43 protein-coding genes (2 of these 43 cut by a window edge) are annotated in these 57,671 nt (G+C 60.2%); 27 read left to right on the plus strand and 16 right to left on the minus strand.

What is annotated here, in order from left to right; genetic code table 11:
- From ACYU70_RS01040 to ACYU70_RS01080, 9 genes are all read right to left on the minus strand, one after another.
- Nucleotides 1-229, minus strand: partial view of a TldD/PmbA family protein gene (locus tag ACYU70_RS01040; RefSeq protein WP_342295645.1) — the 5' end (the start) only. 1,091 nt of this gene lie to the left of the window's left edge; 229 of the gene's 1,320 nt are visible here — the first part of the coding sequence; it begins with the start codon at nt 227-229; its stop codon lies off the left edge, out of view.
- A gap of 225 nt (nt 230-454) precedes the next feature.
- Complete coding sequence (locus tag ACYU70_RS01045) at nt 455-2,107, minus strand: TldD/PmbA family protein (RefSeq protein ID WP_342295647.1); 1,653 nt, start codon at nt 2,105-2,107, stop codon at nt 455-457.
- A 181-nt stretch (nt 2,108-2,288) separates the two neighbouring features.
- The gene (locus ACYU70_RS01050; RefSeq protein ID WP_342295649.1) at nt 2,289-3,095 is read right to left on the minus strand and encodes a phosphatase PAP2 family protein; all 807 of its coding nucleotides are present in this window, start codon (nt 3,093-3,095) and stop codon (nt 2,289-2,291) included.
- A 182-nt stretch (nt 3,096-3,277) separates the two neighbouring features.
- Entirely contained in the window at nt 3,278-4,729 is a 1,452-nt protein-coding gene (locus tag ACYU70_RS01055) for an efflux transporter outer membrane subunit (protein WP_342295651.1), read from the minus strand.
- 122 nt (nt 4,730-4,851) lie between these two features.
- Nucleotides 4,852-6,042, minus strand: coding sequence for an efflux RND transporter periplasmic adaptor subunit (locus ACYU70_RS01060; protein WP_342295652.1), 1,191 nt, complete (start codon nt 6,040-6,042; stop codon nt 4,852-4,854).
- A gap of 52 nt (nt 6,043-6,094) precedes the next feature.
- Nucleotides 6,095-9,427: an efflux RND transporter permease subunit gene (locus ACYU70_RS01065; protein WP_342295653.1), complete on the minus strand. Its 3,333-nt coding sequence runs from the start codon at nt 9,425-9,427 to the stop codon at nt 6,095-6,097.
- A 182-nt stretch (nt 9,428-9,609) separates the two neighbouring features.
- Nucleotides 9,610-12,747 carry an efflux RND transporter permease subunit gene (locus ACYU70_RS01070; RefSeq protein WP_342295655.1) on the minus strand — a complete coding sequence of 1,046 codons (3,138 nt, stop codon included), beginning with the start codon at nt 12,745-12,747 and terminating at the stop codon, nt 9,610-9,612.
- Between the two features lie 513 nt (nt 12,748-13,260).
- Entirely contained in the window at nt 13,261-14,244 is a 984-nt protein-coding gene (locus tag ACYU70_RS01075) for an efflux RND transporter periplasmic adaptor subunit (protein WP_342295657.1), read from the minus strand.
- A gap of 153 nt (nt 14,245-14,397) precedes the next feature.
- Complete coding sequence (locus ACYU70_RS01080; protein ID WP_342295658.1) at nt 14,398-15,744, minus strand: TolC family protein; 1,347 nt, start codon at nt 15,742-15,744, stop codon at nt 14,398-14,400.
- Between the two features lie 162 nt (nt 15,745-15,906).
- Here ACYU70_RS01080 and ACYU70_RS01085 point away from each other — a divergent pair, with 162 nt between their 5' ends.
- From ACYU70_RS01085 to ACYU70_RS01150, 14 genes are all read left to right on the plus strand, one after another.
- The gene (locus ACYU70_RS01085) at nt 15,907-16,584 is read left to right on the plus strand and encodes a response regulator transcription factor (protein ID WP_342295660.1); all 678 of its coding nucleotides are present in this window, start codon (nt 15,907-15,909) and stop codon (nt 16,582-16,584) included.
- Between the two features lie 78 nt (nt 16,585-16,662).
- Nucleotides 16,663-17,979 (plus strand): sensor histidine kinase, encoded by a 1,317-nt coding sequence (locus ACYU70_RS01090; protein ID WP_342295661.1) that lies wholly within the window; start codon nt 16,663-16,665, stop codon nt 17,977-17,979.
- A 210-nt stretch (nt 17,980-18,189) separates the two neighbouring features.
- A complete protein-coding gene (locus ACYU70_RS01095; protein WP_342295662.1) occupies nt 18,190-19,005 on the plus strand; it encodes an SDR family oxidoreductase in 816 nt (271 codons plus the stop codon).
- Between the two features lie 224 nt (nt 19,006-19,229).
- Nucleotides 19,230-21,869 carry an MGH1-like glycoside hydrolase domain-containing protein gene (locus ACYU70_RS01100; protein ID WP_342295664.1) on the plus strand — a complete coding sequence of 880 codons (2,640 nt, stop codon included), beginning with the start codon at nt 19,230-19,232 and terminating at the stop codon, nt 21,867-21,869.
- 85 nt (nt 21,870-21,954) lie between these two features.
- Nucleotides 21,955-22,581 (plus strand): cyclase family protein, encoded by a 627-nt coding sequence (locus ACYU70_RS01105; RefSeq protein ID WP_342295666.1) that lies wholly within the window; start codon nt 21,955-21,957, stop codon nt 22,579-22,581.
- Nucleotides 22,582-22,730: 149 nt separating this feature from the next.
- Nucleotides 22,731-23,213, plus strand: a complete 483-nt coding sequence (locus tag ACYU70_RS01110; protein WP_342295667.1) for a DUF6799 domain-containing protein — start codon at nt 22,731-22,733, stop codon at nt 23,211-23,213.
- A gap of 26 nt (nt 23,214-23,239) precedes the next feature.
- On the plus strand, nt 23,240-25,420 hold the full coding sequence (locus tag ACYU70_RS01115; protein WP_342295669.1) for a WG repeat-containing protein: 2,181 nt from the start codon (nt 23,240-23,242) through the stop codon (nt 25,418-25,420).
- 215 nt (nt 25,421-25,635) lie between these two features.
- Nucleotides 25,636-27,108, plus strand: coding sequence for a CoA-acylating methylmalonate-semialdehyde dehydrogenase (locus tag ACYU70_RS01120; protein WP_342295671.1), 1,473 nt, complete (start codon nt 25,636-25,638; stop codon nt 27,106-27,108).
- Between the two features lie 151 nt (nt 27,109-27,259).
- Nucleotides 27,260-28,612 carry an aminotransferase class III-fold pyridoxal phosphate-dependent enzyme gene (locus ACYU70_RS01125; RefSeq protein ID WP_342295673.1) on the plus strand — a complete coding sequence of 451 codons (1,353 nt, stop codon included), beginning with the start codon at nt 27,260-27,262 and terminating at the stop codon, nt 28,610-28,612.
- A gap of 164 nt (nt 28,613-28,776) precedes the next feature.
- On the plus strand, nt 28,777-30,150 hold the full coding sequence (hydA, locus tag ACYU70_RS01130; RefSeq protein ID WP_342295675.1) for a dihydropyrimidinase: 1,374 nt from the start codon (nt 28,777-28,779) through the stop codon (nt 30,148-30,150).
- A gap of 245 nt (nt 30,151-30,395) precedes the next feature.
- Nucleotides 30,396-31,262 carry a nitrilase-related carbon-nitrogen hydrolase gene (locus tag ACYU70_RS01135; RefSeq protein ID WP_342295676.1) on the plus strand — a complete coding sequence of 289 codons (867 nt, stop codon included), beginning with the start codon at nt 30,396-30,398 and terminating at the stop codon, nt 31,260-31,262.
- A 90-nt stretch (nt 31,263-31,352) separates the two neighbouring features.
- Nucleotides 31,353-32,678 (plus strand): FAD-dependent oxidoreductase, encoded by a 1,326-nt coding sequence (locus ACYU70_RS01140; protein WP_342295677.1) that lies wholly within the window; start codon nt 31,353-31,355, stop codon nt 32,676-32,678.
- A gap of 78 nt (nt 32,679-32,756) precedes the next feature.
- Complete coding sequence (gene preA / locus ACYU70_RS01145) at nt 32,757-34,145, plus strand: NAD-dependent dihydropyrimidine dehydrogenase subunit PreA (RefSeq protein WP_342295678.1); 1,389 nt, start codon at nt 32,757-32,759, stop codon at nt 34,143-34,145.
- A gap of 109 nt (nt 34,146-34,254) precedes the next feature.
- Entirely contained in the window at nt 34,255-34,533 is a 279-nt protein-coding gene (locus tag ACYU70_RS01150) for a hypothetical protein (RefSeq protein WP_342295680.1), read from the plus strand.
- Nucleotides 34,534-34,610: 77 nt separating this feature from the next.
- Here ACYU70_RS01150 and purU read toward each other — a convergent pair whose 3' ends face one another.
- Nucleotides 34,611-35,444: a formyltetrahydrofolate deformylase gene (gene purU / locus ACYU70_RS01155; RefSeq protein ID WP_342295683.1), complete on the minus strand. Its 834-nt coding sequence runs from the start codon at nt 35,442-35,444 to the stop codon at nt 34,611-34,613.
- A 115-nt stretch (nt 35,445-35,559) separates the two neighbouring features.
- Between purU and ACYU70_RS01160 the strand changes: the two genes are divergently transcribed.
- Complete coding sequence (locus tag ACYU70_RS01160; protein WP_342295685.1) at nt 35,560-36,480, plus strand: DUF6268 family outer membrane beta-barrel protein; 921 nt, start codon at nt 35,560-35,562, stop codon at nt 36,478-36,480.
- Nucleotides 36,481-36,544: 64 nt separating this feature from the next.
- Here the strand turns inward: ACYU70_RS01160 and ACYU70_RS01165 are convergent, their stop codons facing one another.
- Nucleotides 36,545-37,705: an XdhC family protein gene (locus ACYU70_RS01165; protein WP_342295687.1), complete on the minus strand. Its 1,161-nt coding sequence runs from the start codon at nt 37,703-37,705 to the stop codon at nt 36,545-36,547.
- A 123-nt stretch (nt 37,706-37,828) separates the two neighbouring features.
- Between ACYU70_RS01165 and ACYU70_RS01170 the strand changes: the two genes are divergently transcribed.
- From ACYU70_RS01170 to ACYU70_RS01195, 6 genes are all read left to right on the plus strand, one after another.
- Entirely contained in the window at nt 37,829-38,701 is an 873-nt protein-coding gene (locus ACYU70_RS01170; protein WP_342295689.1) for an AraC family transcriptional regulator, read from the plus strand.
- A 76-nt stretch (nt 38,702-38,777) separates the two neighbouring features.
- Nucleotides 38,778-39,638 (plus strand): NmrA family NAD(P)-binding protein, encoded by an 861-nt coding sequence (locus ACYU70_RS01175; protein ID WP_342295691.1) that lies wholly within the window; start codon nt 38,778-38,780, stop codon nt 39,636-39,638.
- Between the two features lie 186 nt (nt 39,639-39,824).
- Nucleotides 39,825-40,745 carry a helix-turn-helix domain-containing protein gene (locus ACYU70_RS01180; protein WP_342295692.1) on the plus strand — a complete coding sequence of 307 codons (921 nt, stop codon included), beginning with the start codon at nt 39,825-39,827 and terminating at the stop codon, nt 40,743-40,745.
- A gap of 109 nt (nt 40,746-40,854) precedes the next feature.
- A complete protein-coding gene (locus ACYU70_RS01185) occupies nt 40,855-41,736 on the plus strand; it encodes an SDR family oxidoreductase (RefSeq protein ID WP_342295693.1) in 882 nt (293 codons plus the stop codon).
- 168 nt (nt 41,737-41,904) lie between these two features.
- The gene (locus ACYU70_RS01190; protein ID WP_342295838.1) at nt 41,905-42,387 is read left to right on the plus strand and encodes a GNAT family N-acetyltransferase; all 483 of its coding nucleotides are present in this window, start codon (nt 41,905-41,907) and stop codon (nt 42,385-42,387) included.
- A 280-nt stretch (nt 42,388-42,667) separates the two neighbouring features.
- Nucleotides 42,668-42,913 (plus strand): hypothetical protein, encoded by a 246-nt coding sequence (locus tag ACYU70_RS01195; protein WP_342295695.1) that lies wholly within the window; start codon nt 42,668-42,670, stop codon nt 42,911-42,913.
- Nucleotides 42,914-43,221: 308 nt separating this feature from the next.
- Here the strand turns inward: ACYU70_RS01195 and ACYU70_RS01200 are convergent, their stop codons facing one another.
- The 3 genes from ACYU70_RS01200 to ACYU70_RS01210 all read right to left on the minus strand — a co-directional run bounded on the left by ACYU70_RS01200 (nt 43,222) and on the right by ACYU70_RS01210 (nt 49,102).
- On the minus strand, nt 43,222-44,673 hold the full coding sequence (locus tag ACYU70_RS01200; RefSeq protein ID WP_342295697.1) for a TolC family protein: 1,452 nt from the start codon (nt 44,671-44,673) through the stop codon (nt 43,222-43,224).
- Nucleotides 44,666-47,857 carry an efflux RND transporter permease subunit gene (locus ACYU70_RS01205; protein WP_342295699.1) on the minus strand — a complete coding sequence of 1,064 codons (3,192 nt, stop codon included), beginning with the start codon at nt 47,855-47,857 and terminating at the stop codon, nt 44,666-44,668. Before ACYU70_RS01205 ends, ACYU70_RS01200 begins: the two co-directional genes overlap by 8 nt.
- A gap of 159 nt (nt 47,858-48,016) precedes the next feature.
- Nucleotides 48,017-49,102: an efflux RND transporter periplasmic adaptor subunit gene (locus ACYU70_RS01210; protein ID WP_342295701.1), complete on the minus strand. Its 1,086-nt coding sequence runs from the start codon at nt 49,100-49,102 to the stop codon at nt 48,017-48,019.
- 560 nt (nt 49,103-49,662) lie between these two features.
- Between ACYU70_RS01210 and ACYU70_RS01215 the strand changes: the two genes are divergently transcribed.
- Genes ACYU70_RS01215 through ACYU70_RS01225 form a run of 3 tightly spaced genes read left to right on the plus strand, consistent with a single transcriptional unit; the run spans nt 49,663 to nt 50,813 of the window.
- Nucleotides 49,663-50,028 carry a type II toxin-antitoxin system RelE/ParE family toxin gene (locus ACYU70_RS01215; protein WP_342295702.1) on the plus strand — a complete coding sequence of 122 codons (366 nt, stop codon included), beginning with the start codon at nt 49,663-49,665 and terminating at the stop codon, nt 50,026-50,028.
- Nucleotides 50,000-50,302, plus strand: coding sequence for a helix-turn-helix domain-containing protein (locus ACYU70_RS01220; RefSeq protein WP_342295703.1), 303 nt, complete (start codon nt 50,000-50,002; stop codon nt 50,300-50,302). The genes ACYU70_RS01215 and ACYU70_RS01220 overlap by 29 nt, the downstream gene beginning before the upstream one ends.
- Nucleotides 50,303-50,324: 22 nt before the next feature.
- A complete protein-coding gene (locus ACYU70_RS01225; protein ID WP_342295704.1) occupies nt 50,325-50,813 on the plus strand; it encodes a hypothetical protein in 489 nt (162 codons plus the stop codon).
- A 212-nt stretch (nt 50,814-51,025) separates the two neighbouring features.
- Here ACYU70_RS01225 and katG read toward each other — a convergent pair whose 3' ends face one another.
- Nucleotides 51,026-53,284, minus strand: a complete 2,259-nt coding sequence (gene katG, locus ACYU70_RS01230; RefSeq protein ID WP_342295706.1) for a catalase/peroxidase HPI — start codon at nt 53,282-53,284, stop codon at nt 51,026-51,028.
- Between the two features lie 209 nt (nt 53,285-53,493).
- On the opposite strand from katG, the gene ACYU70_RS01235 reads away from it, so the two are divergent.
- From ACYU70_RS01235 to ACYU70_RS01245, 3 genes are read left to right on the plus strand one after another with little or no spacing between them, the layout of a single operon-like run.
- Nucleotides 53,494-54,420 carry a hydrogen peroxide-inducible genes activator gene (locus ACYU70_RS01235; RefSeq protein ID WP_342295707.1) on the plus strand — a complete coding sequence of 309 codons (927 nt, stop codon included), beginning with the start codon at nt 53,494-53,496 and terminating at the stop codon, nt 54,418-54,420.
- 46 nt (nt 54,421-54,466) lie between these two features.
- A complete protein-coding gene (gene arr, locus ACYU70_RS01240; protein ID WP_342295709.1) occupies nt 54,467-54,904 on the plus strand; it encodes an NAD(+)--rifampin ADP-ribosyltransferase in 438 nt (145 codons plus the stop codon).
- Between the two features lie 36 nt (nt 54,905-54,940).
- Nucleotides 54,941-55,609 carry a hypothetical protein gene (locus ACYU70_RS01245; protein ID WP_342295711.1) on the plus strand — a complete coding sequence of 223 codons (669 nt, stop codon included), beginning with the start codon at nt 54,941-54,943 and terminating at the stop codon, nt 55,607-55,609.
- Between the two features lie 77 nt (nt 55,610-55,686).
- On the opposite strand, the gene ACYU70_RS01250 is transcribed toward ACYU70_RS01245, so the two are convergent.
- Nucleotides 55,687-57,671, minus strand: the 3' portion of a protein-coding gene (locus ACYU70_RS01250; RefSeq protein ID WP_342295713.1) for a xanthine dehydrogenase family protein molybdopterin-binding subunit. It continues 256 nt past the right edge of the window; the window shows 1,985 of its 2,241 coding nt (coding positions 257-2,241); its start codon lies off the right edge, out of view; its stop codon occupies nt 55,687-55,689.

The raw sequence follows: 57,671 nt of genomic DNA on the forward strand, positions 1-57,671 counted from the left end.
TAGCTTCATCAAACTCATTGCAAGTCGCAGTGCCACTGCGCTTACCGAAGCGAGATTGCACGGCCAGCGCCACATTCTCACTCGCGCCGGCGGTGCTGATGGAGTTGCGGGCCGAGCGCACATTGCCGCCGGTGTTGCCGTTGAGGGTGGCCTCGCACTCATCGGCGGTGCTGAAGCTGAGGACCTTTTTGAGTATCGTTTGGGCTTCGTCTTTGGAGAGAATGGCCATGAGGTTGAGTCGTTGAGTTGGGAGAACAAACTCCCCTCCTCAGTTGAGGAGGGGATGCTGGCGCGAAGCGGCAGCTGGGGTGGTGGCACCGCAGGGACCTCGTTGAACTATGCCCGAACGACTCATTGCTGCTTCGTGCGCAAGTCGTTCAACGAATTCAACCACCCCCGTCCGAGCCTGCGGCTCGAACATCCCCTCCTTGGTAAGGAGGGGAGTGACGTTCAGTTATCCGATTTTGCGGGCCGTATTAATCACGTTCACGCCATTAAACCGCGTGGTGCTACTGCCGTGGCTCACGGCCGAAACCTGGCTGGGCTGGCCCTTGCCATCGAAAAACGACCCGAAGAGGCGGTAGTCGGATTCGTCGCAAATCGCGGCGCAGGAGTTCCAGAATTCCTGGGTGTTGGCCTGGTAGGCCACGTCCTCAATCATGCCCGCAATCTGGCCTTTCTCGATGGCGTAAAACACCTGGCCGCCAAACTGGAAGTTGTAGCGCTGCTGGTCGATGGAGTAGGAGCCGCGCCCGGCGATGTATATGCCTTTGTCGACGTTTTTAATCATGTCATCGACGCTCATTTTGGCTTTGCCGGGCTGCAAACTCACATTGGGCATGCGCTGGAACTGCACCGAATCCCAGGAATCGGCGTAGCAGCAGCCGTCCGATTCGGTCTGGCCGACGATGTGGGCCTGGTCGCGGATTTTCTCATAATTGACCAGCGTGCCGTCCTTGATGAGGTCCCAGCGCTTGGTTTGCACGCCTTCGTCGTCGTAGCCCACCGCGCCCAGCGAGCCGGGCTGCAGCTTATCGGCCACGATGTTGACCAGCTTCGAGCCGTAGGGAATCTGCTTGGCTTTCCACTCCAAAGTCGCAAACGAAGTGCCCGCGTAGTTGGCCTCGTAGCCCAGCACGCGGTCGAGCTCCAGCGGGTGGCCGATGCTTTCGTGGATGGTGAGGCCGAGGTGGTTGGGGTCGAGCACGAGGTCGTACTTGCCGGCGGTTACCGATTTCGCGATGAGTTTTTCCTTGACTTGTTTGGCGGCCAGGGCGGCGTCTTCCAGCATGTCGTAGGAGTTGCGGTAGCCGATGAGTCCTGTTCCTGCGGCCCCCGGAATCTTGTCGGCGGCCTGGGGCGTGAGGTACTCGTAGCCAAGGCCCATGGGTGCGCTCAACGCATCGCGCGAGCGGAACTTGCCGCTGGCCCGGTCGATGCCCGTGACCGAAAACGTGGGCCAGATGCGGTGCACGTCCTGGTCGATGTAGGAGCCGTCGGTGCTGGCGAAATACTTCTGTTCGTTGATTTGGAAGAGCGAGGAGTTCACGAAGCTCGCGCCGTTGTCGGTGGCTTTCGCGTTGGCGGCCAGCAGCAATTCCACCTTCTGGGCCACGGGCACTTCGAAGGAATTCTGCTTGATGGGCGTGCGCCAGGTCACTTCGCCGTAGCCTTTTTGCGGGGCCAGCTGCACCTTTTCCTTCTGCACTTTCGAGTTGGCCTTGGCGATGGCTACGGCCAGCTGGGCGGCTTTGGCCAGGCCGGCTTCGGTCACGGTGTTGGTGGCGGCGAAGCCCCAGGTGCCGTTGGCCAGCACCCGCACGCCACAGCCGAAGCTCTCGCCGCTGGCGATGTTCTGCACCTGCTTTTCGCGGGTGAAGATGCTTTGGTTGAGGTAGCGGCCGATGCGGACATCGGCGTAGCTGGCCCCGGCGGCTTTGGCGGCGTTCAGGGCCGCGTCGGCGAGGCGTTTTTTCTGGGCCGGGTCGAGGCCAGGCTCCAGCAGGCGGGCGGCATCCACGGGCGTGCCGCCCAGGCTGGGGAAGCTGGGCAGGAAGAGGGCCCCGGCCGCCAGGCCGGACAGTCCCACAAAATCGCGTCTTTTCAAAAGAGAGTAGGGATTCGGGTGATAGGGAAAGCAGATTCGTAAAGATGGGACGAAATCTTAATGAGAAAGACAGGGATGCGAACGAAACGTTGCGTGCATAAGCAAAGGCCCGGCTTGAAATGCAAAAAGCCCCGACACCAAGTAGTGTCGGGGCTTTTTGCATTTCAAGCCGGGCCTTTGCTTACTTAGACGGCCGCCACGAGAGCGTCACGCCCGACGCGCCGTTGCCGAAGTAGGCCGGGGCCATGCCCACATCGCGGCCAATGGACTTGCGGCCCCAGCGGTTGCGGTGGCTCAAATAGGCTAAGTGAGCGGAGAGGATGCCGAAGCCCGCGCCGGCCACCACATCGGACTGCCAGTGCTTGTCGTTAATCATGCGCAGGGCCGCCACGCTGGTGGCAATGGTGTAGGCCCCAATGCCGTACCACTGGCTTTTGTCCCGAAACTCGGTGTGCACGATGCTGGCCGCCAGAAACGCCTGCGCCGTGTGCCCCGAGGGAAACGAGAGGTTATCCTGGCCGTTGGGCCGGGTTTCGTTGGCAATGTACTTCACCGCGAAGGTGCTGGCCAGCATAATGGCCTCGCCCTTGGCAATGATGAGCAGCGTGTTGATGCGGTCGTTGCGCGACTCCACGCCCGCCAGCGCCACGGCGCCCAGCTCCAGGTAGGGCAGGAAAATCACGGTGTTGTCAATCATCGTATTGACGGGCCGGAATTGCTTCTGCACAAACGTGCGGGCATCGTGGTTCACGCCCGCATCGCCCTGCGCCGTGATGGCCCCGTAGGTTATCAGCACCGCCGGGATGGCCACGGCTTTGAACAGCTTGCTTTTCAGAAATGGCTTATGAACAGCTGCCGGGATACCGCCGGGGTTCGCATATTTTTTGGTGGTGTCAGAAGGCGTGGGTTTTACCTGGGCCTGGGCCGGATGGATTGCCCCGAACAGCAGCATAGCGGCAGCGAAACGGGTAATTAGAAATGAGCGCATAATGTGAAAATTGTAGTCAGAGTGATTCCGAATTCGTTATTACGGGCTTGTTAACATAAACGTAACGGCAGATTCTAATTGAAATCTTAACTGATTGGCTATGCGTTTATTATTGCAATAAAAAAGTCCCCGCTGAATTGGCGGGGACTTTGGAATCTGTGCGAAATCTGTTGATTAAGGGGCTATTCCCAGCCGCCGCCCAGCGCCCGCACCAGCGCCACGCTGGCACCCAGCAAATTGCTCTGAGCCTGGGTGAGCAGCGTGGCCGCGTCGAGGGTCTGGCGGTCGGCGTCCACCACTTCGAAGTAGGTAGTGAGGCCGGCGCGGTACCGCTCCTTGGTGAGGGCGCTGGCCAGGCGGGCGGCGCGGTAGGCACGCTGGCGGGCTGCCACCTGGGCCTGGTACTGGCGCACGTCGGCCTGGCTGGTTTCCACTTCCTGAAACGCCCCGAGAGCAGCCTGCCGATAGTCAGCCACTAAGGCTTCCGATTCGGAGCGGGCCACCTGTTCGTTGGCGCGGTTGCGGCCACCGTTGAAGACGGGGATGCTCACGCCGCCGCCCACGTAGTAGGTGTAGTTGTCGCTGATGCGGGCCAGGTCGCCGATTTGGGCGCTTTGCGGACCGAGGTAACCGTTTAGCCGCACAGTGGGCAGGCGCGTGAGCTTGGCCACGTCCACCCGGGCGCTGGCGGCGGCGAGGCGGCGCTCGGCCTGCTGCAAATCGGGCCGGCGGGCCAGGAGGGAAGCAGGCAGCGAAGCCGGCACCACCGGCGCGGTGAGCGGCCCAGCCTGGGCCGGCACCGCGAACCCGCTGGCCGGCTGGCCCAGCACCGTGGCCAGCGAGGCTTCGAGGCCCAGGCGCTGGCGGCGGGTTTCGATGACGCTGGCGTCCACGTTGGCCAACTCAGTTTCGGCGCGGTGTACGGCAATCTCATTGTCGACACCGGCTTGGTAGCGGGCGCGGGTCAGTGCCAGGCTGTGCTCACGGTCGGTGCGGGCGGTATCAAGCACCAGCAGCTGCGCATCGAGCCCCCGAATGCCGAAATAGTAGGTCGCGGCATCGGCGGTGAGGGAAAGGAGTACGGTGCGGCGGTTGGCTTCCTGCACCTGCGCATCGGCCTCGGCAGCCCGGATGCTGCTGCGAATGCGGCCCCACACATCAAACTCGTAGCTGGCATTGATGGGGATGTAATACTGGGTCTGGACCACGCCCGCGTTGTTGGCGGCCACTGGAAACGGCAGTGGCCGCAACGCCGAAAGCCGCGAGCGGTATACTTGTGGGTCCACGGTCACCAGCGGCGAGCGATAGGAATTGGCCACGCGCACGTTGGCGCGGGCGCTTTCCACGCGGGCCAGGGCGGCTTGCAGGCTGAAATTCTGGGCGGTGGCCTGCTGTTCCAGCGTGTTCAGGCCAGCGTCGTTGAACAGCGTCCACCAGCTAGCGGGCGCGGGCGGGTTGTCCACCGTGGGCGGCGTGCTGCTGGCTACGGTGGCCGGTGGGGTGGCGGCGGTGAGGCTGTCGGCCGTGTTTTTCCAGGCGGCGGGCGTGGGCAGGCTGGGCGGCGCGTAGCTGGGCGGCCGCACGCAGCCGGCCAGCAGCGCAAGGAGAAGAAAAGGGGAGAGGCGGAGGGTCATTGCGGAGGGGCATTTCGCCCGGTCCGACCGCCCTAGGCAGTCCGACCGGTTGCCGTTGGGGCGGCATTGTTCTTACTTCAACCGGTCAGACCGCCTAGGGCGGTCGGACCGGAGCAACGGCATTACTTCACTGGCGACGACACCCGCGGGGCGTCCGGGTCGTTGGCACGGGGCTTGGCGGGCGGCGGGCCGGCGGGCTTGGCTGGCGGGGTGAAGGCTTTGGTTTGCACGGCCTGGCCTTCGACCAAGGTTTCCGCGGGGTTCAGCACCAGCAGCTCGCCTCCCTTCAGGCCTTGGGAGACTTCGAGTTGATTGCCAAAATCGCGGCCCGTGGTGATGGGCTGGTAGTGGATTTTGCCATCCTGCACGGTGGCTACGCGGCTGTCGGTACCGCCCGGAACCAGTGCGTTGGCCGGGATGATGACGCTGGGCGCGGTGCGCGGCAGGTAGAATTTTACCTGGGCGTAGGAGCCGGGGCGCAGTTCGCCGCGGGGGTTCGGAATCTGCACTTCGGTGAGCAGCGTGCGGGTGTTCGGGTCGAGGGCACCGGCATCGCGCACTACCTTGCCTTTGAAGGGCTTGCCCACAAACTCCGGTACCAGATAGTCAGCCGTCATCCCGCTCTTGATGGCTGGGGCGAAGTTCTGCGGCACCTGCACGTAGGCGCGCAGCTTCTCGGTCTGTTCAATTTTAAATAGTTGCGAGCCCGGTGCGTTGCTGCTGCTCACGAGGCTGCCCACTTCCACGTTACGCTGCGTGACGATGCCGCTGAACGGGGCCGTGACCCGGCGGAAACTCTGCTGCGCCAACAGTTGCTGTACGCCGGCCTGCTGGGCCGCGTACTGGGCTTTGGCCGCGTCCAGCTCCTGCTTGGAGATGGCACCGGGCAGCCCCACTCCGGCCAGGCGGTTGTAGCTGGTTTTGGCGAGCCCGAGGTTGGCGCGGGCTTCGGCCACCTGCTGGTCGAGCTCGGGCGTAGTCACTTCGGCCAGCACCTGTCCGGCCTTCACGCGCTGGCCGATGTCGGCGCTCCACGACTTCACGTAGCCGTTGGCGCGGGCAAACACGAAGGTTTCGCGCAGCGACTTGGTATCGGCCGGTAGCGTGACGGTGGTGGTGTCGGGCGCGGCTTTGGCGGGGGCCACGGTCACGGTCGGATTAGCGTCGATAACCTGTTTGGCTTCGGCGTCGCGGGCTTTTTCCTGCTTGTGGCGCGGCATATAGCCGAGCACAAACAAGCCGGCAAACACCACGAGGACAACAAGAATCAGCAGCCAGAACCGGCCGGAGCCGGAAGAATTAGAGTCGGACATTAGGCAAAAGAATCGGGGCGGAAAGCGGTGTTGAAAATGGAAGCAGGGAGGGCTAGGCCTGGGCCGTAGTTACCGGCTTCATCTTCTTCAGATAAGAGAACATAATCGGCACAAAAAACAGTGTCGTCACCGTAGCCAGCATGAGGCCGCCAATCACGGCGCGGCCCAGCGGGGCGTTCTGTTCGCCACCCTCGCCCATCCCCAACGACATGGGCAGCAGGCCGATAATCATGGCCAGGGCCGTCATCAGCACCGGGCGCAGGCGGGTGAAACCGGCATCCAGGGCAGCATCACGCGGACTCAAATCCGGCTCTTCCTCCCGCCGCTCATTGGCGAAGGTGACAAGCAGAATGGAGTTGGCCGTAGCCACACCAATGCACATAATAGCGCCCATCAAAGCCGGCACGCTGAGCGTGGTTTGCGTCACGAACAGCATCCACAGAATGCCCGCCAATGCGCCTGGCAAAGCGGTAATAATGATGAGCGGGTCCATCCAGCTCTGGAAGTTTACCACCATCAGCAGATACACTAATATGATAGCCCCGGCCAGCCCCAGGCCCAGCCCTGCGAAGGACGTGCGCATGGAATCGGCCTGTCCGCGCAGAGCCAGGGTGGTGCCTTTGGGCAATGTCTTCTCCGTGTCGGCCAGGATTTTACGGATGTCTTTGCTCACGCCGCCGAGGTCGCGTCCCGATACGCTGGCGTACACGTCCACGGTGCGCTGGATATTGTAATCTGATACCACGGCCAGCGCCTGGGAGCGGCGCACCGTGGCGAAGTTGCTCAGCAGCTGGGCCTGGGACTGGCCGGCTCCGGTCACGCCGATGTTGCCGACTTCATCGAGGGTGGAGAGGGCGCGGGGCGGCGTTTGCACGGCCACGGTGTAGCTCACGCCGGTGGTGGGGTTCAGCCACTGGTTGGGGCTGGTTTGGGTGCTGCTGCTCAGGTTCACAAGGACGTTGTTGGCGATGTCGCGCTGCGAGAGACCGGCCTCCTGGGCGCGCACCCGGTCGATGTCGAGGCGCAGCTGGGGCTGGTCGAAGGCCTGGTACACGAAGGCATCGACGAGGCCGGGAATCTTCACGATTTTCTCCTTGATTTCGCCGGCGATGCGCTGGTTTGCCATTTTGTCGCGGCCAATCACCTGAATGTCAATCGGGGCGGGCAGGCCGAAGTTCAGCGTCTGATTCACAATGTCAGCCGGCTGGAAGAAGATGGTCAGGTCCGGGTATTGCTTGTGCAGCTGGCGGCGGATTTCGTTGATGTACTCGCCGGTGGGGCCGTGCTCCTCCTTCATGCTCACCAGGATTTCGCCGTCGCCGGCCCCGATGGTCGGGTTGTCGCTCAGCAGCAGGTTGATGGGAATAACGGGCAGGCCGATGTTATCGAGCACGAGGTCCAGCTCATCGGCCGGAATCACCTGCCGAATCACATTTTCCACCTGCCGGAAACGCACTTCCGTTTCCTCCACCCGCGTGCCGGTGGGTACCCGTACGTGCAGGCGCAGCTGGCCGGCATCCACCGTCGGAAAGAAGTTCTGGCCGATGAGCGGGAATAGCCCCAGCGAGCCGATAAACAGCACCATGAACGCCAGAATGACCTTCGGGCGGTTGCTCAGCGCCCAGTCCAGTGCCCCGCCGTACACGGCGCGAAACTTCTCAAACTGGTGCTCAAAGCCCTTATGCAGCTTCCAGACCCAGGTTTGGGTGATGGCTTGGCCGGCTTCCCGCTCCGCATCGGTGATTTCGTCTTCGGCTTCTTCCTCGGGAGTGCCGCTGGGGTGGGCCTTCTCGTACTGCTCGCGCCGGATGATTTCCAGGTCGCGCTCAATCTTACTCACCGGCTTGCCATCGCGCTGATGCAGGCTGGGCAGGTCGGGTTCCTCCTGGGCGTGGTAGATGGGCAACTCTTTACGGAGCAGGTACATTACCAGCGTAGGCACCAGCGTCCGGCTGAGGATGTAGGAGGCCAGCATGGCGAAAATCACTGCCGTAGCCAGCGGCGCGAAGATGGCCGAAGCCACCCCGCCCAGGAAAAACACCGGCACAAACACAATGCAGATAGCCAGCGTAGCCACCAGCGCGGGCGTCGCAATCTGCTGAGCCCCATCGAGAATGCTGCGCTTGAGCAGCTTCTTCATGCCCATGTTGCGGTGGATGTTCTCGATTTCCACCGTCGCGTCATCCACCAGAATACCTACGGCGAGCGAGAGGCCGCCCAGCGTCATGATGTTCAGGGTTTGCCCCAGGATATTCATCATGATAATGCTGACCAGAATACTCAGCGGAATACTCGTGGCGATGATGAGCGTGGAGCGCCAGGAGCCCAGAAACAGCAGAATCATGAGGGCCGTAAGGGCCGCCGCGATGCAGGCTTCGATGATAACGCCCTTGATGCTGGCCCGCACGAAAAACGACTGATCGAACAAGAGCTTGATGTTCAGAGCCGGGGGGGCGTTGGCCTGGATGTTGGGCAGCGCCTTCTTGATTTTATCGATGATGTCGAGCGTGCTGGCCGCGCCGCTTTTCAGGATGGGGATAATGGCGGTGCGGCGGCCGTTCTGGCGCACGATGTTCGTTTGCACGGCCGCGCCCTCATGCACGAAGGCCACGTCGCGGATGTACGTCGTCGTGCCATTTACCGTCTTGATGGGCAGGTCGTTGAGCGTGGCAATGGCCTCGGGGCTGGAGTTCAGCTTCACGTCGTATTCCCGGTCGCCGATTTTGGCTGAGCCGGCCGGGATGATGAGGTTTTGGGCCAGCAGGGCCGTCACTACGTCGTTGCCGCTCAGGTTTTTGCCAGCCAGCTTGTCGGGGTCGAGGTCGACCATGATTTGCTTGGGCTTGCCGCCATTGGGCAGCAGCACCGACGCGCCCTGCACTACCGCCAGGCCGGGCCGGATGAAGGCGTTAGCCGCATCGAAAAGGTCCGACTCACCCAGCGTTTCGGAGCTGAGCGAAGTCTGGGCAATGGGCACGTTGGAGGCCGAGTAGCGGATGATGAGCGGCGGCGTGATGCCCTGGGGCAGCACCCGCAGCAGCGTCTGGGTGATGGCCGTGAGCTGGGCCACGCCGGCATCGGGGTTCGAGCCGGGCTGGAAGAACACCTTAATCAGGCCCACGCCCTTCAGGCTCTGGCTTTCCTGGTGCTCCACGTTGTTCACGGTGGTCGTGATGGCGCGCTCCACCGGGATGATGATGCGCTGGTTCATCTCCTCGGGCGAGATGCCGGAGTAGCCCCACACCACGCCCACCACCGGAATCGGAATGTCGGGGAAAATATCCACCGCCATCCGCTGAATGGTGAGGCCGCCTCCCACCAGAATGAGCAGCGCCATCACCACGAAGGTGTAGGGGCGCGCCAGCGCTAGTCTAACTATCCACATATCGTCGTTTTCTGCGTTCGCCGGTGCAGCGCATCGGCTGCAAGGGCTCTTAACTCCTCAGCGCGAGTTTTTGTTAAGATGATAGTGCAAAATTAACCCCCTCGCACCGCTGAAGCCGTTTTCATCGACAGGGAGGGGGTATTTTATCGACGGGGCTCCCGCATTTTCCAGACCGGGCGCTGCTACGCCGCCGGGGCCGCCAAAACGGGCTTTTCCGGCAACGTTTGCTGCTGGTAGGCGAGCCGCAACAGGCTGGGCAACACCATCAACAGCAGCGGCAGGGCCAGCAGCAGCCCGCCAATCACGGCAATGGCCAGCGGCTGGTGCAGCTGTGCGCCCGCCCCAATGCCCAGCGCCAGCGGAGACAGCGCCGCGATGGCCGACAGCGCCGTCATCAGCTTGGGCCGCAGGCGGGCGGCGATGGCGTAGCCCACGGCCTGCTCCACGGGCCGGCCTTCCTCCAGAATCTCGAAAAACTGCTGGAAGGTGAAGATGGCATTCTCGCCGATGATGCCTACCACCATGATGAGGCCAGTGTAGGAGCCCACGTTCAGCGGGGTGTTGGTGAGGAAGAGGGCTAGCGAGCCGCCGGCCGGCCCCAGCACGGAAATCAAAAGAATGAGCCCGGCCGCTTTCAAGTCCCGAAACAGAAACAGCGCCACCGCAAACACCAGCAAACACGCCGTGCCCAGAATGGTGAGCAGTTCCTGAAACGACTGCTGCTGCTCGGCATACGAGCCGCCGTACTGAATGAAGTAGCCGGGCGGCAGCGGCACTTCCTTGTCGAGCTTCTGGCGGATTTCGCTCATCGCGCCGCCCAGGTCGCGGCCGTCGAGGCGGGCGGTGACGGCCGTCATGGCTTGCAGGTTTTCGCGCTCCAGCTCAGCGTCGCCGACTGAGACGTTGACGGTGGCCAGCTCGTCGAGGCGGCGGCGCTGGCCGTTGGGCAGGAAGACCGGCTCGCCGCGCATCTGGGCCAGGTTGGCCTGGGCGGCGTTGGGGTATCGCATCCGGATGTTGAGGAGCTGCTCGCCTTCGAGCACGTTGCCGGCCGTGGTGCCGGCCAGCTGGGTTTGCAGCTGGGTCTGGAAATCAGTGGCGGTGAGGCCGTACTGGGCGAGGCGGCGCGGGTCGGGGCGCACGTCCACGCTGGGGCCCATGCGCACAATGCCGTCGAATACGTCGGCGGTGCCGGCCACGTCTTCTACTACTTTGGTCACCTGCTCGGCTAGGGCGTAGCGTTTGGTGGCATCGGGGCCGAAAACCTTGATTTCGATGGGCTGCACGGTGCTCATGAGGTCGCCCAGCATGTCGCCGATAACCTGGCCGAAGTCGATGGTGAGGGCCGGCTGGGTGGCTTCGATGCGTGTGCGGATGTCGGAGATGACTTCCTCGGTGGTGCGCTTGCGGTCGGTTTTGAGGCGGATGAGGTAGTCGCCCCGGTTGGGCTCGGTGATGAAGAAACCCATCTGGGTGCCGGTGCGGCGGGAGTAGCTGGCCACTTCCGGCACCTTCACAATGAGCTTTTCGGCCTGACGCAGCATGCGGTCGGTTTCCTCGATGCTGGTGCCGGGGGGGGAGTTGTAGTCGAGCACGATGGCCCCTTCGTCCATATCGGGCAGGAAGCCGGTGGCCAGGCGCGGGATGATGAGCACCATGCTGCCTATTAATAGGAGGATGCCGATGATGCTGTAGGCCGGGTGGCGGATGACAGCGCGGACCCAGGGGATTTCGTGGTGGGCGGCGTCGGCTTTAGGCCCTTCAACACCGCTGCCATCGACTGCCACTTTTGAAGGCGCGTCGATAGCATCAGCTTCTTTAGCTTCGGCCGGGGCGGCTTTGCCCTTCCGCGAGAGCAGCAGATAAATCACCGGTAGCCCCAGCCAGGCCACCAGGAAGGAGCACACCAGCGCCACCACCATCGTCGTGGCCAATACCTTGAAGTAGGCCCCCGCCACGCCGCCCAGCAGCGCGAATGGGAGGAAAATCACAATGGTGGAGAGGCTGGACCCCACCAGCGCGGGCAGCAGGTGGCCCACCGAGCGGCGCACCACCTCGCCGGGCGAGGCGTCGGGGTGCTCCTCGCCCACGCGGTGCAGCTGCTCCACCATCACCACGGCGTCGTCAATCATGAGGCCGATGGCGGCGGCGATGGCCCCCAGCGTCATGATATTAAAGGAGTAGCCGAGGCCGAAATACAGCACCGCGATGGTGAGCGCCAGTGCCACCGGAATGGCCCCGAGTATCGTCATGGTGGCGCGGAAGGAGCGCAGAAACAGCGCCGTCACTACGAGGGCCAGCGCTAGGCCAATCCAGAGCGCATCCTGTACCGACTTCACTACTTCGGCCACGAAATCGGCCTGGTCATAATAAGGAGCCATGCGTACGCCGCGCGGCAGGCCGGCTTTCAGGGCCGCTACCTTGGCCCGCACGCCGTCAGATACCTGCACCACGTTGGCATCGGGCTGGCGGAGGATGGAGACAAGCACGGCATCGGAGCCGTTGGCGTTGATGCGGGTGTACTCGGGCTGCTCGCCCAAGGTCACGGTGGCCACGTCGGCGAGGCGCACGATGCGGCGGCCGTCGTTGCGCAGCACCAGATTTTCGAGGTCTTCCTTCTCCACGATGGTGGCGTCCGTCACGGTCAGGTAGAGGCGGCGGTAGTCGCTGAGGTAGCCGTTGCTCTGCACGAAATTGGTTGCCGTCAGCGCTTTGGTCACGTCATCCGGCCCGAGGGCCAGGGCGGCCAGCTGGTCGGGCAGCAATTGTATCTGGTACTCCTTGGTGCGCCCGCCCTGCACCTGCACCGACGACACGCCATCGACCTGCGAGAGGAAGGGCTTGATGGTGTAGAGCGCGAGCTTGCGCAGCTCCAGCGCCGAGCGGCCCGGCGCTTCCAGCGTGTAGCCCATCACCGGCAGAATGGCGGGGTTCATGCGCTCCACCGAGATGTTGACGGTGGGGGGGAGGTCGCCCCGAATCTGGTTGAGGCGCGACTCGATGAGCGTCTGGCTTTTGGCCACGTCCACGTTCCAGTCCAGAAAGGCCGAGATTTCGCAGCTGCCCCGGCTGGTGGTGCTGCGCAGCAGCTTCAGCCCCGGCACCCGCTTGATGGCGTCTTCCATGGGCTTGGTCACGGTCACCATCATGCGGTCGACGGGCTGCAAGCCGTTCTCGGCAATCACCTTCACCTTTGGGAAGGTCACCTCCGGAAATAGGGCCACGTTGATGCGCCGGTAGGCCACCGTGCCCAGCGCCAGGGCCAGCGCAAGCAGCACCGCAATGGGCGCTTTGTAGGCTTGAAAGATGGAAGGACGCATGGGGGAGGCAGCTAAGTGAGTGAAATGCGCAACGAGCGGAAGGAAGCCCCGGCGGGGCGGCATGTCGGTAGTTAAATAGCGTCAATTGCGGTTGTTAAGCCCCGTAGGGGCGGCACTCGTCAGCCGAATGTCGCCCCTACGGGGCTTGGGCAGCATCGGCGGCGGGAGTTGCTACCGATATGCCGCCCCGCTGGGGCTCTCGCCAGTCGCGGGGGCTTCCCCGCCGGGCGCGGGGGCTCCCCCGGTGAGCGCGGGGACTCCCCCGCCGGGCGCGGGGACTCCCCCGGTGAGCGCGGGGACTCCCCCGGTGAGCGCGGGGACTCCCCCGGTGGGAGCGGGGACTCCCCCGGTGAGCGCGGGGGCTTCCCCGTTGACGGCGGGGAGTCCCCCGCCGGCAGCGGGGAACTCCCCGCCGTCAACGGGGAGCGCATCGCCAGCGGCGGAGAGCTTCTCCGTGGCGACGGAGAGCCTCTCCCCGACGACGGGGAAGGCCCCGTCTCAAGCGCAGAGAAGCTACTTGCCATCGGGAGTCGCCGCGCCCACCGCGCGGGTCACCTTCACGGCGGCGGTGTCGTCCAGCCCGTAATTGCCGCTGAGCAGGATTTTATCGAGGGGGCTGAAGCGGGGGGCTTTGATTTCGATTTGGTCCTTTTCCTGGGCGCCCACCGTCACCGGGACTTTCACGGCCGTGGAATCATTGAGCAGCTTCATCACCCAGAATTCGGTTTGCGTTTCATCGGTGAGCACCGCGCCGCGCGGCAGGATGCTGGCCTGGCGCGGGGCCGTGCGGTCCAGTTCGACCTGCACGGCCAGGTTTTCGGGGAGGTCCGGCACCGGGCCGGTGGGCCGGATTGTGTAGCGCTGGGTCTGAATGCTGACATCGGCGGTGGCCAGCACCTCGGCCACGCGGCCGGTCAGCACCCGGCCATCGGGGAGGATGATGCGGCAGGCCTGCCCCGTGCGCACGTAGCGCAGCTGGGTCACGGGCACATCGAGGATGAAGCCGAAGCGGCTGCGGTCGTAGGTGAGGCCGAGCTGCTCGCCGTCCTGCACGTAGTCGCCGGCCAGCTTGTCCACGGTAGCCAGCACACCGTTGCGGGCCGATTTTATCTGGATGATGCCGCTGAACCGCAGGCGCGGGTCGCCGGTGAGCTTATCCAGGTGCAGGGTGCGCGATTCCTTGGTCTGGATGGTGAACACCGTCTGGCCGGCGCGCACCTGCTGGCCCACCACCGGCGAGGGGGGCAGCACGTAGCCCGTGGTGGTGGCCCGCAGCGCATCCTTGGCCGGGAAGGCCGACACGGCACTCAGCCGCAGCACATCGGTCAGGGTATCGGTCCGGACGGTGCCGATGGTGACCAGGGCGCGGGGCTTCACGGCGGGCTCTTCCTCGCCGTCGGCAGGCGGGGCGGCATCGCCGGCGGCGGCGGGGTCTTTCGAGCCGCAGGCGCTGAGGCTGGCGAAGGCAAGGAGAAAGAGGAAACGGGGAAGAGTCATCTTGAGGTAGGGGCGGGGCCTGCCCCCGCCCGTCGTTGAACGGTAATTGTTAAGACTTATACCGGCCAACGTGAACGGCGGGCGGTAATTATTGGAACGTAAAGCAAACGGCGCGAACGGCGGGCGGGGGCAGGCCCCGCCCCTACACCGCTTCTACTGCTCGGCCAGATAGTCCAACGCGAAGCGGCTCCTGAGCTGGTCCGTCTGCGCCTGCGTCAAACTGAATTGCAAGGTCCGGTAGCTGGTCACCAAGTTCAGGTAGTCGAGAATGGCCACATCGCCTGTCGCCAGCTGCTGCCGGGCGGCACCCACCAGCGCATCGGCCACCCGCAGCTGCTCCCGGATGCGGCCCAGCAGCGCATCCGACGCCCGGATGATGCCCTCCAACTGCTCGTACTGCTGCCGCCGCTGCACCGTAAGAAACTGCCGGTAGCCGCGGCGGCTCTGCTCGCTCAGTTCGATGCGCTGGTACTGGAGCTGGCGCTGGTGGCCGTCGAAAATCGGAATGTTCAGCTGCAGGCCGCCCCCGATGCCCACGCTGTGGGCCAGCGCCACGGGCAGGTAGGACGAGGATTGCAGGCCGCCATCCACCACGGCACTCACCTTGGGGCGGTAGGAGGCATCCACGGCGCGGCGGTCGAGCAGAAAGCGGAGGCTGTCGAGGGTGTATTGGCGCTGGGCGGGGGCCAGCAGGCCGGCCAGCGGGCGGTGGGTGGGCGGGGTAGGGGCTTCGAGGGCAATGAGGGCCGTATCGGCCACGCCGGCCAGGGCGCGGAGGGTGCCCAGCTCGCGGCGGTAGGCCAGGCGGTTTTGCTCCACGGTCACCTCCTGGGTACGCACGGAAAGGTAGAAGCTGAGGTACTGGGTTTGCTTGAAAATGCCGCCGTTCACCAGCTGGCGCAGCATTTTATCCTGCTCCCGGAGCTGGTTGAGCAGCGTGCGGCTGAAATTGAGCTGGGTTTCGGCCGCGTAGGCGGTCAGGAACTGGTCGGTGATGTTGCGGCGCAGGTCCAGCGCTGACAAGCGCCCGGTATTGCGCAGCACCTGGCCCTGGCTGGCGATAATCTGGTAGTCGTTCTGGAGCTGGAAGCGGTTCAGAATCGGCTTGGTGGCTTGCGCGAGGGCGGCGTAGTTGCCGCCGTTGGTCACGGCGTTGTCGTAGCCCAGCACGCTTTCGCCCTTGCTGTTGGTGATGGACGGGTAGTACAGCGCCGAGCCGATGCCGCCCACCTGCACGCCGTTCTGGCGGGCCCGCACGAGGCTGTCGATGCGGTTCTGGCGCACCTGGTTGGCGGTTTCGCGCAGTAGGGGGCTGTTTTGGCGGGCTACCAGCAGGAAATCATCGAGCCGGCGCGGGCTGACGGGCGCGGCGGCTACGGCCGGCAAAGGGGCGAGCACGGCCGGGGCCGCGCCGGTCTGGGCGCGGGCGGCACCGGCAAACAGCGCCGGCAGCCCACTCAGGGCAAGGCACCAAATCAGGCAGGAGGAGCGAGCGAACAACAGATGGGGGAGATGGTAAGCGCCACAAAGCTGCGGGCCAATTCTGAAGAAAATCGGCCCCTTAGCAAGTTGAAGTCCCTCTTACGCACAATGGCACAGAATATATACAAACTTTGGGCCTTCCTTCGCGGCTGTGCCGCCCTCCCTTTTGGCTACCTGCTCATGAAAATTCTCCTCGTTGAAGACGAAGCCGCTCTGCGCACCGCCCTCATGGGCTCCCTGAAGCAGGCCGGCTACCTGGTGGAAGCCGCCGCCGACTTTGCCCAGGCCCACGAAAAAATCAAGCTCTACCAGTACGACTGCGTGCTGCTCGACCTGACCCTGCCCGATGGCTCCGGCCTCGACCTGCTCCGCGCCCTCAAGGCCGACGGCTCGCCGGCCGGCGTGCTCATCATCACGGCCCGCGATGCCCTCGACGACAAAATCGCGGGCCTCGACCTCGGGGCCGACGACTACCTCATCAAGCCCTTCCACCTCTCCGAGTTGAATGCCCGGCTGCGGGCCATCATCCGCCGCCGCCAGTTCCACGGCCAGCAGCAAATCACCTTCCGCGACCTGCTGGTACTGCCCGAGCTGGCCGAAGTACACGTCCGGGGCGAGCTCCTCACCCTCACCCGCAAGGAGTACGACCTGCTCCTGTACCTGCTCGCCAACCCTGGCCGCGTGCTCACTAAGGAAGCCATTGCTGAGCACCTCTGCGGCGATGCCGTGGACGCCGCCGACTCGTTCGATTTCATCTACACCCACCTCAAAAACCTGCGCAAGAAGCTCCAGGAGAAGGGGGCAGATAATTACATCCGCACCATGTACGGCGTGGGCTACAAGCTGAGCCACGAGTAGCCGGCGGCGGCAGAAACAAAAGTGGCCCAGGCACACTCGTATTATTGCACCCGCCCCGCGCTTCTCCTCCGTTTCCGCATGAACCTGCTCAACGCTACCACCCGCTACTATCTAATGCTGGCCTTACTGTTGTTTGTGGGCGGCAGTCTGGGGCTGTACTATGGCATCAATTGGGCGCTGCGCACGGAGATTGAGGAGCAGCTGGCCGACCGCCGCCGGGAGCTGCTGGCCAAAGCACAGGCCAACGAGCTGCCGCCCGTGAGCCAGCTCGCTATCCTGCTCGACATCAGCCGCCGGCCCCGCCCGCTGGGCTTCCGCGATACCATGCTGCTCGACCGCACCGAAAACGAGATGGTGCCCCACCGGCAGCTCACGTTTCCGCTGACGGTGCGCGGCGAAGGCCCGGTGTGGGTCACGCTCCGCAAGTCATTGGTCGAGGCCGAAGACCTGCTGGGCGTGGTGCTGGCCGTAATGCTGAGCATATTGGCCCTGTTGCTCGGCGGCATGGTGGTGCTGAACCGCTGGCTATCGGCCCGGCTGTGGGCCCCGTTCCGGCACACGCTGGCAGCCCTGAGGCAGTACGATTTGCAGCAGCACCAGCCCCTGGCGCTGCCCGCGCCGCCCGTGGCCGAATTCGCCGAACTGAACCAGGCCCTTAACGGTTTCAGTCAGCGCCTGGTGGCTGATTATCAGAGCCTGCGCGAGTTCACCGCCAACGCCGCCCACGAAACCCAGACGCCGCTGGCCATCATGCAGGCCCAGCTGGAGCAGCTGCTGCAAGTGCCTGCTCTGGCCGAAGACCCGGCGGCCGCCCCGCTCGTGGCCGACCTCTACGGGGCCACGCTGCGCCTCTCGCGCCTGCACCAGGCCCTGAGCCTGCTCAGCAAAATCGAAAACCGGCAGTTTGCCGAGGCCCAGCCCGTGCGCCTCGACCAGCTATTGGAAGAACGAGTGGCCCAGCTCGAACCCCTCTTCGAAGCCCGCGAGCTGCGCTACGGCCTCGATATCAGCAACGGCCCCGTGGTGGTGCAGATGCACCCCGGCCTGGCCGACTCGCTGCTCCAGAACCTGCTCCAAAACGCTGTGAAGCACAACGTGCGCGGCGGCGAGCTGGCCGTTTCGCTATCCCAAACCGAGCTGAAAGTGACCAACACCGGCCCGGCCGTGGAGGGCGACCCGGCCCGCTTCTTCGAGCGTTTCCGCAAGCACAACGCTGCCTCCGAGTCGCCGGGCCTGGGCCTGAGCATCGTGCAGCAAATCTGCGGCTACTACGGCTTCGGAGTCGATTATTCGGTGGGGAAGGAGGGCACCCGCCACACCCTGCGCGTGGTGCTGAAACCCCCGGCCGGGGTGCCCGCGAAAAAAAGCAGCGCAAACCATGTGGCGCAGGGCTAGCCTCACCCTGCTTTCTAATGAGACGTCAGAAGCCGGACTGCCAACATTGGCAGCCCGGCTTTTTTGATTCCTGAACCTAGCCCCGCCCGCCGCGTAAGCCTGAGAGTGCCTGCTGGACAAGCCGGCCCCGCTGCTTCATCAGATGCTCAGGGCCGGCTCCGTACCATTGGGCCGGTATCATTCTTCCACCAACCCCCGATTTCTCCCCGCATGGCCACTCCCGACCCCCGGCGTCTCGCCAATCAAATTGCCCTCGTCACGGGGGCCAGCTCCGGCATCGGCGTGGCCGTGGCCGTGGCCCTAGCCGCCCACGGTGCCACCGTGGTGGTGAACTATGGCCACGACGAGGAAGGTGCCAACGCCACCGTCGCCACCATTGAGGCGGCCGGCGGCACGGCTCTGGCCATCAAGGCCGATGTGAGTAAGGAAGACGAGGTGCAGGCCATGTTCAAGCAAACCATTGAGCGGTTTGGCACGGTGCACATCGTGGTAGCCAACGCCGGCCTGCAGGTCGACGCGAAGTTTGTCGACATGACGCTGGCGCAATGGCAGAAGGTGATTGACGTGAACCTGACCGGCCAGTTCCTGTGCCTGCGCGAGGGAGCCCGCGAGTTTATCCGGCGTGGCGAGCAGCCCGATATTTCCCGCGCCACCGGCAAGCTCATTTGCATGAGCTCGGTGCACGAAGTCATTCCATGGGCCGGCCATGTGAACTACGCGGCCAGCAAGGGCGGCATCATGCAGCTTATGAAAAGCACGGCCCAGGAGCTGGCACCCCACAAAATTCGGGTCAACAGCATTGCCCCCGGGGCCATTGCTACGCCCATCAACCTCTCGGCCCGCGACACGCCCGAGGAGGAAAAAGCCCTGCTCACCCTCATTCCCTACAACCGCGTGGGCGACCCCGCCGATATCGGCAACCTCGCCGCCTGGCTCGCCTCGGACGAAGCCGACTATATCACCGGTCAAACCATTTTCATGGACGGTGGCATGACGCTCTACCCGGGCTTCGCCGACAACGGCTGAGCAGGAGAGGAGCTAAGAACGTCAACTCCCCTCCTCAGATGAGGAGGGAATGCTGGCGCGTAGCGCCGGCTGGGGTGGTTGAATTCGTTGAACAATAAGTGAACGATTCACTGCATCGTTCACAACCATCTTTCAACGCCACCCTCCGGTGGCACCACCCCCGTTTCAGCTTTGCTGAAACATCCCCTCCTTGGTAAGGAGGGGAGTTTTTCGTACTAATCTCCATGAACCCCGAACAAACCCGCCTCGCCGAAGCCAACGCCGGCACCAAGCCCTGGCGCAAGTTCGGCCCCTACGTGGCCGACCGGCAATGGGGCACCGTGCGCGAAGACTACTCGGCCAACGGCGACGCCTGGAACTTCACCACCCACGACCAGGCCCGCAGCCGCGCCTACCGCTGGGGCGAGGAGGCCATAGCCGGCTTTTGCGACAACGAGCAGCGCCTCTGCTTCGGCCTGGGCCTCTGGAACGGGCAGGACGCCATTCTCAAGGAGCGCCTATTCGGGTTGAGCGGGCCGGAGGGCAACCACGGCGAGGATGTGAAGGAGGTCTATTATTACCTCGACGGCACGCCCACGCACTCCTACCAGCGCATGCTGTACAAGTACCCGCAGCACGCTTTCCCCTACGAGTGGCTGGTGAAGGAAAATGCCCGCCGCGACCGTAACAGGCCGGAATTTGAGCTGATGGACACGGCTATTTTTCTGGAAAATAAGTACTTCGACGTATTCGTGGAGTACGCCAAGGCCGATGCTGAAGACGTGCTCATCCAGCTCACCATCATCAATCGCGGCCCGGCCGAGGCCACGCTGCACCTGTTGCCGCAGCTCTGGTTTCGCAACACCTGGGCTTGGGGCGAAGATGCCTACCGGCCCCGCCTGGCTGCCATTTCCGACAACCACATCCACGCCGAGCACCGGGATTTGGGCAAGTTTACGCTCTATTGCGACGAAGCGCCCAGCCTGCTCTTCTGCGAAAACGCCACCAACAACGGCCGCCTCCACAACGCGCCCTCCACGGAGCAGTTCTTCAAAGACGGCATCAACGACTACCTCCTGCACGGCCAGGCCGGGGCCGTGAACCCCGCCCGCACCGGCACCAAAGCCGCCGCGCATTACGAGCTGGCCATCGCGCCGGGCGCCACCCGCGTGGTGCGCCTGCGCCTGGCCGCGCCGGACCTGGCCACGCCCTTTGCCGATTTCGACCAGACCCTGAAGCTGCGCCTAACTGAAGCCGACCAGTTCTACCAAACCCTGCAAGCCGACCTGCCCAATGCCGACGCCCGCCTCGTGCAGCGCCAGGCTTTCGCCGGCATGCTCTGGAGCAAGCAATACTATTACTACGACGTGCCCCGCTGGCTGGCCGGCGACCCCGCCTTCCCACCCCCGCCGCCCGAGCGCCTCGAAGGCCGCAACAGCACCGGCTGGGTGCACCTCAATAACCAGCACATCATCTCCATGCCCGATACCTGGGAATACCCTTGGTACGCGGCCTGGGACCTGGCGTTTCACTGCCTGCCGCTGGCCCAGCTCGATGCGCAATTTGCTAAGGACCAGCTCCTGCTATTGTGCCGCGACTGGTACATGCACCCCAACGGCCAGCTGCCCGCCTACGAGTGGAAGCTGAGCGACGTGAACCCGCCGGTGCATGCCTACGCCACTTGGCGCGTTTTTAAAATGGACCAGAAAGCCCACGGCGGCCACGGCGACGTGAAGTTTCTGGAAACCATTTTCCACCGCCTGCTCATCAATTTCACCTGGTGGGTGAACCGCAAGGACCGTGACGGGCGCAACATCTTCGAGGGCGGCTTCCTGGGGCTGGATAACATCGGCGTGTTCGACCGCTCGGCCCCGCTGCCCTTCGGCGGCTTCCTGGAGCAGGCCGACGGCACCGCCTGGGTAGCCATGTACGCGCTCAACATGATGCGCATCGCCCTGCAGCTCAGCCAGACCAACCCCGTGTACCAGGACCTGGCCAGCAAGTTTTTCGAGCATTTCCTCTACATCGCCGAGGCCATGACCAACGTGGCCAACGAGCACATGGACCTCTGGGACGACGAGGACGAGTTCTACTATGACGCCCTGAACACGCCCGACCGCGGCCACGAACTGCTGAAAGTGCGCAGCTTGGTGGGCCTGATTCCGCTCTTTGCGGTAGAGGTTATTGACGAGGATTTGCTGGCTGGCGCGCCGCTGTTTCTGGCCCGCATGAACTGGTTTCTGGACAACCGGCCCGCGCTGGCCGCGCTGGTGTCGCGCTGGCAGGAACCCGGGAAAGGAGCCCGCCACCTGCTCTCGCTGCTGCGCGGCCACCGAGTAAAGCGCTTGCTGGCCAGAATGTTAGATGAAGCCGAATTCCTCTCCCCCTACGGCGTGCGCAGCCTCTCGCGCTACCACCTGGACCACCCGTTCGTTTTCCGGGGCACCGAAACCCAGTTCACCGTCAACTACGAGCCGGCCGAGTCGCAGACCAGCCTATTCGGCGGCAACAGCAACTGGCGCGGCCCCGTGTGGATGCCCATGAACTTCCTGCTTATCGAGTCGCTCCAACGCTTCCACCACTACTACGGCGACGATTTCAAGGTGGAATACCCCACCAATTCCGGCAAAACGGTAACGCTGCTCGAAGTAGCCGATGCCCTCACCGCCCGCCTCACCCAGCTCTTCCTGCGCGACCCCGAAACCGGCCGCCGCGCCTGCTTCGGTGATGATAAACAGCTGCAAAACGACCCCAATTTCCGCGATTACCTCTGGTTTCACGAATACTTCCACGGCGACAACGGCCACGGCCTCGGAGCCAGCCACCAAACCGGTTGGACAGGGCTGATTGCGAAGCTGCTGCAACCACGCGGTAAGGGCCAGTAGCACATGCTTTAGCTTGTGTCCGCCAGGCCAAAAAAACAATAAATCAACCATTTAACGGCACAAGCCAAAGCATGTGCTACATCCCATGCCCACCCCCGCCCCCTGGCTCGACGCCACCACGCCCATCCGCGACGGCATGGTGCACTGGCCCGACAACGCCCCCGTCCACGTCAAAAAAACGCTCAGCATCGCCACCGGCGCGGCTGCTAATGTCACCGAAGTGTCGATGAGTGCCCACACCGGCACGCACGTCGATGCCCCGCTGCACTTCACCGCTAATGCGGGCGACACCACCACGCTAGACCTCGGCCAACTCATGGGCCCGGCCCGCGTCGTAGCCATCACCGACCCCAAAAGCATCAGCTTGGCCGAGGTGCAGCGCCTCAAAATTGAGCCCGGTGCCCGGCTGCTCTTCCGCACTCGCATGTCAGATTCAGAATGGAGCACCATGCCATTCCAGCCCGATTTTGTGGCGCTGGACGGCGACGCGGCCGTTTTCCTGCGCGATGCGGGCGTGGTCTGCGTCGGAGTTGATTACCTCTCCGTGGGCAAAGCTGATGCCCATCACGCCCTGCTCGACGCTGGCATTTGCGTGATTGAGGGCTTGGCCTTGCAGCACATCGCGCCCGGCGAATATGAAATGCTGTGCCTCCCGCTGAAAATTGTGGACAGCGACGGCGCCCCCGCCCGCGTACTGCTGCGCCCTCAGTAACAGCCCGGAACAATTCTGAATGTTTCCAGCTGGGGGTTGCTCCCGTGCGGAATAATTGTGCCCGAAGCAGCCTGGCTTCGTATTTGACGTATACGGCCTGCCGCCGGCTCCCGGGCCGTGCGGCTTCGTCTATTCAGGGTACTTCGATTATGTTTTTGCGCACCTTTTGGCTCTGCGGAGCCTTGGCCAGTCTGCTGGCACTACATGGGCCGGCGCACGCCCGCCAAACGCCGAACAACGACGGCTTCCAGCGCCGCAATGGCCAGATGCAGGTAGTCCGTAACGGTCAGGCCCGTCCCATGACCCGCGATGCCCACCTGCCCACCGGGGCCACCGTCACCAAAGACGGCTTCGTGGTGAGCCCCACCGGCCAGCGCACCGAGCTGCGCGAAGGCCAGGGTTGCGACCTGCGCGGCCGCCCCGTGGCCGTGCAGGTCGCAGCCAATGGCGCGTTGGCCTTGGGCGCGTCCTCCGCTCCGGTTCCCGTTCGCAGCATCCGTTCTGTGCCCGCGCCTTCGCTCCTGGAGCAGGTATTTGGCTCGGGGGATGACGAAGACGAAGGAAAATTCAAATTCAAAAAGCGCAAAAAGCACCACGGCAAAGGCCACGGCCGCTGGAAGGGCGACGACTAGCGGCCGGCCGCGCATTTCAGGATTATATGGTTCATTGTTTTCTCGCTTCACCTTTTATCGATGCTGCCCGCGCCGGTCAGTTTGCTGCCGTGCAGGCCGCGCTGCAAGCCGAAGCCGCCCCCGATACGCTCCTGTTAGGCAATCTGGTGCTGGCCGATGGCACCGCCCCGCTTGATGCCGTAGTAGTGCGCCCGCACAGCATCACCCTGCTGGTATTCGCGCCCCGCGGCGGCCGGCTCAGCATTCCCGCACTGGGCTACGGCCGCTGGCTGCTCGATGGCGCGCCCGTGCCCAGCTCGGAAGATTTTGACAATCCTTTCGAACAGTTTCGGGAGCAGAAAGCCACACTGGCCGACTGGCTCCAGCCGCGTTTCACTCCCGGGCAGGCTGATTTGAACAGCGTTTCCGGCTTGGTGCTGTTTGAAACACCGGTTGAATTTGGTGCCGATGTCGAAGCCGCTCTGAATGAAGCCCCGGCCGGCTTCCAAATCGCCAGCAGCCTAGCCAACTTGCCAAGCAGCCTACGGGACTTGGCTACGCCTGACATCAACTTAACCGCTGATGATATTGCCGAGTGGGCTGCCGAATGGGCGGATTTCGTAGCCGTGCCACCCGCAAGCGAGACTACTGCCGCCGTGCCCACTGGCGCCCAGCCCAGCGCCACTGCAGACACTACCAATGCCGCCAGCACCTTCCTGGGCCAGAAAGCCCGCGCCCTCTGGGGCTGGCTCGGGGCCAACGACGTGCCCGATGACGACCTGCCCTACGGCTACGCCAACACCCTGAGTGCCCGCAACGAGGAAAAACAGCAGCTCGAACAGCTGCGCCAGCAAATGCAGGCCGACCTCAGCACCCAGCTCCAAGCCTTGGAAGCCCGCGAAGCCGAGCGTGAGCGCAGCATTGCCCAGCTCCGCACCGAGTTGGCCCAGGCCCCGCCCGTAGCCGCCGAAGCCACCGCCCTCGTCTCCCGCCTCGGGGCCGAAACCCGCGAAAAAGCCGCCCTCGAAGCCGAAATGCAGGCCTCCCGCGATGAGCTGGCCGCCCGTAATCAGGAACTGGATGCCAAAATTCAGCAGCTCAGCCAGCTTATCGGGCAGCTCAGTGCCAGTCCGGCTGCTGCTGCGCCGGTTGCGGCCCCAGCCCCGCCAATAACGGCTGCGGCCCCGCCGATAACGGCCCCCGCCCCGATAGTAACGGCCCCAGCACCTCCAACTATTCCCGTTGCCCCGCCATTTGCGGATGCCTCACCAGTTGCTGAAAGCAAGCCCGTCGCTGCTGTCTCTCCATCGCCTGTAGTCACTACTTCTGGTGCTATCGCATCTGACGCGCCTCGTTCCGAACCTGTTGGAAGGGTGCCTGATTCGGCTGGATTTGGTTCATCGACAACTGCTGCGGCAAAGCCGGCCGCCGGAGTATCTCCGCCGGTTTTCGCGCTCTCTAATCACTTTGAACGTCTCCGCGCCCGGGCGCAGGCAACTGCTGCCGCGCTGCAGCCCCGGCTACGAAAGGCGAAGGAGTGGGGGCAGGCCCAGCCCCGCGCCGCGCTGGCAGCGGCCGCCGTGGCCGTGCTCGGCCTGGGCATCTGGGGCCTGAGCCACGTGGGCAACACCCCGCCCGTCCCGTTCCAGGAAAACGGCCGATGGGGCTACGCCGATGCCAGCGGCCAGCCCGTAATTCCCGCGCAGTTCACGGCCGCCAGCCCGTTTGAGAAAGGGCAGGCCGTGGTGGCGAAAGACGGCGCGTATGGCTTCGTGGATGAGAAAGGCAAAGAAATAATACCTGCCGCCTACGATGCCCTTAACCCCTACGCCGGCGGCTATGCCCGCGCCCGGGTAGGTGATGCCTACACCTTCATCGACGAGGACGGCCAGGAGTTCGACCATTATTATTTCAACGCCCTCGACTTCGCCGAAGGCCACGCCGCCGTGCTCGACCACCGGGGCTGGCACTACATCAGCGGCCCCACCGAGCCCGATACGCCACCCGTCATCTTCAAAGAAGCCTACTCCTTCGCCGACGGCCTGGCCCGCGTGAAGCTCCCTGACGGCTACACCTTTATCACCGCCGACTACCTTGCCGACCCCGGCCAGGGCACCAAACCCTTCGGCCGCTACCAGCAGGCTTCCGATTTTGTCGATGGCAAAGCCCAGGTGAAACAGGCCGGTCGCAGCTTCACTATTAATAAGGACGGCGAAGAAGTGAAGTGACCTAATTCCACCCGAAAAATCTGCCTAAAGTAATCAGGCGCAGGCCGGCTCCCATTGGTGGCCCGCCTGCGCCTGATTACTTTAGGCAGATTTTTCGGATGAAATAGTTGGCTGAATATGAGATGATTTGAAAATATTTATCTCGGAAACGATTGCGGAATTATTCCATATCCCGCAAAACCCTTAGCTTGCACCCCGCTTAACAATAAGGTAACATGGAAGTTCAAACATTGAAGTATCCGGCCATCCGTAACTACGTGGCTGGCCAGTCGGTAGAAAGTGCCTCTACGCCCACCATGGACGTATTTAGCCCCCTCAGCGGGCAGTTGATTTCCACGCTGCCGCTCAGCAACGCCGCCGCGCTCGACGCTGCCGTGCAAGCCGCCAAAGCCGCCTTCCCCTCGTGGTCGGCCACGCCTATTAAGGAGCGGGTCCAGATTTTCTACCGCTATAAAACGCTGCTGGAGCGTGACATGAAAGCCCTCGCCGACCTCGTGCGCGAGGAAAACGGCAAGACCTACGACGAAGCCCGCGCCGAAGTCGAAAAGGCCATTGAGCTGACCGAATTCGCCTGCTCCATGCCGCAGCTTATCCAGGGCGAATTCCTCGAAGTGAGCAAGGGCGTGGAAGCCCGCGCCGAGCGCAAGCCGCTGGGCGTGGTGGCCAGCATCGCCCCGTTCAACTTCCCCAACATGGTACCGCACTGGACCATCCCGAATGCCATCGTGCTGGGCAATACCATGATTCTGAAGCCCTCGGAGCAGGTACCGCTGAGCGCCGTAAAAATCGCCGAGCTGCTGAAAGAAGCCGGCCTGCCCGACGGCGTGCTCAACATCGTGAACGGCGACAAGGAAATCGTGGAAGCCATCTGCGACCACCCTGAAATCCAGGCCGTGAGCTTCGTGGGCTCTACCGCCATTGCCAAAGTCGTTTACATCCGCGCCACCAGCAACCTGAAGCGTTGTGTAGCCCTCGGCGGGGCCAAAAACCACCTGATGGTGCTGCCCGACGCCCACCCCGAAATGACGGCCTCGAACGTAGCTGCTTCAATGTCGGGCTGCGCGGGCCAGCGCTGCATGGCCGGCTCCACTATGGTCGGCGTGGGGGCCATTGATGGCATCGTGGCCAAAATCGTGGAAGAAGCCAAGAAGATTGTGGTCGGTAAGAACCTCGGCTCCGTCATCAGCAAAGAAGCCAAAGCTCGTATCGAAAAGCACATCACCGAAGCCGAAGCTGCTGGTGCCAAAGTCCTGCTCGACGGCCGCAACGCCGTAGTGCCCGGCCATGAAGATGGCTATTATGTGGGTGCTACCGTCATCGATTACGTGACGCCCGACATGCGCATCGCCCAGGAAGAAGTCTTCGGCCCGGTGCTCGCCATCATGCGCACCAACACGCTGGACGAGGCCATTGCTATCGAAAATGCGAACCCTTACGGCAACGCCGCCGCCGTTTTCACCAGCAGCGGCAGCAGCGCCCGCTACGTCATGGACCACGCCAACGCCGGCATGATTGGCGTGAACATCGGCGTGCCCGTGCCCCGCGAACCATTCTCCTTCGGCGGCTGGAACGACTCGAAATTCGGTGCCTGCGACATCACCGGCAAAAGCTCGATTGAGTTCTGGACGCAGCTGAAAAAGACCACGACAAAGTGGAACCCCGAGTCGCGGGTGAACTGGATGAGCTAAAGTAAAACTGTCATCCTGAGCACAGCGAAGGACCTAAGGACAGCGGAGCAGCTTGCAGTAAATTAAATTATTAAGAGCCGATGGCATGGACGCGATAAGGTCCTTCGCTGAGCTCAGGATGACAGACGGCGTAATTGCCAAACAGATACTCATGGAAACCACCTTCGCCACCGACAAAGACCAAATCCTGCACGACAACCTCGACCACACACTCTTCTCGTGGTCGAAGCAAACGGGCCTGAACCCCATCAACGCCGAGCGCGCCGAAGGCGTGTACGTGTACGACCGCGACGGCAAGCGCTACATCGACTTCTCGGCCCAACTTATGAACGTGAACATCGGCCACGGCGACCAGCGCGTGACCGAAGCCGTGACTGCCCAGATGCGCGAGCTCAGCTACGTGTACCCCGGCATGATTACCAAGGCCCGCGGCGACCTCGGCAAACGCCTGGCCGAAATCACCGCACCCAACCTCACCAAGGCGTTTTTCACGCTCGGCGGGGCTGAGGCAATCGAAAACGCCATCAAGCTGGCGCGGGTCTACACCGGCCGCCACAAGATTGTGTCGCTCTACCAGTCGTTTCACGGGGCCAGCTACGGCGCCATGAGCGTGGGCGGCGACCCCCGTAAGTTTGCCGTGGACAGCCAGGCCATGCCCAGCACCATCCACGTTGAAAACCCGTTTTTCTACCGCTGCCCCTGGCACAGCTCCACGCCCGAGCAGTGCGCCCAGCGCGCCGCCGATGCCATGGAGCGCATCATCGGCTACGAAAACCCCGGCAGCGTGGCGGCCATCGTGCTCGAAGGCGAGTCGGGTACGTCGGGCTGCATCAAGTACCCGCCCGGCTACTGGACGCGCATCCGCGAAATCTGCGACAAATACGGCATCCTACTCATTGCTGATGAAGTGATGTCGGGCTTCGGCCGCACCGGCAAATGGTTCGGTTCCGACCACCACAACGTCAAAATCGACATCATGTGCATGGCCAAGGGCATCACCGCCGGCTACCTGCCCCTGGGCGCGGTGATGGTGGATGAAAAAATCGCCAAGTCCTTCGATGACAAGCCGCTGCCGCTGGGCCTCACGTACTCCGCGCATCCGGTGTCCTGCGCCGCCGCCGTGGCTGTGCTCGATATTTATGAGAGCGACAACCTGCTCGAAAACACCGTGGAAATGGGCAAGTACATGGACGAGCAAGTCGCTCAGCTCATGCGCCACCATCCCAGCATCGGCGACTGGCGCAACACAGGCCTCTTCGGCTGCATCGAGCTGGTGAAAAACCGCGATACCAAAGAGCCTATGGCCCCCTGGAACGCCACCAACGACCAGATGGCCATCATGAACCAGGTCGCCGCTAAAATCCGCGAGTTGGGCATGTACACCTTCGTGCGCTGGAACTACATTTTCATCTGCCCCCCGCTCACGATTAATAAGGAGGAGATTGATGAGGGATTAGCCATTATTTCGGAAGCCATCAGCATTGCCGATAAGTATGTGAACTAAGGCACGATGGCGCGGGGCTCAGCCCCGTGTCGGCTACTGACAGGCCTCCGGCCTGCGGCACCCGTGCCGCCGCAACAATCCGGCAAATCAACCTCAACGATTCGGGCCAGAGGCCCTATTCATAGTCAGCACGGGGCAGAGCCCCGCGCCATCTGGTTCCCATCATGTCCATTCTCCTCAAAAACGGCCGCGTCGTCACCGCTGATTCGGACGCCGTCTGCGATATTCTGATTGAAGGCGAAACCATCTTTTCCATTGGCCGCAGCTTGTCGGCCGATGGTGCGGAGGTGATTGACTGCTCCGGCAAAATCATCGTGCCCGGCGGTATCGACCCGCATGTGCACCTCGAAATGCCCTTCATGGGCACGTTTTCGTCGGATACCTACGAAACCGGCACCCGCGCCGCGCTGCATGGCGGCACCACTACCGTCATCGACTTCATCCTTCAAAAACAGGGGAATTCGTTGCGCTCGGCCCTGGAGGAATGGCAGGGCCGTGCCACCGGCAACGCCGTGGGCGACTACAGCTTCCACATGGCCGTCACAGATTTCAACCCGAGCACCAAGGAGGAAATTAAGGACATGGTGGCCGAAGGCATTACCTCCTTCAAAACATTCATGGCCTACAAGGGCGCGCTCATGATTGACGACGCGCAGATGGTGGGCCTGATGCAGGAAGTGAAAAAGCACGGCGGCCTCGTAACCGCCCATGCTACCAACGGTGACATGATTGATACCCTCATCGCCCAACACCGGGCGCAGGGCAAACTCACGCCGCTCTACCACTACCTCTCACAGCCCGAAGTCACCGAAGCCGAAGCCTCGGGCCGCTTTGCCGACATCGCCAACTACACCGGCGTGAATGCCTACATCGTGCACCTCACTTGCGAGGGTGCCCTCAACCAGGTGCGTCGCGCCACCGAGCGCAACCAGCGCGTGCTGGTTGAAACCTGCATTCAGTATCTGGTGCTGGATGCGTCGCTGTACGAGGACGAAGCCAACGGCGCGAAAGTGGTAATGTCGCCCCCGCTGCGCGAGAAAAAGGACCAGGCCACGCTTTGGGCCGGCATAAACCAAGGCTTGGTGAATGTTCTGGGCACCGACCATTGCCCATTCATGTGGGAGCAGAAGCTGATGGGCAAGGACGATTTCTCGAAAATTCCCAACGGCCACCCCGCCATCGAGCACCGCATGGAATTGCTGTTTTCGGAAGGTGTAAATAAAGGCAAAATCACGCTCCAGAAATTCGTGGAAATAACTTCCACCAATGCTGCGAAAATATTTGGCATGTTTCCGCGCAAAGGCACCATCAGTATTGGTGCAGATGCGGATTTGGTAATATTCGACCCAAATAAAAAGCACACGATTTCGGCCGACACGCACCACATGAATTGCGACTATTCGGCCTACGAAGGATGGGAGATAACCGGTAAGATTGATACCGTTTTACTGCGTGGAAAAGTAGCCGTAGATGCTGGAGAAGCCAAAGTAGCCAAAGGGTACGGACAGTTTATTAAGCGCGGCAAAACCAATTTTTAACAGGCGATTTCCATTGCCAACTGGGTATCTGACATCACGAATGCTTACAGGCATTCCTTTCTTGCTGTGCCCTAAGGTGTAGCATGTGCAAATGCCCGTTTTTTTGCTTAATTTAAAGCCCGCTTTGGGCTGTTTAATCTGAATTCACATTTACTGTAACTCAAAGCGTTGTGCCTCGCCAGAAATTACTGCCTTGGGACACTCGCCACGACCAAACTCAACTTCATTCACTCTCACTCCCAACAATGCCCAGAATTATTAAATCCGGCCTCATCCAGATGAGCCTGCCGATGACCGAAGGCGAAGGCACGATTCAGGAAATCATGGCCGCCATGGAAGCAAAGCACATTCCGCTTATTGAAGAAGCCGGTCGCCAGGGCGTGCAGATTCTCTGTTTGCAGGAAATCTTCAACACCCCGTATTTCTGCCCCGGCCAGGACAAAGCCTGGTACGCCTCGGCCGAATCGGTGCCCGGCCCGACGACGGACCGCATGGCCGAATACGCCAAGAAATACAACATGGTGATGATTGTGCCCGTGTACGAGCGCGAAGCCGCCGGTTTCCTCTACAATACCGCCGCCGTAATTGATGCCGACGGCACCTACCTCGGCAAATACCGCAAAAACCACATTCCCCATACCACCGGCTTCTGGGAGAAATTCTTCTTCAAGCCCGGCAACATGGGCTACCCGGTGTTCCAGACCAAGTACGCCAAAGTGGGCGTGTACATCTGCTACGACCGCCACTTCCCCGACGGTGCCCGCATTCTGGGCCTAAACGGGGCCGAAATCGTTTACAACCCTTCGGCCACCGTGGCTGGCCTCTCGCAGTATCTCTGGAAACTGGAGCAGCCCGCGCACGCCGCCGCCAACGGCTATTTCATGGGCTGCATCAACCGCGTGGGTGAGGAGAAGCCCTGGAACCTGGGCCGCTTCTACGGTACGTCCTATTTCGTGGACCCGCGTGGCCAGATTATCGCGCAAGCTGATGAGTACAAAGACGAATTGCTGATTTCGGAATTCGACCTCGATATGATTGAGGAAGTGCGCAATACTTGGCAGTTCTTCCGCGACCGCCGCCCCGAAACCTACGAGAAACTGGTAGAGCTGTAGGCGCTTGGCTGACATAAAAACGGTCATGCTAAGTCTAGTCGAAGCATGACCGTTTTTTTATTCACTAATAATTCGAATTAACCTGCCCCAATGGCTGAATTTTCTACACCTACCACCGAGCAGCAATTCGCGGAAAACTTCGCGCAATTGAAGCCGGTGATGAACCGCACCGAGGCGCTTTACGAAAGCTCCCGCTGCCTTTTTTGCTTCGATGCGCCGTGTATAAAAGCGTGCCCATCGGGGATTGATATTCCGCAGTTTATCCGCCAGATAAATTCCGGTAACGACACCGGCGCGGCACGCACTATTTACGAGGCCAACTACTTCGGTAATGCCTGCGGCAAAGTGTGCCCTACGGAAGTACTCTGCGAAGGGGCATGTGTGTACAACTTGCAGGAAGTGAAGCCGATTGAGATTGGTCGACTCCAGAGTTATGCCACCACCAAGGTGATTAAGAGCGGCGAAAAACTGTTCGGTCCCGGCGCGGATAACGGCAAAAAAGTGGCCGTAATTGGGGCTGGTCCGGCCGGTATATCTGCTGCTTGTGAGCTGCGTTCGCTGGGCTATGGCGTTGATGTTTTTGAGGCTAAAGCGCAGCCTTCGGGCCTGACGGTTTACGGCGTAGCGCCGTACAAAATCACCAACGAAGAAACGCTGGCCGAGATGGACTACTTGCAGGCGCAATTCGGCTACAACGTGCATTTCAATTCGGCTATTTCGTCGCGTGCCGAATTGGAGAAATTAGAAGATAAATACGACGCTATTTTCCTCGGAATTGGCCTTGGCAAAACCAATGAATTGGGCTTGCCCGGCGAGGATAAAATCAACTGCACCGGCGCGGTTGAATTTATTGCTGAACTGCGTCAATTCCAACACAAAGTAGCGGTGGGCCGCAAGGTAATTGTGCTGGGCGGCGGCAATACCGCTATGGATGCGGCTTCCGAATCTTCGCGCCTCGGGGCGGAAAATGTAATTCTGGCCTATCGCCGAGCTAAGGATGAAATGGGCGCTTACGAGTTCGAGTACGACTTGGCCAAAGGGGTAGGAGTGAAAGGCTTATTCAACGTAGCGCCGGTGGAAATTACCGGCAACGGCTATGTAGCAGGCGTGAAATTCATTCGCACCGAAACCAAGGATGGTAAGGTGCGGGAAATTGCCGGCTCTGAGTTTGTGGAAGACTGCGACATGGTGATTAAAGCCACTGGCCAGGCCAAGCAGACGGAATTCCTGAGTTTGATTCCGGGCCTGAAGCTGGATGGCAAAGGCCGAATTATCGCTAATGCTCACACCGGGCAGACCGGCAATCCCAAATACTTCGCTTCTGGCGATGCCTGGAATGGCGGGGCCGAAGTGGTGAACGCGGCAGCTGAAGCAAAGCTGACGGCACGCGGTATTCATGCCTATTTGAGCAAGTAGCGCGGACTTTCAGTCCGCGAGTTGAGCCCATTTCCCTCATTTCGTATTCAATCGCGGACTAAAAGTCCGCGCTACATTATGCCTGACATCTCAATAAATTTCGCCGGCATTAAATCGCCGAACCCGTTTTGGCTGGCTTCGGCCCCGCCCACCAATTCCGGCTATCAAATAATGAAAGCCTTCGACGCTGGCTGGGGCGGCGCGGTGTGGAAAACACTGGGCGTGCCCGTCGTCAACGTGTCGAGCCGCTACGGCGGCGTGAACTACCGCGACAAGCGCCTCGTTGGTTTCAACAATATCGAGTTGATTTCGGACCGCCCGCTGGCCGACAACCTGCGCGAGATTGAGGAAGTGAAAAAGCGTTTCCCCAACCATGCCGTTATCGCCTCGCTCATGGTGCAGACGCGCCAGGAGTGGCACGACATCGTGCGCCAGAGCCAGGACGCTGGTGCGGACGGCTTCGAGCTCAATTTCGGCTGCCCGCACGGCATGTGCGAGCGCGGCATGGGTTCGGCGGTAGGGCAGGAGCCCAAGGTGCTCCAGATGATTGTGGAATGGGTGATGGAAGTGGCCAAAAAGCCCGTCATCGTGAAGCTCACCCCGAATATCTCCGACATCACGGAGCCAGCTATGGCCGCCCGGCGCGGCGGTGCCGATGCCATTTCGCTCATCAACACGATTCAGAGCATCGTGGGGGTTGATTTGGACCAGTTTGCGCCGTACCCCATTGTGGACGGCAAGGGCAGCAACGGCGGCTACTGCGGCCCGGCCGTGAAGCCCATTGCCCTGAACATGGTGAAAAACTGCGCCCAGCATCCCGACATCAAACTACCCATTTCGGGCATTGGTGGAATTGAGAACTGGCGCGACGCGGTGGAGCACATTCTGCTGGGAGCCAGCAGCGTGCAGGTGTGCACGGCGGCCATGCACTTTGGCTTCGGCATCATCCGCGAAATGACTTCGGGGCTGGAGCAGTACATGGTTGAGAAGGGCTTCAACACCATTTACGACATGGTGGGCAAGGCCCTGCCCAACGTGCTGCACTGGGAAGACCTGAACATGAAGTACAAGGTGACGGCCAACATCCACAAGGACAAGTGCATTGGCTGCCAGCTGTGCTACACGGCCTGCGAGGATGGGGCCCATCAAGCCATCAAGCTCAACGCTGATACGCGGGTGCCCGAAATCATCGAGGAAAACTGCGTAGGCTGCAACCTGTGCTCGCTCGTATGCCCCGTAGAGGACTGCATTACGATGGACCGCACCGACGACGGCACCCAGCACCTCACCTGGAAAGAGCGCACCGAAGCCGGCACCGCGCCCACCGAATTCAACGACGAAAAGGCCGGCGGCCGCCACCACTGGGTACCCGAGCCCAGCGCCGCGTTGGGCAAGGAGCGCCACAAAACCCTGCCCGGCAAAGCCCGGCTGTATTCCGGCGAAACGGTATTGCCGACTGAGGCTTAAATAAGGCTCTTACTATGGTATGCAGGCACTAAATCTGGTCCACATTTTGTTTAGAAACGTAGAACAGCATTCACTTGTAACCCGACGCGTTTCGACGCGCTGCCATATCATGAAAGTTAAATCAGTGATTTTTTCGTTGAGCCTCTGCCTGCTATTGTTGAGTGGTTGCGTGGCTTCCGTGGGGCCGGAATACGGCTATTATCCGCCTGCCCCACGGCCGTATTACGGCTATGCGCGGCCCTATTATTACAATCCTCGACCCGTAATTGTGGTGCCGCGTGGCGGGTATAACCGCCCGCACTACGAAGGCAACCACTACGGTGGCGGCTATGGCGGGGGTCGGGGCTACGGCAACGGTCATGGTGGCGGCCGCCGTCGCGGCGAATAACACCGTAGAATTTAGACAAGAAAACGGGCTCCCCACGCAAGTGGGGAGCCCGTTTTCTTGTCTGGTCAATTGCTAAATCAGTCAAAAATCACGGTTTTGTTGCCGTGCACGAACACCTGCTCGTCGAACACCATTTTGAGTGAGCGGGCGAGCACGATTTTCTCCACATCGCGGCCGGCCTGGGCCATTTCGTGGGCGCTCTGGGTATGGTCGATGGGAATAACGTTTTGGGCGATGATGGGGCCCTGGTCGAGCTGCTCGTTCACGAAATGCGCGGTGGCCCCGATTATTTTTACGCCCCGGGCGTAGGCCTGCGCGTAGGGGCTGGCCCCTACGAAGGCTGGTAGGAAGGAGTGGTGAATGTTGATGAGCCGATTGGAATAATGCGCCACGAACTCGGAGGTTAGGATGCGCATATATTTGGCCAGCACCACAAAATCGGGCTGGTATTGGGCCAGCACGGCCAGTACTTCGGCCTCGTGGGTTTCGCGGGAGCGGTCGGCGTGGGGCAGATAGTGGAAGGGCAGGTTGAACTTGCGGGTGAGGTCGCCGAGCACCTCATAGTTGCTGATGACGGCCAGCACGCGGGCATTGAGCTCGCCGAACTCGTGGCGTACCAGTAGCTCGCTGAGGCAGTGATGCTCCTTGGTGGCCATCAGCACAATGTTTTTGGGCTGGTTGGTGGTGAGGCGGATAACGGCCGACGGGGGCAGGCCCGTGCGCAAATCGACTTGGAGTGCCTCCGGGTCGAACGCGCCGGCCATTTCGGTGCGCATGAAAAAGTGGTTGCCATCGCGCTCCACAAATTCGCCGTTGCGGATGATGTTGAGGCCGTGCTTGAACAGCACACCCGTGATTATATAAACCAGGCCCGGCTCGTCGGGGCAATGAATGAGCAGCAAATGCGCCATGCGGAACAGCGTGAGTAGTCGGTTGAATTGGCAAAAAGCCGAACTGCAAAAGTAGAGCGCTGGCTATTGGATAATTGCGCTTTTATTTGCCGCTGAATTCTGCCAAAATTATTTCGTGCATCTACCTCTACCTGCCCGGCTGCTGCCGGCACTGCTGTTCAGCGCTTGCCTATTCGTTCCTGCCCTCAGCCGCGCGCAGGGATACGCCGAGGGTATTGGCCTGAACTACGAAGTGCTGCCTCTAAAGCAGAAAAACAGCAGCGAAGCCACATTCCGAGGCGACGTTTTTCGGGCCAACATCATCGTGCCTCTTGCCGTGGCGGCGGATACATCACACGCAATATTGGCTGGCCTGAATCTGGAAACCTTGCGTTTCAGCGGCAATCGACCCGGCTTTGAAGTACACAACGTGTACGGCATCACGCCAGTGCTGGGCTACCGCCAGCGCCTGTCACCCCGCACTGAGCTCACGGCCCTCGCGCTGCCCGCTCTGAATTCGGATTTGCGCGAGGTGCGCGGGGCTGATGTGACCTGGGGCGGCGTGCTACGGGCCGCCTACCGCAGCAGCCCCCACCGGGCCTACCGTCTCACGGTGGGCTACCGGCAGCAGTTCTACGGGCCGCAGTACGTGCTGCTGCTGGGCCTCGACTGGCAGCTGGGGCAGCGCTGGCGGCTGTTTGGCGACCTGCCCACCACCTTCACGGCCAGCTACGCCGCCACGCCGCGAGTCAATGTCGGGTTCAACCTGAATGGCATCAACACCGCCTACCGTTTGCTGAACAACGACCAGTATTTTCAATATCAGCAGGGGCATTACGGCTTGTTTGCCGAAACTTATTTGAGTGCGCATTTGGCAATACGAGCCACTGCTGCCTATGCCGTAACACGGCGCATGGAAGTGTATGCCAGGGACGACCAATGGCCCGCCACCATCGACTATATTGGATTGGGCAAGGCCCCTACGCCGCTGAGTTCGCCGATAGAAAAAGGCTTGGCATTCCGGCTGGCGCTGAGCTACCGCGTGCCGGCCCCATGAGGCTTGTAGCATAAGCTTCAACTTGTGCACTGCCAGAACAGCCCGACTATGTCCGAAGCGAAGCTTATACTGCTTCGGCAGTTGGCTGGAGGCTCACTTGGGGCGAATCAGTGTGAATGGCCACCGTCGTGTCGCGCAGGTGCTGGGGCTGCCGTTTGTTCTTCACGGCCTGAATTTCGGCCACAATGGCCAGTGCGATTTCCTCCGGGGTTTCGCCGCCCAGGCTCAGGCCAATGGGACTGTGCAGGCGGTTTTGCAGCGCATCTAAAATTTCTGCTTCGGACAAATTCAATTCGTCTTCATTCAGCAGCCGCCCGGCTTTGGCCCGGGGCCCCAGCAGGCCAATATATGGGGCCGCCGAGGGCAGCAGCGTTTGCAGCGCAGCCAAATCATAGGCGTAGTTGTGACTGAGCAATACGTGGTACGCATCCGCATCAGGGGCAAGCATTTCCAATTCCCGGACGGGCAAGATTCGTACTTCCACCGCCTCCGGAAAACGAGCAGCAGTGGCCAGATTAGGCCGGCCATCCAGCACCGTGATGTGCCAACCGAGCGAGGCAGCCAGATGCACCAGCGGCTGCGCATCATTGCCCGCGCCATACACCACGAGGCGCAGCGGTGGCGTGAGCACCTCCAGCAGTGCCCGCACCGGGCCGGCATCGGTTTCGATTTCCAGAATCTGCGATTTGCTTTCTACTAACGCAGTTTGCGCGGCCTCCGCCAGCGGGGCGGCTAGTAGGGGAGTGCCCCGCAGCGCCCCGGAGGCCGAGAGTAACACTCGCTGCCCCACGGCTGCTTTCAGCCCCGAGGAATCGGTTTCAAATATGGTCGCCAACACCGCCGGCTCGGGGTGTTGGGCGAAGCCGCGCAGCAGCTCCACCGGGTTATCAGCCGCCGCAAAATCCAGCGGCTCCAGCAGGATGCGGACCACGCCCTGGCAGCCGGGACCGAGGCCGTGGCGCGGGTCGTCCTCATCCCGCGTGTCGTACGTCACCAGCGCGGGCTGGCCCCGAAAAATGGCTTGGCGTGCGCGCTGGCGGGCATCGCCCTCCAGGCAGCCGCCGCTGATGGCCCCGGTCAGCTCGCCGTCTTCGGTCACCAGCATGCGGGCCCCGGGGCGGCGGTAGGCCGAGCCCAGCACCTCGACCACCGTGGCCAGGGCGCAGGGGCGGGCCGCGGCGCGGTGCCGGTCGTAGGCGAGGAGCAGGCGTTGGAGTTCGGTCATGGCGCGGTAGTTTGCGGAGGAAGTACGCCCGGTGGCGGGGCGGGGTTATGTAAACTCCTGACGCGGGAGTGGGGTTTTGGTTCGGAGGCCCGCCGCCGGCTAGCGGCGCTTATATTGAGTGCTATGACCGCTGCCATCCTCCTCTATCAACTAAATACCCTCACCGAAGCCGACGAAAAGCCGGCGGCGGTGTTCTTTTTAGGGCCGAACTCAGCGCTGTCTCATCTGCCCATCGACCTGCCATATCGCAGCAATTACTACAAAATCGGCCTATGCCTACGCGGCCATGCTCGCCTGAAAGTCAACCTCGAAACCTACGATATCGAGCCTGATTCGCTGATGGTATTATCGCCCTACGTTATCAAACAGTGGCCTTTTATGTCGGCCGATTTTGAGGGGCTGAGTGTCTTTTTTACCCGAGAATTCATTTCGGCTAATTGCAGCCTGAACCCGGATGCCTTTTCGTTTTTTGAGGGAGATGCCCGCCATGTTTTTCAATTAACGTCCTCTCAGGCCGATAATATCGCCGCGCTGCTACAGTCTATTGAGCATAAATACGACGCACCGCACGCCTACCGCGAGGAAATCCTGCGCAGCCTCATCCAGATTTTGCTGCACGAAATTGCGCCCATATACAGTGCCCAGCACGTTTCGGCGACTGTCACCCAGACCAGAAGCCAGTTAATTGCCGCTGCATTTAAAAAGCTGGTCAGCACGCATTATGCCACCGAGCGAAGCCTGTCCTTTTATGCCGACAAGCTTTGCATCACCCCCAAGCACCTGGCCGAAACCGTGAAGGAAGCCACCGGCCGCCGCGCCGTGGAATGGCTGGCCGAGGCCGTGCTGCTGGAAGCCAATGTGCTACTGCAAAACCCCGCCCTGACCATCGCCCAAATCGCGGATACCCTCCACTTTGCCGACCAATCCACGTTTGGCCGGTTTTTCCGGAAAGGCATTGGGGTTTCGCCGGCAGCTTACCGGCAGCGCTGGGCCTGACGCTTGCCGCACTTTGGCCCAATTTCCCCGCCGTTTCGCCCTTTTGCAAGGCCGAAGCCGGACGGAGCTTTGCCTTATGAAAATCATCATCACAGGTTCCCTCGGGAACATCAGCAAACCCCTGGCCACCGCGCTGGTGCAGCAGGGCCACGCCGTTACGGTTATCAGCAGCAAGCCGGACAAGCAGGCGGAAATTGAAGCATTAGGAGCTGCCGCCGCCTTTGGCAAAGTGGAAGACGTAGATTTCCTGACGGCCACTTTCACAGGTGCCGATGCCTTGTACCTGATGGTGCCGCCGCATTTTGCCGTGGCCGATTCGCGGGCCTACCACCAGCAAATCGGCCGCAATTATGCCCAGGCCATTCAGCGAGCGGGCGTGCGGCGCGTGGTGCAGCTCAGTAGCTGGGGCGCGCACCTGGCGGAGGGCACTGGCGGCATCCTCGGTACGCACGATGTGGAGGTTGTTTTGCGCGAAGTGCCCGGCGTCACGCTTACGCACCTGCGGCCGACTTCTTTTTACACCAATTTCTATACATCAATTGGGATGATAAAAGGCGCGGGGATGATGGGCGCTAATTATGCGGGCGATATCAAAGTGGCCTTTGTGCACCCTCGGGATATTGCCGCTGCGGCGGCAGAGGAGCTAATCAAACCCGCCGCTACGGCCGGCACAGACGTGCGCTACGTAGCCAGCGACGAGCGCACTGCCGCCGAAGTCGCCCACGCCTTCGGCACCGCCATTGGCCAGCCCGACCTGCAATGGGTGGCTTTCACCGATGAGCAGATGCGGAATAACATGGTGAAGAACGGTGTGCCCGCTAACCGGGCCGACGAAGTCGTAGACATTTACGCCAGCACTAACAGCGGCAAATTGGGTGAGGATTACTGGCAGCACCGGCCCATTTTGGGTAAGGTGAAGCTAGAGGAATTCGCTTAGGAATTTGCAGCGGCTTTTTAGAAAGTAGGAGGAGCATCAAAACGTCATGCTGAGCTTGTCGAAGCATCTTTACCGCACTAGTAAACCCAATCGACAGGTTTAGCATTGCGGTAGAGATGCTTCGACAAGTTCAGCATGACGTTCTTTGAGAGGTGGCTTACCTTTGATTTCTACAGCCCCTTTGCCATGCCATCCCGCCCGCTTTCCGAACTGTACTCCAAACTAGCTCCCGAGGCAGCCGAGACGCTGTTGCTATCGGAGACTCCCCGCGAAGTCGGCCAGTTCAACGTCTTCAACGTGGCCGACCTAATGCTCGCCAACCGCGACCGGCCGCCCATGACCTTCGACCGCCGCGCCTTCTACAAAATCAGCCTGATGCGGGGCCGCAGCCGCATCGAGTATGCCGACAAAGTGGTGGAAGTGGAGGCAGGTGCCCTGTGGTTTGCCTCCTCGCGAGTGCCCTACCGCTGGCTGCCGCACGACCAGGACCAGACCGGCCATTTCTGCATCTTTACCGAGGAGTTTCTGCAGCCCACCAAGGGCCGGATGGCACTAGAGGAACTACCGTTTTACCAGCCCGGTGCTTTCCCGGTAGTGCAAGTAACAGATACTGAATTTGCGGCAATTGGGGACATTTTTCAGAAGATGGAGAAGGAAATATCCTCCGAATATGCCTACAAATACGACCTGCTGCGCGCCTACCTGATGGAGGTGATTCACTACGTGCAAAAGCTCCAGCCGGCCCAGCTATCGGCCCCCACCCACAATGCCTCGGCCCGCTTAATGGCCCAGTTTGCCGATTTGCTGGAGCGGCAGTTTCCCCTGGAATCGCCGCAACAGCGCCTGCGTCTGCGCACCGCCACCGACTACGCCGCCCAACTGGCCGTGCACGTCAACCACCTCAACCGGGTGCTCAAGGAAACCACCGGCCACACCACCACCGCGTTGATTGGAAGCCGCGTAGCGCAGGAGGCCAAAATCCTGCTGAAGCAAACGAACTGGAACATTTCCGAAATCGCCGACAGTCTGGGATTCGCCGATGTGGCGCACTTCTGCAACTTCTTCAAGCGCCAGGCCGGGTTGACGCCGGGTGACTTCCGTAGCTAAGCTGATTGTTTGATTTATTCAGCAAACGGTTTGACCCGCGCAATACCGCCACTACCTACGCACTGGACCTTTGTGGTGTCATCAATCACCAATTAAAAAGGACCTTCACATGCGTGTTTTCATAACCGGCGCGTCGGGCTTCATCGGCACCGCCATTGTTCAGGAATTACTTGGCGCGGGCCATCATGTGCTCGGCCTAGCCCGCTCCAACGAATCGGCCGAGAAGCTAATTGCCGCAGGTGCCGAAGTACATCGGGGTTCGCTCGACGACCTCGACAGCCTGCGGCGCGGCGCTGCCGCCTCGGATGGCGTTATCCACCTGGCTTATAATCACAATTTTATCGAATATGAGGCCGCCGGCCAGACCGACCGGCACGCCATCGAGGCACTCGGCGAAACCCTGGCTGGCTCGGACCGTGCTCTGGTTGTCACGGCCGGGCTGGCGGGCTTTAACCTGGGCCGCCCCGTGACGGAAGAAGACTCTGCCGCTGCCTCGCCCCGCATGTCGGAAGTTGCCGCGCTGGCCCTAGCGGCGCAGGGCATTCGGGCATCGGTCATCCGCCTGGCACCCTCGGTCCACGACCGGGGCGACCAGGGTTTCGTGCCCACGCTCATCAATATTGCCCGCCAAACGGGCGTGGCGGCCTACGTAGGGGAGGGCCTCAACCGCTGGCCCGCCGTGCACCGGCTCGATGCCGCCCGCCTCTTCCGGCTGGCGCTGGAGCAGGGCACTGCCGGCGCGCGCTACCATGGCGCGGCCGATGAAGGCATTCCGATGCGCGACATCGCGGCCATAATCGGCCGCCACCTGAACCTGACAGTCGTATCCAAAACCCCCGAGGAGGCCGCTGCCCATTTCGGCTGGATGGGCCGCTTCGTCGGCATGGACGCGTCGGCCTCCAGCGCGCTCACGCAGCAGCGGTTGGGCTGGCATCCCACCCAGCCCGGCCTACTGGCTGATTTGGAGGAAGGTGATTATTTCAGAAAATAAGAGAGAAGCAAAAAGAAACGCCCCGCAACGGTTTCGCTGCGGGGCATTTCTTTTTGGGCAAGTGATTGAGTTTCGATGAATAAACCCGGCGGCTATGCTGCTAATATTGATTAAATTGACACCTTCAACCTGCCTAGAACCTGCAAAGCCATATTGAATTTCAGCGTGATGACAGACCACATTATCACATTGACCAAAACAGACAATGACGATTTAAATACGTTGTTTCTGTTTCAGGTCGACGAAGAAGCAAATCGTTTAGCTGCGTTCGCATCTAAAGACCCGAACGACAAAGCTGCGTACATTAAAAAATACACACCGTTTTTAACTGACCCAACAATAACTATGCGGACAATAAAAGTCGATGGTGAAATTGTGGGTAGTATAGCAAAATTCGTTATGCACGGTGAAGTTGGAATCACCTATTGGATTGATAGAAAGTTTTGGGGACAAGGAATTGCCACAACCGCGCTTAGAGACTTTTTGAAGATTGAGCAGGCCAGACCAATTTATGGCCGTGTAGCCTTCGATAATTATGGCTCACAAAAGGTTTTAGAGAAATGCGGGTTTGTAACGACTGGAAAGGATAAAGGATTTGCTAATGCTCGGCAAACAGAGGTTGAAGAGTATATCTACAAGCTTTCGGACTGAAAAGCAGCCTTAGATTCTTTGTCAACCTCACCAAGTCGTACCGTCCCCGCCATGCGCTGCGTGGCACCGGCGAGGTCACCGGGTGGCAGCGCCCAATCCCCGGAACAGCCAAACGCCATGAAGGAGCATCTTAAGCGACTGAAGTAAATTAGGATTGAGACGATTGAGGATTGAAAAAGCTGGAATGAAAGGAAGTGTGTAGTAAACATGATGTGGCGAATTCATACACCAAGTAAAGAAGTTACGAATACAGATAATTCAGCGCTTTAATTTTAGAATAATGATGTACAAGGGTGAGCCCACGAAAGGTGTGGATTTTTATAATCTACTTGTCGAATCTGATGAGTTTACCTCTGCACTGGGTAGGGTGGCATTACATTCCGGTAAACTGGAAGCGGAATTGATTCTTCTCTTATTGCGGAGTAACGCTAAAGAAAATTTCAGTGGAAAAACTCTTGGAGCATTAATAGGCATAGCTGAAAAGAATAATCTGCTGAATGATAATCTGGTTACTGCTCTTAAGTAAATTTCTAAACAGAGAAATTATATTACTCATAATATCTACGCATTATTTATCGACTTGGTCGATGAAACAATTCTTGAAAAGAATGACTTGCTCGATTCGGATGTACATACTTATTTAGACAGGGTTTATCAGCTAAACGAGAATTTGGAAAGTTTAACTTGCGTTAGCCATCAAATATGATTTCGATATAATCTGATTCAGAAACAGATTCGTTAGGTACACTGTAAACCCAAAAACGCCCCGCAACGAACTCGTTGCGGGGCGTTTGTTTCGCGGCAATAGCTGCTTGAGCTACTCGCGGGGCCTGATTACTTCCAGCCGCCGCCTAGGGCGCGGTACACGTTCACCGAGGCGTTGAGCTGCTGCATACGGGTTTCGATGAGGTCGAACTTCGATTCCAGAGCGTCGCGCTGGGTGAAGAGGACTTCCGTGTAGTCGGCGCGGGCGTAGCGGAAGAGGCTGTTGGAAATCTCAACCGACTGGTTGAGGGCTGCCACTTCCTTGGCTTTCGCATCGTAGCTCTGGGCCAGGTTGCTGATGCTCGATACCTGGTTAGAAACCTCGACGTAGGCGTTCAGGACCGTTTTTTCGTACTTGTACACGGCCTGCGTTTGCAGGGCATTGGCATTGTAATAGGCCGCCTTGATGCCGTTGCGGTTGAACAGCGGGCCGGCTAAGTCGGCCCCCAGCGCGTAGAGCAGGGACTGGGGCGTTGACACCAGCAGGCCGGGCGTGAAGGCCGCCAGCCCGACGCCGCCGGACAGGCCCAGCGAGGGGTAGAAGTTGGCGCGGGCTACCTGCACGTCGATTTTGGCGGCGGCCAGCTGCTGCTCGGCCTGCCGGATATCGGGGCGGTTGGCCAGCAATTGTGCGGGCGAGCCGGCCTGGATGGTGAACGGCAGCAGGGCATTGAACGACTGTGCGTTGCGAGCAACCGGCTGCGGGTAGCGGCCGGCCAGGTAGTTCAGCTTGTTCTCGGTTTCGACGATGCTTTGCTGGAGCTTGAACTGCAGGGCTTTGGTGTGCTGCAATTGGGCCTCGAAGCGTTTCACGGCCAGCTCGGTGGCGCGGGCCGACTCCTTCTGCAGCTTCACCAGCTCCAGCGCGTTGCTCTGGATGCCGATGTTCTGCTGCACGATGGCCAGCTGATTATCGTAGGCCAGAAGCTCGTAGTAGGAGTTGGCGATTTCGGCAATCAGGTTGGTCACCATGAAGTTTTTGCCCTCCACGGTGGCCAGATAGCGGATGGCCGCGGCCTTCTTGGCATTGCGCAGCTTGTGCCAGATATCGACCTCCCAAGTGGCAAACGCGCCCAGCTGGAAATTGGTGAGTGGGTCGGGCGTGCGGCGGCCCTCCTTAATATCAACCTGCTCTTCTGTCGCGCCTTGCAGCGTGTACTTACCAACCTTCTCCACATCGGCCCGGGCACCGAGGCGCACGAAGGGCAGGTACTCGCCCTGGCGGACGCGGATTTCGTTGCGGGCAATTTCGATTTCCTGGAGCGTGATGTTCAGCTCCTGGTTGTTTTGCAGGGCGGTTTCAATCAGGCCTTGCAGGTTGGGGTCGGTGAAAAACTGCTTCCACTGCACGCGGGCGGTGGTGGCGCTGTCGAGGGAAGCGACCGAGGAAGTGGCGGTAGAATAGCTGGCCGGCACGTTGCGGCTTTCGTTCTTCACCACCAGCTCGGGCGTTTTGCAGGCCCCCACGGCGAGGGCCAGGCTGGCCGCGCCGAGGACTTTATAAATTCGTTGCTTAAGCATAAGGCTCCATTTCTTCTAGTGTAACGCGGGGCTCTACGCCTTCGAGGATGGGGGCTTCGTTCTCATCCTTAATCAGTTTGCTATTGCCGGCCAGAGTGCCGAAGAAGTAGTACAGGCCGGGGATGATGATTACCCCGAACACGGTGCCGAACAGCATACCGCCCAGCGCCGAGCTACCAATGGTACGGTTGCCGATAGCGCCGGCACCCGTGGCCACTACTAGCGGAATCAGGCCGGCGATGAAGGCGAAGGAGGTCATCAGAATCGGACGGAAACGGGTCTTGGCACCTTCGATGGCCGCGTCGCGGACACTCATGCCTTCTTCGTGTTTCAGGGCCGCGAATTCCACAATCAGTACCGCGTTTTTACCCAGCAGGCCGACGAGCATTACCAGACCTACCTGAGCGTAGATGTCATTGGCCAGGCCAAACATCTTGATGAACAGGAACGAGCCAAACACACCCGCCACCAGCGAGAGAATAACGGCCAGCGGCAGCAGGAAGCTTTCGTACTGCGCGGCCAGCACCAGGTACACGAACACCAGCACGATGAGGAAAATCACGGTCGACTCATTGCCGCGGCTCACTTCGTCTTTCGACAGGCCGCCCCAGTCGATGCCGTAGCCGTGGGGCAGGGTTTCGGCCACTTCCTGCACGGCCTTGATGGCCTCGCCCGAGCTATAGCCGGCCGCCGCGCCGCCCCGGATGGAGCCCGTGGGGTACATGTTGTAGCGGTTGATTTCGTTGGCACCCTGCGACTTCACGATTTTCATGAAGGCCGAGAACGGCACCATTTCGCCCTTATCGTTTTTGGCCCACATATTCAGGATGTCCTCGGGCAGCTTGCGGTACTCTGGCGAGGCCTGCACGAACACCTTGAAGAAGCGCTGGTACTTGATGAAGCCCAGCTCGTAAGTCGAGCCCACCAGGATGCTCAGCGTGTTCATGGCGTTGCCGATGCTCACGCCTTTTTGCATGGCCAACTCGTTATCAATTTTGAGCTCGTACTGGGGGTAGTTGGCCGAGAAGAAGGTGAAGACACCCGCCAGCTCCTTGCGCTTTTTTAGCTTGGCAATGAACTCGTTGTTCACCCGTTCCAGGGCCTTGTAGTCGCCTGTGCTGGTTTTGTCGAGCATCTGCAGCTGGAAACCACCCGCCGCGCCGTAGCCCGGTACTGCCGGCGGCTCGAAGAATTCGATGGTCGCGCCGGGAATCTGCTTGGCCTTCTTCTCCAGGTTCTCCACGATGTCAGCAATGGATTCCTTACGCTCGCTCCACGGCTTCAAGTCAATCAGACAGGTACCAGCGTTCGAGCCACGGCCTTCGGTCAGTACTTCGTAACCGGCCAGCGTCGAGATGTTGGCGATGCCGGGCACGTCCTTGGCTAGGTCGCGCAGGCGCTTCGATACGGCGTTGGTTTGCTCCAGCGTGGTGCCGGGCGGCGTCTGCACAATGGCGTAAATCAGGCCCTGGTCTTCGCTCGGAATAAAGCCGGCCGGCAGCCCCGCCGAGATGGCCCAGATGCCCAGCCCGAAGGCCACCAGCATCACGAACGTCACAATGCGGTTGGCCACAATGCGCTGCAGCAGGCCCACATACGCATTCGTCAGCTTCTCAAATCCGCGGTTGAACCAGTCGAAGAAGCGCTGCAGCGGCGTCTGCTTCTTGGGTTGGCCGTGGTGGTTTTTCAGAATCATGGCGCAGAGCACCGGCGTCAGGGTCAGAGCCACGAGGCCCGAAATCACGATGGCCGTGGCCATGGTAATGGAGAACTGGCGGTAGAAAATGCCCACCGGGCCGCTCATGAACGACACCGGAATGAACACGGCCGTCATCATGATGGTGATACCAATAATGGCGCCGCTGATTTCCCCAACCACTTGTCGGACTGCATTATAAGGCGATAGATGCTGCTCGTCCATCTTGGCGTGCACCGCCTCAATCACCACAATGGCGTTATCGACCACAATACCAATCGAAAGCACGAGCGCAAACAGCGTAATCATGTTGATGGTGAGGCCGAACGCCTGCATCGCAATGAACGAGCCCACCAGCGACACCGGCACGGCCAGCGCCGGAATCAGCGTCGAGCGCCAGTCGCCGAGGAAGATGAATACCACCAGCGCCACCAGAATGAAGGCATCGCGCAGGGTGTGAATCACGTTCTCAATCGATGCGTCGAGAAAGTTCGACACGTCGTAGGTGATTTTGTAGTCCATGCCGGGCGGGAAGCTGCTCTTTTTCAGCTCTTCCAGCTTAGCCTTCACCTCTTTAATTACGTCCGAAGCGTTCGAGCCGTAAGTCTGCTTCAGCACGATGGCCGCCGAAGGGTACTGGTTCAGGTTGGAGTAGATGTCGTAGTATTCCGAACCCAGCTCCACGTTGGCCACGTCCTTCAGGTGCAGGCTTTCCCCGTTCGGGTTGGCCCTCAGAATCACGTTCTTATACTGCTCCACGTCGTTGAAGCGGCCCTGGTAGCTCAGCACGTATTCCAGCGACTGCGCATTCTTGCCATCGGCCCGGCCGATACGACCCGGCGAGCCAATCACGCTCTGCTCGTCCAGCGCCTTCATCACGTCGTCCACCGAGATGTTGTAGGCCCGCATGCGGTCGGGTTTCAGCCACACGCGCATGGCGTACTGCCGGCTACCCAGAATGCTGGCCCGGCCAATGCCGCCGAGGCGCTGCAGCTCGGGTATCATGTTCACACCGGCGAAGTTGAACAGGTACTTCATGTCCGTGTTCTTGTCTTTCGAGTACAAGTTCACGTACATCAGCATGTTAGGCACCACGCGGTTCACAATCACGCCCTCGCGCTGCACAATCAGCGGCAGGCGGTTGAGTACCTGCGCAATGCGGGTGTTCACGTTCACCACCGCCTGGTCGGGGTTGGTGCCCAGGTTGAACACAATTTGAATGTTGGCCTCACCGGCCGATACGGCATCGGAGGTCATGTACTTCATGCCCGGCACCCCGTTCACCGCCTGTTCCAGCGGAATCAGCACCGACTCGGTCAGCACCTTGGCGCTGGCGCCGGGGTAGGAGGCGCTCACCATCACGAGGGGCGGCGAAATCTCCGGAAACTGCGACGTCGGCAGCTGCATAATCGCCAGCCCGCCCATAAGCAGGATGGAAATCGAAATAACAATGGCAAATACGGGCCTGCGAATGAATTTACTAAACATATTCTTCTGGCTGTGTGGATATTATTAGGAAGGATGCCGACTGGGATTTGTAGCGTGGACTCTGCGAGTCCGCGCATGAGCGGGCTGTTCGCCCGGGCGCGGACTCGCAGAGTCCACGCTACAAACTGCCGGATTCACTAGCTTGAGGAGATGGGCCGCCTACTCGGCCGTCACCTTCAAATTCGAGAGAACCCCCTGCGGCGCCTTATAGTCGTAAGCCACTTTGTCACCGTCTTTCACCTTGCGCAGGCCTTCCAGCAGGATGCGGTCGTTGGGCGTGATGCCGGAGCCAATAATGTACAGGTCAGGCATTTCCGAAGCAATGCCGACTTCGCGCTGGTGTACCACGTTGTTCTTATCCACCACGAAAACGTACTTCTTTTCGAGGATTTCGAAGGTGGCTTTTTGCGGGATGATGAGGGCGTTTTTCAACGGCACGGTCATGAGCACGCTGCCGGTTTCGCCGTTGCGCAGCAGTGCGTCGGGGTTGGGGAATGTGGCGCGGAAGGCGATGTTGCCAGTTTCGTTATTGAAATCAGCCTCAATGGTTTGCACCACGCCGGTCTGGTCGAATACCTCGTTGTTGGCCATGCGCAGCTTCACGTGCGCAGCCTTGTCGTTGGTCTTGGCGTGCTGCTTATAAGCCAGATACTCGGCTTCGGGCACGTTGTAGTACACCCACATTTTGCTGTTGTCGGAGAGGGTTGTCAGCAGGTCGCCCTCATCCACGAGGCTGCCCAGTCGGCCTTGGAAGTGGTCCATGATGCCGCTGAACGGGGCCTTCACCGTCGTGAATTGCAGGTGCGTCTGGGCCAATGATACGTCGGCGTTGGCCTTGTCGTACTTGGCCTGCGCCAGCGCCAACTCGCTGCCCGACACGATGTTCTTGTCGGCCAGCTTCCGGGTGTTCTGATATTCCATCTGCACGTAGTGCGCCTCGGCCTGCGACTTTTTCAGCTCGGCCTGGTATATCGTGGGCTTAATCTGAAACATGGTTTGGCCCTGCGAAACGTGCTGGCCCTCGTCCACGAAAATCTTCTCCAGATAGCCTTTCTCCAGGGCCCGCAGCTCAATGCGCTGGAAGGAGTGAATCTGGGCCACATACTCCTTGGTGATGGTGGTGTCCTTCTGCAAGGGGCTAGTGGCCACCAGTTTAATCTGCTCTTCGACTTCCTTTTTTTCTTCCTTGCAGCCGGTGGTATAGAACAAAGCACCGCAGCTCAGCAGCATGAACATTTTTTTCATAGGAACCTTGGGTAACGTGACAAGCGGGGGGTATTGCATAGAAAATGGTAATTCAGAGAACGGCACCGAACGGCTGGCCTGACCCGCGATGCATTGGGGAACGCGCCTGTGCCGGGCGGCGAATCAGGCGGTGGTGCCGGCCAGCGGCCCGTGGGCTGGCCGAAGGGAATTCGGGGCCACAACACAAAATCCATCGGGGCCGGGGTGGGCTGATTGGGGTTATTCATACTTCGCGGAAGGCTTCGCTCAAACAGCAGAAAGCCCTTGGTCACCAGCAAACCTGCCGGAGCCAAACAAGCCGAAAGCGCACATCGAAGGGTGGGAGGGGCGATGCAGCGCAGCCTGTGTCGTGGGTTGACAGTACAAACTTGCCCCCGCTGGCATGAAGCGGAAATGAAGGTTTCCCGGAATGCTTCTAATTTTCCGGACCGCACCTACCGCATCCAGAGGCACTTTTGAGGTTGGGAGCAGGGCGGGTTGGTGAAGCGGGCAGCTGCTTTATGAAGCTGCTGAAACGCCAGCGGCTTGCTTGGTGTTATCCAATTAGGTAACTTCGTGAGGTGAGTGATTTCAAGGGCCAAATCCGCAGTCTCGAAATTTACGGGGATGAATTCCGGACTTTTTACAACAAGCAAAACCAGAAAATTCAGGACCGTATTCTGTGGACCTTTCGCCTGATTCGCGAAATTCCGGTGGTGCCCGAGAAGTATCTCAAGCATCTCACCGGCACCGTTGGCCTCTATGAAATCCGCGTCAGCGCCGGCAGCGACATCTTCCGCATTTTCTGCTTTTTCGATGAGGGCCGGCTAGTTATCGTGCTGAATGGTTTCCAAAAGAAAACCCAAAAAACGCCTCCTAATGAAATCGAACGTGCCGAACGACTTAGAAAACAATACTATGAAGACAAAGCAAAGCAAGCTGGTTGACCTCGATGATTTCATCGACAACCAATATGGTGCCCGTGGCACCGCCGCCCGCGAAACTTTCGAAGAAGGTTACGAAGCTTTCAAGCTAGGCGCGATGCTCCAAGAAATGCGCAAGGAAAACAACATGACGCAGGAGCAACTGGCTGCCAAATGCGGCACGACGAAAACGTACATCTCCCGCATCGAAAACAACGCCAGCGACATTCGCCTCTCCACTCTCATGCGGATTGTGTGGGAGGGGTTTGGCAAGCATTTGAAGCTGACGGTGGATTAATCTTAATAAATCAAAAAAAATTATGACTCTCGATTTAAAAGAAATAAAACCAATAACAGACGTACTAGGCTATGCTGTATTGGACTCACAAAAACTGGAATACTCCTTAGCGTTTATGATGCTTATGCTGAATAACGAGCTAAACCTTTCCAATAATGAACATGACGAAAAGATTGATAATTACATGCAAAGTCTATCGAAAAAGACTTTAGGGAATCTTACAAAACAACTGCAAGAAATTGTTACAGTTAGTGAAGGATTTAAAGAAAAGCTGGAATCAGCTTTAGATGCCCGTAATTATTTAATTCATAAGTTTTTCCATGAACAAGGTGAAAATTTGCTAACAATAAATGGAAGAGAGAATGCACTTGTATTAGTCAAGGAAAAGCGTAAGAAATTATTCGAATGCTATGTTTTCCTTGACCCGTTCATTAAGGCATTGATGGGAGTTAAGGGAAGGAGTGCAGAGACACTTAATGGAGAAATAGAAAGAAAATATGAACAAGGATGAAATAAGTAGAGTATGGAGCAGATGGTATATAAACATCTTGTGAGTCTGCTAGAGTTAGTCTCACAGCTTACAAATTCTTTTTATCCGTCTCTTTTACAACGCTATTTTTTTTCTCAAAAAGAAACGCCCCGCAACGAATTCGTTGCGGGGCGTTTCTTTTGAGGCTTCAGCTACTGCCGCACCTTGCGGGGCGGAAGCGCTGGCGGGTGGCCTTACGACTTGGCCAGGTCGAAGCGGCCGAGGTTCATCACCTTGGCCCACACGGCCACGAAGTCCTTCACGAACTTCTCCTGCGAATCGCCGAAGGCGTACACTTCGGCCAGGGCGCGCAGCTCGGAGTTCGAGCCGAAAATCAGGTCGACGCGGGTGCCGGTCCACTTCGTCTGGCCGGTTTTGCGGTCGCGGCCGTTGAAGAGGTTTTGGGCGTCCGAGGTGCTGGCCCAGGTGGTGTTCAGGTCGAGCAGGTTCAGGAAGTAGTCGTTGGTGAGCGCGCCGGCCTGGGTGGTGAACACGCCGTTGTTCGAGCCGTCGAAGTTGATGTTGATGGCGCGCAGGCCACCGAACAGGACGGTCAATTCGGGGGCAGTCAGGGTCAGCAGCTGGGCTTTGTCAATCAGCAGCTCCTCGGCGGCGGCGCGGTGGTGCGTTTTGAGGTAGTTGCGGAAGCCATCGGCGGCCGGCTCCAGGGCCTGGAACGATACCACGTCGGTTTGCTCCTGCGAGGCATCGGCGCGGCCGGGGGTGAAGGGCACGGTCACGTCGTGGCCAGCGTTTTTGGCGGCCTGCTCGATGCCGACCACGCCGGCCAGCACGATGAGGTCGGCCATCGAAACCTGTTTGCCGCCGGTCTGGGCCGCGTTGAACTCCTGCTGAATGCCGCCGAGCTTGTTGAGCACGGTGGAGAGCTGGGCGGGGTTGTTCACTTCCCAGTAGCGCTGCGGGGCCAAGCGGAGGCGGCCGCCGTTGGTGCCGCCGCGCTTGTCGGAGCCGCGGTAGGTGGAGGCCGAAGCCCAGGCCGTGGATACCAATTGCTGCACGGTGAGGCCGGATTCGGCAATTTTGCCTTTCAGCGCGGCCACGTCCTGGTCGTCAATTACCTGGTAAGTAACAGCGGGAATCGGGTCTTGCCAGAGCAGCTCTTCGGTGGGAACTTCGGGGCCGAGGTAGCGCTCCTTGGGGCCCATGTCGCGGTGCGTCAGCTTGAACCAGGCGCGGGCGAAGGCATCGGCAAACTGGTCGGGGTTTTCGTGGAAGCGGCGCGAAATCTTCTCATAGGCCGGGTCGGCGCGCAGGGCGATGTCCGAGGTCAGCATGAAGGGGGCGTGCTTCACGGCCGGGTCGTGGGCATCGGGGATGGTGCCGGCGCCGCCGCCGTTCACGGGGCGCCACTGGTGCGCGCCGGCGGGGCTCTTGGTCAGCTCCCACTCGAAACCGAAGAGGTTGTCGAAGTAGTCGTTGCTCCACTTCGCGGGCGTGCGGGTCCAGGCGCCTTCGAGGCCGCTGGTGATGGTGTGCTCGGAGTGGCCTTTGCCGAAGCTGTTGCGCCAGCCCTGGCCCAACTCTTCAATAGGCGCGCCGGCGGGCTCGCGGGCCACGAATTTGGCGGGGGCAGCGGCGCCGTGGGTTTTGCCGAAGGTGTGGCCGCCGGCAATCAGGGCCACGGTTTCTTCGTCGTTCATGGCCATGCGGCCGAAGGTTTCGCGGATGTCGCGGGCCGAGCGCTCAGGGATGGGCTCGCCGTCCGGGCCTTCGGGGTTCACGTAGATGAGGCCCATTTGTACGGCGGCCAGCGGGTTTTCCAGCTGCCGGTCGTCCACGTAGCGCTTGTCGCCGAGCCACTCGGTTTCGGGGCCCCAGTACACGTCTTCCTGCGGCTCCCAGCCATCGGGGCGGCCGCCGGCGAAGCCGAACGGCTTCAGACCCATCGACTCCAGGGCGCAGTTGCCGGTGAGGATGATGAGGTCGGCCCAGGAAATCTGCTTGCCGTATTTCTGCTTGATGGGCCAGAGCAGGAGGCGGGCTTTGTCGAGGTTGGCGTTATCGGGCCAGCTGTTGAGGGGGGCGAAGCGTTGCATGCCCATGCCCGCGCCGCCGCGGCCGTCGGCAATGCGGTAGGTGCCGGCGCTGTGCCAGGCCATCCGGATGAAGAAGGGGCCGTAGTGGCCGTAGTCGGCCGGCCACCAGTCCTGCGAGTTGGTCATCAGCTCGAACAGGTCCTGCTTCACGGCGTTCAGGTCCAGCTTCTTGAATTCTTCGGCGTAGTTGAAATCCTTGTCCATCGGGTCGGACAGGGCAGACTGCTGGCGCAGGATGCTAAGCTTCAGCATATTGGGCCACCACTCGCGGTTGGTGCGGCCGCCACCGGCCGTCTGCTTCACCGCGCCGTTGAGGAAGGGGCACTGGGCGGCGTCCGCGTTCAGGTCGTGGAGGATGGAGTTGTCTGCGGGGAGGTCGTGCAGGTTGGCGCTCATCTTGAAAGTGGTTTTGGTGGTCGGCCTTGTAAATGGCCGGGTGAATTAAAAAGTTTGCGGACTTGCCTGGAAAGCCGTTATTAGGCGGCCGAAGCAGGGCAGTGGGTAGCAGCTTTGCACAAAGCTACTGGGTGCAAATGCATAATCAAAATCGATTTTGTTTATAACTTTATAACCAAAACCTATAAGTAGCGCGCTGCTCGTCTGTCATGAATCTCCAACAACTTGGCTACCTCGTGGCCTTAGATACGCACCGCCAGTTCGGCCTGGCCGCCGAAAAAAGCTTCGTGAGCCAGCCCGCGCTAAGCGTGCAGGTGCAAAAGCTAGAAGAGGAGCTTGGCGTATTGCTGTTCGACCGCACCCAGCGCGGGGCCGAGCCCACGGCCGTCGGGGCCCAGGTGATTACCCAGGCCCGGCGCGTGCTGCACGAAGCCCAGCAACTGCGTGAGCTGGTGCAGGTGGCCAAAGGCGAGGTGGTGGGCGAGCTGCGCCTAGGCGTCATCTCCACGCTGGCTCCGTACCTGGTGCCGCGCTTCCTGGTGGGCCTCAGTAAGGCCTACCCCAATTTGCGCGTCCACATTGAGGAGTTGCGCTCGGAGGAAATCATGCTGCGCCTCAAGGACTACCGGCTGGACGTGGGACTGCTGGTCACACCGCTCGATGACCGGCTGCTGCACGAGCTGCCTCTGCTGGACGAGCCGTTCCTGCTGCTCGCCTCCGAGGACCACCCGCTGGCCGCCCGCGCCACCGTGAGCCCGGCCGACCTGGCCAGCCCCGGCCTGTGGCTAATGCAGGAGGGCCACTGCTTCCGCAACCAAGTCCTGAACCTGTGCGGCCGAACGGCTTCCACCGGAGCGGTGGCCTACGAAAGCGGCTCCATCGAAACGCTGAAAGAGCTGGTGCGCCACCACCACGGCTACACGCTGGTTCCCGAACTGGCCGTGCTGGACGAAGTCGACCGCAACCCGCTGCTCAAGCGTTTCGTGGCCCCCACCCCGGTACGCGAGGTGAGCCTAGTTGTGCACCACGGCTTTGTGCGTACGACACTGCTCACCGCTTTGCGGGAATTGATTCTGGCTAGCGTGCCCACCCGGTTGCGCGCGGGGAAGGCTGGTGAGAAGGTTCGTTGGCGGTAGTGAATCAAAAAATATTCAGTGACAAAATCTCAAAACACTGCATCACATGGAAAACGAAACCATCGAATCTAATGTGTTTGACGTTCCGGATAACGGCCCCTTTTATCACGGGACTAGAGCGAATTTGCAGGTTGGGGAATTGCTAACACCGGGGTTCAACTCAAATTATCACCCCGAAGTCGTGATGAATCACATATATTTCACCGCCTTACCCAACGGAGCAGGACTTGCCGCAGCGCTAGCCAAAGGTGACGGGCACGAACGAGTTTACATCGTTGAGCTGACGGACAGCTTTGAGAACGACCCGAACGTCACGGATAAGAAATTTCCCGGCAATCCGACTCGTTCGTATCGTAGTCAGGCGCCCTTGAAAATTGTTGGCGAAGTAACCGATTGGGTGAGAATAACGCCCGAAGAACTTCAAGTGTGGCGCGAGAAGCTGGCGAAGCTAAGAGCGGATTCCAATGCGAAAATCATTAATTAGTCCTTATCATGTGCTAATGTTATTGCCAAAATAAGAATGATGAAAATTGAACTTATACCAGTAATTGAAATCGGGTATAATAATCAGGGCGTAACGGAACCTGAAAAATATCCATATTGGCAATACCCCAATATTTGGGATACCTATAACGAGCAGAGTTATCAGCGAGCGGGATTTAAAGATAAATTGAAATCATATGTAGGCGGCTCATCGATTTATAAACTCACGGATATTTCAGATAATAATTTAACAAAACTGACAATTGACCATACGCAGGAATTGCGAGATGGAAAATTTGAGCGGGAACAGGCATCTGCCTTTTTCGGTGGATATGTTCTGCGAATAGATGGTCACGATGCATATTTCCCCCAATGCTGCGGAGATTTAAGCGATATAAATTATTGGGAAAGACTTGCTGACGGCCAAACTTCTTATTATAACGGACATCCAGGCCCATATATTAAGTTTGAAGGTACGAATGTCTTACTCGACTTCTCTGTTGATGAATTTGATGAGCAATTTCAACCAACGCCGGTAGAACAGAATCTATTAGTTGACAGAAATGAACTTAAATGTGCTGTTGAAAAAGCTAAGGTGGAACTTCAATTTTTTGAAAAGCGACTTAATCAAATAGACAAAGTTGAAAACCTGAATATTGATAATATTGGTGGGCTTTTAATTTGGGGTGACGGGCATAGCGAATAGAAAAACAAAAACGCCCCGCAACCAACCAGTTGCGGGGCGTTTCCATGTCACTTCAGCGGCACTAGCCGCTGGAGTTTCTACAGCAGCTTGTCAATCGTCACCGGCAGGTCGCGCACGCGCTTGCCAGTGGCGTGGTAGATGGCGTTGGTCACGGCGGCGGCTACGCCCAGCAGGCCAACTTCGCCCAGGCCTTTGATGCCGAGCGGGTTGACTTTGTCGTCTTCCTCGCTCACGAAAATCACGTCAATGTCGTGGATGTCGGCATTCACGGGGACGTGGTATTCGGCGTAATTGTGGTTCATGTAGCGGCCGAAGCGGTGGTCCATCACCGATTCTTCCATCAGGGCCGAGCTGATGCCCCAGACGACCGAACCGAGGACCTGGCTGCGGGCCGTTTTGGGGTTGATGATGCGGCCGGCAGCCACGGCATTCACCACGCGGGTGACGTGCACGGTCATCAGGTCGGGGTCCACTTTCACTTCCACAAACACCGCGTTGTGGGCGTGCATGGAATATTTCGGCGGCTTCAGCATTTCCAGCTTGGCCAGTGCCGTGGAGTTTTCGGCTTCGATTTTAGGCTCGCCGCTGGCTTGCACGAGGTCGCGTAGTACGACGGCCTGCGTCTCATCCGAGCGCAGGCGCAGCTGGCCGTTGGCAAACTGCACATCGTCAATTTTGGCGTCTTTGAAAGCCGGGTGGTCCATTTTCTGGGCCTGTTTCAGCAGGGCTTCGCCGAGCTTAGTGCAGGCTTCAACTACGGAGTTGCCGACGGAAGCGGCCGTCCAGGAGCCGCCTTGCAGGGGCGACTCGGGCAGCGTGGTATCGCCCAGCACGAAGGTGACGGCTTCGATAGGCAGGCCCATGCTTTCGGCCGCAATCTGCGTCATGATGGTGTAGGTGCCGGTGCCGATTTCATTGGTGCCGCTGCTCACCGTGAGGTGGCCATCGGCGTCGAGGCTGGCTTTCACGGTGGCAGGCATCTTGGATGCGTCCCAGATGCCACCGCCCATGCCCCAGCCCACCAGCATTTTGCCGTCGCGCATCGAGCCGGGTTTGGCGGTGCGCTTCTCCCAGCCGAATTTGGCTGCGCCCTCGGCGTAGCACTTGCGCAGGGCCTTGCTGGAGTAGGGCAGGTTCTGGGCCTGGTCGAAATCGGAGTAGTTGCGGATGCGGAATTCGAGCGGGTCGAGGCCGGCGGCGTAGGCCATTTCGTCCATCGCAATTTCCAGCGCGATGGAGCCCGAGGCCGCGCCGGGTGCGCGCATATCGAGCGGCGAAAACACGTCGACTTTAGCCAAGCGGTAGCCCAACTCCACGTTTTTGCAGTCGTAGAGCGTGCCGGACCAGCCCACCACGTTTTCGGTGAAATCCTCAAACTGCGAGGTTTCGGCTACGGCAAAGTGGTTGATGCCAGTGAGCGAGCCGTCGGCCGCCGTGGCCAGGGCCACGTGCTGCAAGGTTTCGGGCCGGTGGCCGAAGCTGAACATCTGCTCGCGGGTGAGCGACACGCGCACCGAACGTTCCAGCTGCAGCGAAGCCATGACGGCCAGAAACAACTGATACTGGGGCCGCAAGCCGGAGCCGAAGCCGCCGCCGGTGTATTTCGAAATCACCCGTGCCTGGTCCTTGCTCAGGCCGAAAATCTTATTTACGTACTGCTGGCTGTTGAAAACACCCTGCGTCTTATCATAGATATTCAGCTTCTTATCGCCCAGCCACTCTACCGTAGTGGCAAACATCTCCATCGGGTTATGGTGCTGGGCGTGGTGCGAGTACTGCGCCTCCATGTGGGCCACGCCTTCTTTCCAGCCCTTGCCGAAATTGCCGCGCGACTTCGGCGGCTTGTAGCCAGTTTTGCCGCGGCCGGGCTCGTAGGCCTCGTCGATGTGCTTCACCAGCTCGGTTTCGTGCGCTACTTCCTCGTACTCAATGTGCAGGATGGACGCGGCGTAGCGGGCCAGCTCAAATGTGTCGGCCACAACTAGCGCCACGGGTTGCAGGCTGTACTTGATTTCGGCGTCGTGCAGCGGCCGGAAAGGTGAGCCGCCGGGGGCCACATCGT

It is taken from the genome of Hymenobacter segetis, from assembly GCF_054776495.1.

Bases quoted from the DNA above. Each gene is read 5' to 3' on its own strand.
- ACYU70_RS01050 (WP_342295649.1), bottom strand. From the start codon at position 3,095: ATGCGCTCATTTCTAATTACCCGTTTCGCTGCCGCTATGCTGCTGTTC.
- ACYU70_RS01055 (WP_342295651.1), bottom strand. From the start codon at position 4,729: ATGACCCTCCGCCTCTCCCCTTTTCTTCTCCTTGCGCTGCTGGCCGGC.
- ACYU70_RS01060 (WP_342295652.1), bottom strand. From the start codon at position 6,042: ATGTCCGACTCTAATTCTTCCGGCTCCGGCCGGTTCTGGCTGCTGATT.
- ACYU70_RS01065 (WP_342295653.1), bottom strand. From the start codon at position 9,427: ATGTGGATAGTTAGACTAGCGCTGGCGCGCCCCTACACCTTCGTGGTG.
- ACYU70_RS01070 (WP_342295655.1), bottom strand. From the start codon at position 12,747: ATGCGTCCTTCCATCTTTCAAGCCTACAAAGCGCCCATTGCGGTGCTG.
- ACYU70_RS01075 (WP_342295657.1), bottom strand. From the start codon at position 14,244: ATGACTCTTCCCCGTTTCCTCTTTCTCCTTGCCTTCGCCAGCCTCAGC.
- ACYU70_RS01085 (WP_342295660.1), top strand. From the start codon at position 15,907: ATGAAAATTCTCCTCGTTGAAGACGAAGCCGCTCTGCGCACCGCCCTC.
- ACYU70_RS01090 (WP_342295661.1), top strand. From the start codon at position 16,663: ATGAACCTGCTCAACGCTACCACCCGCTACTATCTAATGCTGGCCTTA.
- ACYU70_RS01095 (WP_342295662.1), top strand. From the start codon at position 18,190: ATGGCCACTCCCGACCCCCGGCGTCTCGCCAATCAAATTGCCCTCGTC.
- ACYU70_RS01100 (WP_342295664.1), top strand. From the start codon at position 19,230: ATGAACCCCGAACAAACCCGCCTCGCCGAAGCCAACGCCGGCACCAAG.
- ACYU70_RS01105 (WP_342295666.1), top strand. From the start codon at position 21,955: ATGCCCACCCCCGCCCCCTGGCTCGACGCCACCACGCCCATCCGCGAC.
- ACYU70_RS01110 (WP_342295667.1), top strand. From the start codon at position 22,731: ATGTTTTTGCGCACCTTTTGGCTCTGCGGAGCCTTGGCCAGTCTGCTG.
- ACYU70_RS01115 (WP_342295669.1), top strand. From the start codon at position 23,240: ATGGTTCATTGTTTTCTCGCTTCACCTTTTATCGATGCTGCCCGCGCC.
- ACYU70_RS01120 (WP_342295671.1), top strand. From the start codon at position 25,636: ATGGAAGTTCAAACATTGAAGTATCCGGCCATCCGTAACTACGTGGCT.
- ACYU70_RS01125 (WP_342295673.1), top strand. From the start codon at position 27,260: ATGGAAACCACCTTCGCCACCGACAAAGACCAAATCCTGCACGACAAC.
- hydA (WP_342295675.1), top strand. From the start codon at position 28,777: ATGTCCATTCTCCTCAAAAACGGCCGCGTCGTCACCGCTGATTCGGAC.
- ACYU70_RS01135 (WP_342295676.1), top strand. From the start codon at position 30,396: ATGCCCAGAATTATTAAATCCGGCCTCATCCAGATGAGCCTGCCGATG.
- ACYU70_RS01140 (WP_342295677.1), top strand. From the start codon at position 31,353: ATGGCTGAATTTTCTACACCTACCACCGAGCAGCAATTCGCGGAAAAC.
- preA (WP_342295678.1), top strand. From the start codon at position 32,757: ATGCCTGACATCTCAATAAATTTCGCCGGCATTAAATCGCCGAACCCG.
- ACYU70_RS01150 (WP_342295680.1), top strand. From the start codon at position 34,255: ATGAAAGTTAAATCAGTGATTTTTTCGTTGAGCCTCTGCCTGCTATTG.
- purU (WP_342295683.1), bottom strand. From the start codon at position 35,444: ATGGCGCATTTGCTGCTCATTCATTGCCCCGACGAGCCGGGCCTGGTT.
- ACYU70_RS01165 (WP_342295687.1), bottom strand. From the start codon at position 37,705: ATGACCGAACTCCAACGCCTGCTCCTCGCCTACGACCGGCACCGCGCC.
- ACYU70_RS01170 (WP_342295689.1), top strand. From the start codon at position 37,829: ATGACCGCTGCCATCCTCCTCTATCAACTAAATACCCTCACCGAAGCC.
- ACYU70_RS01175 (WP_342295691.1), top strand. From the start codon at position 38,778: ATGAAAATCATCATCACAGGTTCCCTCGGGAACATCAGCAAACCCCTG.
- ACYU70_RS01180 (WP_342295692.1), top strand. From the start codon at position 39,825: ATGCCATCCCGCCCGCTTTCCGAACTGTACTCCAAACTAGCTCCCGAG.
- ACYU70_RS01185 (WP_342295693.1), top strand. From the start codon at position 40,855: ATGCGTGTTTTCATAACCGGCGCGTCGGGCTTCATCGGCACCGCCATT.
- ACYU70_RS01190 (WP_342295838.1), top strand. From the start codon at position 41,905: ATGACAGACCACATTATCACATTGACCAAAACAGACAATGACGATTTA.
- ACYU70_RS01195 (WP_342295695.1), top strand. From the start codon at position 42,668: ATGATGTACAAGGGTGAGCCCACGAAAGGTGTGGATTTTTATAATCTA.
- ACYU70_RS01200 (WP_342295697.1), bottom strand. From the start codon at position 44,673: ATGCTTAAGCAACGAATTTATAAAGTCCTCGGCGCGGCCAGCCTGGCC.
- ACYU70_RS01205 (WP_342295699.1), bottom strand. From the start codon at position 47,857: ATGTTTAGTAAATTCATTCGCAGGCCCGTATTTGCCATTGTTATTTCG.
- ACYU70_RS01210 (WP_342295701.1), bottom strand. From the start codon at position 49,102: ATGAAAAAAATGTTCATGCTGCTGAGCTGCGGTGCTTTGTTCTATACC.
- ACYU70_RS01220 (WP_342295703.1), top strand. From the start codon at position 50,000: ATGAAGACAAAGCAAAGCAAGCTGGTTGACCTCGATGATTTCATCGAC.
- ACYU70_RS01225 (WP_342295704.1), top strand. From the start codon at position 50,325: ATGACTCTCGATTTAAAAGAAATAAAACCAATAACAGACGTACTAGGC.
- katG (WP_342295706.1), bottom strand. From the start codon at position 53,284: ATGAGCGCCAACCTGCACGACCTCCCCGCAGACAACTCCATCCTCCAC.
- ACYU70_RS01235 (WP_342295707.1), top strand. From the start codon at position 53,494: ATGAATCTCCAACAACTTGGCTACCTCGTGGCCTTAGATACGCACCGC.
- arr (WP_342295709.1), top strand. From the start codon at position 54,467: ATGGAAAACGAAACCATCGAATCTAATGTGTTTGACGTTCCGGATAAC.
- ACYU70_RS01245 (WP_342295711.1), top strand. From the start codon at position 54,941: ATGATGAAAATTGAACTTATACCAGTAATTGAAATCGGGTATAATAAT.